Source organism: Arthrobacter sp. PAMC25564 (assembly GCF_004798705.1).
Classification (GTDB): domain Bacteria; phylum Actinomycetota; class Actinomycetes; order Actinomycetales; family Micrococcaceae; genus Arthrobacter.
Genome location: NZ_CP039290.1, coordinates 980,418 through 1,038,088, shown reverse-complemented (window position 1 = coordinate 1,038,088; position 57,671 = coordinate 980,418). Strand labels below are relative to the sequence as shown.

49 protein-coding genes and 1 riboswitch (1 of these 50 only partly in view) are annotated in these 57,671 nt (G+C 67.5%); of the genes, 30 read left to right on the top strand and 19 right to left on the bottom strand.

Annotation, left to right across the window (positions count from 1 at the left end; all coding sequences use genetic code 11):
- Positions 1–34: 34 nt before the first annotated feature.
- Both E5206_RS04660 and E5206_RS04655 read left to right on the top strand, forming a co-directional pair.
- Positions 35–1,729, top strand: coding sequence for a bifunctional 3-(3-hydroxy-phenyl)propionate/3-hydroxycinnamic acid hydroxylase (locus E5206_RS04660; protein ID WP_168709266.1), 1,695 nt, complete (start codon positions 35–37; stop codon positions 1,727–1,729).
- On the top strand, positions 1,726–2,943 hold the full coding sequence (locus tag E5206_RS04655) for an acetyl-CoA C-acetyltransferase (protein ID WP_136321470.1): 1,218 nt from the start codon (positions 1,726–1,728) through the stop codon (positions 2,941–2,943). The genes E5206_RS04660 and E5206_RS04655 overlap by 4 nt, the downstream gene beginning before the upstream one ends.
- Positions 2,944–3,064: 121 nt before the next feature.
- Here the strand turns inward: E5206_RS04655 and E5206_RS04650 are convergent, their stop codons facing one another.
- Positions 3,065–4,834 (bottom strand): FAD-dependent monooxygenase, encoded by a 1,770-nt coding sequence (locus tag E5206_RS04650; protein WP_168709265.1) that lies wholly within the window; start codon positions 4,832–4,834, stop codon positions 3,065–3,067.
- Between the two features lie 184 nt (positions 4,835–5,018).
- On the opposite strand from E5206_RS04650, the gene E5206_RS04645 reads away from it, so the two are divergent.
- From E5206_RS04645 to E5206_RS04610, 8 genes are all read left to right on the top strand, one after another.
- On the top strand, positions 5,019–5,732 hold the full coding sequence (locus E5206_RS04645) for a VOC family protein (RefSeq protein WP_136321468.1): 714 nt from the start codon (positions 5,019–5,021) through the stop codon (positions 5,730–5,732).
- A gap of 14 nt (positions 5,733–5,746) precedes the next feature.
- On the top strand, positions 5,747–6,592 hold the full coding sequence (locus E5206_RS04640) for a fumarylacetoacetate hydrolase family protein (RefSeq protein WP_136321467.1): 846 nt from the start codon (positions 5,747–5,749) through the stop codon (positions 6,590–6,592).
- Positions 6,593–6,631: 39 nt separating this feature from the next.
- A complete protein-coding gene (locus tag E5206_RS04635) occupies positions 6,632–8,659 on the top strand; it encodes an acetoacetate--CoA ligase (RefSeq protein ID WP_205760007.1) in 2,028 nt (675 codons plus the stop codon).
- A gap of 37 nt (positions 8,660–8,696) precedes the next feature.
- Complete coding sequence (locus E5206_RS04630; RefSeq protein ID WP_136321466.1) at positions 8,697–9,191, top strand: MarR family transcriptional regulator; 495 nt, start codon at positions 8,697–8,699, stop codon at positions 9,189–9,191.
- A gap of 185 nt (positions 9,192–9,376) precedes the next feature.
- Positions 9,377–10,804: an FAD-dependent oxidoreductase gene (locus E5206_RS04625; protein WP_136321465.1), complete on the top strand. Its 1,428-nt coding sequence runs from the start codon at positions 9,377–9,379 to the stop codon at positions 10,802–10,804.
- Positions 10,801–11,571, top strand: a complete 771-nt coding sequence (locus E5206_RS04620) for an SDR family oxidoreductase (RefSeq protein ID WP_136321464.1) — start codon at positions 10,801–10,803, stop codon at positions 11,569–11,571. The genes E5206_RS04625 and E5206_RS04620 overlap by 4 nt, the downstream gene beginning before the upstream one ends.
- Before the next feature lie 47 nt (positions 11,572–11,618).
- Positions 11,619–12,248, top strand: coding sequence for an isochorismatase family cysteine hydrolase (locus tag E5206_RS04615; RefSeq protein ID WP_136321463.1), 630 nt, complete (start codon positions 11,619–11,621; stop codon positions 12,246–12,248).
- Positions 12,245–13,078, top strand: a complete 834-nt coding sequence (locus E5206_RS04610) for an aspartate/glutamate racemase family protein (RefSeq protein WP_136321462.1) — start codon at positions 12,245–12,247, stop codon at positions 13,076–13,078. The genes E5206_RS04615 and E5206_RS04610 overlap by 4 nt, the downstream gene beginning before the upstream one ends.
- 71 nt (positions 13,079–13,149) lie before the next feature.
- On the opposite strand, the gene tcuA is transcribed toward E5206_RS04610, so the two are convergent.
- The 4 genes from tcuA to E5206_RS04590 all read right to left on the bottom strand — a co-directional run bounded on the left by tcuA (position 13,150) and on the right by E5206_RS04590 (position 17,177).
- Positions 13,150–14,616 carry an FAD-dependent tricarballylate dehydrogenase TcuA gene (tcuA, locus tag E5206_RS04605; RefSeq protein WP_136321461.1) on the bottom strand — a complete coding sequence of 489 codons (1,467 nt, stop codon included), beginning with the start codon at positions 14,614–14,616 and terminating at the stop codon, positions 13,150–13,152.
- Positions 14,613–15,851: a flavin reductase gene (locus tag E5206_RS04600; protein WP_136321460.1), complete on the bottom strand. Its 1,239-nt coding sequence runs from the start codon at positions 15,849–15,851 to the stop codon at positions 14,613–14,615. The genes tcuA and E5206_RS04600 overlap by 4 nt, the downstream gene beginning before the upstream one ends.
- A 61-nt stretch (positions 15,852–15,912) precedes the next feature.
- The gene (locus E5206_RS04595) at positions 15,913–16,542 is read right to left on the bottom strand and encodes a TetR/AcrR family transcriptional regulator (RefSeq protein ID WP_136321459.1); all 630 of its coding nucleotides are present in this window, start codon (positions 16,540–16,542) and stop codon (positions 15,913–15,915) included.
- The gene (locus E5206_RS04590; protein ID WP_136321458.1) at positions 16,539–17,177 is read right to left on the bottom strand and encodes a TetR/AcrR family transcriptional regulator; all 639 of its coding nucleotides are present in this window, start codon (positions 17,175–17,177) and stop codon (positions 16,539–16,541) included. Before E5206_RS04590 ends, E5206_RS04595 begins: the two co-directional genes overlap by 4 nt.
- Positions 17,178–17,344: 167 nt before the next feature.
- Here E5206_RS04590 and E5206_RS04585 point away from each other — a divergent pair, with 167 nt between their 5' ends.
- The 5 genes from E5206_RS04585 (at position 17,345) to E5206_RS04565 (ending at position 22,609) form a co-directional block, all read left to right on the top strand.
- On the top strand, positions 17,345–18,670 hold the full coding sequence (locus E5206_RS04585; RefSeq protein ID WP_136321457.1) for an ABC transporter substrate-binding protein: 1,326 nt from the start codon (positions 17,345–17,347) through the stop codon (positions 18,668–18,670).
- A 75-nt stretch (positions 18,671–18,745) separates the two neighbouring features.
- Complete coding sequence (locus E5206_RS04580) at positions 18,746–19,660, top strand: branched-chain amino acid ABC transporter permease (protein ID WP_136321456.1); 915 nt, start codon at positions 18,746–18,748, stop codon at positions 19,658–19,660.
- Between the two features lie 11 nt (positions 19,661–19,671).
- Positions 19,672–21,390 (top strand): branched-chain amino acid ABC transporter ATP-binding protein/permease, encoded by a 1,719-nt coding sequence (locus tag E5206_RS04575; RefSeq protein ID WP_136321455.1) that lies wholly within the window; start codon positions 19,672–19,674, stop codon positions 21,388–21,390.
- Entirely contained in the window at positions 21,377–22,090 is a 714-nt protein-coding gene (locus E5206_RS04570) for an ABC transporter ATP-binding protein (protein WP_205760005.1), read from the top strand. The genes E5206_RS04575 and E5206_RS04570 overlap by 14 nt, the downstream gene beginning before the upstream one ends.
- A 30-nt stretch (positions 22,091–22,120) precedes the next feature.
- The gene (locus E5206_RS04565; protein ID WP_136321454.1) at positions 22,121–22,609 is read left to right on the top strand and encodes an MmgE/PrpD family protein; all 489 of its coding nucleotides are present in this window, start codon (positions 22,121–22,123) and stop codon (positions 22,607–22,609) included.
- A 632-nt stretch (positions 22,610–23,241) separates the two neighbouring features.
- On the opposite strand, the gene E5206_RS04560 is transcribed toward E5206_RS04565, so the two are convergent.
- From E5206_RS04560 to E5206_RS04520, 9 genes are all read right to left on the bottom strand, one after another.
- Positions 23,242–24,687: an FAD-dependent oxidoreductase gene (locus E5206_RS04560; RefSeq protein WP_136321453.1), complete on the bottom strand. Its 1,446-nt coding sequence runs from the start codon at positions 24,685–24,687 to the stop codon at positions 23,242–23,244.
- Between the two features lie 19 nt (positions 24,688–24,706).
- Positions 24,707–25,549: an alpha/beta hydrolase gene (locus tag E5206_RS04555; RefSeq protein WP_205760004.1), complete on the bottom strand. Its 843-nt coding sequence runs from the start codon at positions 25,547–25,549 to the stop codon at positions 24,707–24,709.
- Positions 25,546–26,781 carry an acyl-CoA dehydrogenase gene (locus tag E5206_RS04550; RefSeq protein WP_136321452.1) on the bottom strand — a complete coding sequence of 412 codons (1,236 nt, stop codon included), beginning with the start codon at positions 26,779–26,781 and terminating at the stop codon, positions 25,546–25,548. The genes E5206_RS04555 and E5206_RS04550 overlap by 4 nt, the downstream gene beginning before the upstream one ends.
- Before the next feature lie 2 nt (positions 26,782–26,783).
- Positions 26,784–27,686 (bottom strand): alpha/beta hydrolase, encoded by a 903-nt coding sequence (locus E5206_RS04545; protein WP_240689936.1) that lies wholly within the window; start codon positions 27,684–27,686, stop codon positions 26,784–26,786.
- Complete coding sequence (locus tag E5206_RS04540) at positions 27,683–28,591, bottom strand: VOC family protein (RefSeq protein ID WP_136321451.1); 909 nt, start codon at positions 28,589–28,591, stop codon at positions 27,683–27,685. Before E5206_RS04540 ends, E5206_RS04545 begins: the two co-directional genes overlap by 4 nt.
- Positions 28,588–29,763, bottom strand: coding sequence for an acyl-CoA dehydrogenase (locus tag E5206_RS04535; protein ID WP_136321450.1), 1,176 nt, complete (start codon positions 29,761–29,763; stop codon positions 28,588–28,590). The genes E5206_RS04540 and E5206_RS04535 overlap by 4 nt, the downstream gene beginning before the upstream one ends.
- Positions 29,764–29,974: 211 nt before the next feature.
- A complete protein-coding gene (locus E5206_RS04530; RefSeq protein ID WP_136321449.1) occupies positions 29,975–30,778 on the bottom strand; it encodes a 2-keto-4-pentenoate hydratase in 804 nt (267 codons plus the stop codon).
- A gap of 2 nt (positions 30,779–30,780) precedes the next feature.
- Complete coding sequence (gene dmpG / locus E5206_RS04525) at positions 30,781–31,809, bottom strand: 4-hydroxy-2-oxovalerate aldolase (protein ID WP_136321448.1); 1,029 nt, start codon at positions 31,807–31,809, stop codon at positions 30,781–30,783.
- A 2-nt stretch (positions 31,810–31,811) separates the two neighbouring features.
- Complete coding sequence (locus tag E5206_RS04520; RefSeq protein WP_240690122.1) at positions 31,812–32,696, bottom strand: acetaldehyde dehydrogenase (acetylating); 885 nt, start codon at positions 32,694–32,696, stop codon at positions 31,812–31,814.
- A 266-nt stretch (positions 32,697–32,962) separates the two neighbouring features.
- On the opposite strand from E5206_RS04520, the gene E5206_RS04515 reads away from it, so the two are divergent.
- The 3 genes from E5206_RS04515 to E5206_RS04505 all read left to right on the top strand — a co-directional run bounded on the left by E5206_RS04515 (position 32,963) and on the right by E5206_RS04505 (position 36,516).
- Positions 32,963–33,733 carry an IclR family transcriptional regulator gene (locus E5206_RS04515; protein ID WP_136321447.1) on the top strand — a complete coding sequence of 257 codons (771 nt, stop codon included), beginning with the start codon at positions 32,963–32,965 and terminating at the stop codon, positions 33,731–33,733.
- Between the two features lie 66 nt (positions 33,734–33,799).
- Positions 33,800–34,360, top strand: a complete 561-nt coding sequence (locus E5206_RS04510; RefSeq protein WP_136321446.1) for a low molecular weight protein-tyrosine-phosphatase — start codon at positions 33,800–33,802, stop codon at positions 34,358–34,360.
- A complete protein-coding gene (locus tag E5206_RS04505) occupies positions 34,357–36,516 on the top strand; it encodes a chorismate-binding protein (protein ID WP_136321445.1) in 2,160 nt (719 codons plus the stop codon). Before E5206_RS04510 ends, E5206_RS04505 begins: the two co-directional genes overlap by 4 nt.
- Positions 36,517–36,577: 61 nt before the next feature.
- Here the strand turns inward: E5206_RS04505 and cls are convergent, their stop codons facing one another.
- Positions 36,578–38,053: a cardiolipin synthase gene (cls, locus tag E5206_RS04500; protein WP_136321444.1), complete on the bottom strand. Its 1,476-nt coding sequence runs from the start codon at positions 38,051–38,053 to the stop codon at positions 36,578–36,580.
- A gap of 93 nt (positions 38,054–38,146) precedes the next feature.
- Here cls and E5206_RS04495 point away from each other — a divergent pair, with 93 nt between their 5' ends.
- Complete coding sequence (locus E5206_RS04495; protein ID WP_136321443.1) at positions 38,147–39,115, top strand: aminodeoxychorismate lyase; 969 nt, start codon at positions 38,147–38,149, stop codon at positions 39,113–39,115.
- A gap of 176 nt (positions 39,116–39,291) precedes the next feature.
- Here E5206_RS04495 and E5206_RS04490 read toward each other — a convergent pair whose 3' ends face one another.
- The 3 genes from E5206_RS04490 to E5206_RS04480 form a co-directional block, all read right to left on the bottom strand.
- Complete coding sequence (locus tag E5206_RS04490) at positions 39,292–40,089, bottom strand: creatininase (protein ID WP_136321442.1); 798 nt, start codon at positions 40,087–40,089, stop codon at positions 39,292–39,294.
- A gap of 68 nt (positions 40,090–40,157) precedes the next feature.
- The gene (locus E5206_RS04485) at positions 40,158–41,414 is read right to left on the bottom strand and encodes an aminopeptidase P family protein (RefSeq protein WP_136321441.1); all 1,257 of its coding nucleotides are present in this window, start codon (positions 41,412–41,414) and stop codon (positions 40,158–40,160) included.
- A 73-nt stretch (positions 41,415–41,487) separates the two neighbouring features.
- A complete protein-coding gene (locus E5206_RS04480) occupies positions 41,488–43,032 on the bottom strand; it encodes a cytosine permease (protein WP_136321440.1) in 1,545 nt (514 codons plus the stop codon).
- 144 nt (positions 43,033–43,176) lie between these two features.
- On the opposite strand from E5206_RS04480, the gene E5206_RS04475 reads away from it, so the two are divergent.
- Positions 43,177–44,679: a PucR family transcriptional regulator gene (locus E5206_RS04475; RefSeq protein WP_168709264.1), complete on the top strand. Its 1,503-nt coding sequence runs from the start codon at positions 43,177–43,179 to the stop codon at positions 44,677–44,679.
- Positions 44,680–44,688: 9 nt separating this feature from the next.
- Here E5206_RS04475 and E5206_RS04470 read toward each other — a convergent pair whose 3' ends face one another.
- Positions 44,689–45,363, bottom strand: a complete 675-nt coding sequence (locus E5206_RS04470) for a GntR family transcriptional regulator (RefSeq protein ID WP_136321438.1) — start codon at positions 45,361–45,363, stop codon at positions 44,689–44,691.
- Between the two features lie 174 nt (positions 45,364–45,537).
- On the opposite strand from E5206_RS04470, the gene glyA reads away from it, so the two are divergent.
- The 10 genes from glyA to E5206_RS04420 form a co-directional block, all read left to right on the top strand.
- Entirely contained in the window at positions 45,538–46,848 is a 1,311-nt protein-coding gene (gene glyA / locus E5206_RS04465; RefSeq protein WP_136321437.1) for a serine hydroxymethyltransferase, read from the top strand.
- The gene (locus E5206_RS04460) at positions 46,845–48,065 is read left to right on the top strand and encodes a sarcosine oxidase subunit beta family protein (RefSeq protein ID WP_136321436.1); all 1,221 of its coding nucleotides are present in this window, start codon (positions 46,845–46,847) and stop codon (positions 48,063–48,065) included. Before glyA ends, E5206_RS04460 begins: the two co-directional genes overlap by 4 nt.
- Before the next feature lie 14 nt (positions 48,066–48,079).
- The gene (locus tag E5206_RS04455) at positions 48,080–48,409 is read left to right on the top strand and encodes a sarcosine oxidase subunit delta (protein ID WP_136321435.1); all 330 of its coding nucleotides are present in this window, start codon (positions 48,080–48,082) and stop codon (positions 48,407–48,409) included.
- Positions 48,406–51,348 (top strand): 2Fe-2S iron-sulfur cluster-binding protein, encoded by a 2,943-nt coding sequence (locus E5206_RS04450; protein WP_136321434.1) that lies wholly within the window; start codon positions 48,406–48,408, stop codon positions 51,346–51,348. Before E5206_RS04455 ends, E5206_RS04450 begins: the two co-directional genes overlap by 4 nt.
- Positions 51,341–51,988, top strand: coding sequence for a sarcosine oxidase subunit gamma family protein (locus tag E5206_RS04445; RefSeq protein ID WP_136321433.1), 648 nt, complete (start codon positions 51,341–51,343; stop codon positions 51,986–51,988). Before E5206_RS04450 ends, E5206_RS04445 begins: the two co-directional genes overlap by 8 nt.
- The gene (locus E5206_RS04440) at positions 51,989–53,380 is read left to right on the top strand and encodes an L-serine ammonia-lyase (protein ID WP_136321432.1); all 1,392 of its coding nucleotides are present in this window, start codon (positions 51,989–51,991) and stop codon (positions 53,378–53,380) included.
- 3 nt (positions 53,381–53,383) lie between these two features.
- Positions 53,384–54,280 (top strand): formyltetrahydrofolate deformylase, encoded by an 897-nt coding sequence (gene purU, locus E5206_RS04435; RefSeq protein WP_136321431.1) that lies wholly within the window; start codon positions 53,384–53,386, stop codon positions 54,278–54,280.
- A 198-nt stretch (positions 54,281–54,478) separates the two neighbouring features.
- Positions 54,479–56,791, top strand: a complete 2,313-nt coding sequence (locus E5206_RS04430; protein WP_136321430.1) for an FdhF/YdeP family oxidoreductase — start codon at positions 54,479–54,481, stop codon at positions 56,789–56,791.
- Between the two features lie 159 nt (positions 56,792–56,950).
- Positions 56,951–57,064: riboswitch (SAM riboswitch) on the top strand.
- A 13-nt stretch (positions 57,065–57,077) separates the two neighbouring features.
- Positions 57,078–57,371, top strand: coding sequence for a DUF1737 domain-containing protein (locus E5206_RS04425; protein WP_136321429.1), 294 nt, complete (start codon positions 57,078–57,080; stop codon positions 57,369–57,371).
- A protein-coding gene (locus tag E5206_RS04420; RefSeq protein WP_136321428.1) for a rhodanese-like domain-containing protein crosses the window boundary here: on the top strand, positions 57,368–57,671 show its 5' portion. The gene runs 107 nt beyond the window's last position; 304 of the gene's 411 nt are visible here — the first part of the coding sequence; its start codon is at positions 57,368–57,370; its stop codon lies beyond the right edge, outside the window. The genes E5206_RS04425 and E5206_RS04420 overlap by 4 nt, the downstream gene beginning before the upstream one ends.

Genomic DNA, 57,671 nt, shown 5'->3' with positions numbered 1-57,671 from the left:
CGCAGGCCGGCATGGTTTCAAGGGAGAAAATCGCATGTCAGATTACGCAGCAAACCCTTCGGACATACCGGAGACCGCCGTCACGACCCGCGTCCACGACGTGGCAATTGTCGGGCTTGGACCCGTGGGCCAGGTGCTGGCACTGTTGCTGGCCCGGAACGGGCATGACGTCGTCGTCGTCGAAAAACAGACCGAACCCTATCCGCTTCCCCGCGCCGTCCACTACGACGGCGACATATCCAGGGTCCTTGACGGCCTCGGGCTGGCCGACTTCATGGCCGAGTTCTCCTCGGCCTCGGATATCTATGAGTGGCAGAACGCAGCGCGGGAAACCCTGCTGCAGTTCAGGTTCCCCCTGGAGGGCCCCCAGGGCTGGCCCGAATCCACCATGTTCAACCAGCCATCCTTGGAGGACCGGCTGCGCCGGCGGGCCGGGGACTTCCCCAATATCCGGGTCCTGCGCGGCACCGAAGCGGTGGGCATCGAACAGGGCGAAGACCACGCCACCCTCGCCATCACCAGCCCCACGCTCAAACACAAGAAACTGCGCGCCCGGTACATCGTGGGCTGCGACGGGGCCAGGAGCTTCGTCCGCCAGTACATGAACACCGCCGTCACCGACCTGGGATTCTTCTACGACTGGCTGATAGTGGACATCCTGCCGAAAGAGCACCGGGACTGGGTGCCGGACAACCTGCAGGTGTGCGATCCCGTCCGCCCCACCTCGGCCGTCAACGGCGGACCCGGCAGGCGCCGCTTCGAATTCATGCGGATGCCGCAGGACAACCTCAAAACCTTTGACACCGACGAAACGGCGTGGAGCCTTCTCGAACCGTGGGGCGTCAGCCCCGCAAATGCGGCGCTGGAACGCCGGGCCCTCTATACCTTCCAGGCCCGGTACGCCTCGTCCTGGCGCGACGGCCGGATCTTCCTGGCCGGCGATGCGGCCCACCAGATGCCGCCGTTCTTCGGCCAGGGCATGGTCAGCGGGGTGCGGGACGCGGTGAACCTGGCCTGGAAGCTGGACCTTGCGCTCCAGGGCGCCGCCGGGGACGCGCTGCTGGACAGCTACGATTCGGAACGTTCAGCGCACGTCCAGCACGCCATTGGCATGTCGGTCGAACTGGGCAAGGTCATCTGCGAAACCGATCCGGCTGCGGTGGCGGCGCGGGATGCGCACTTCCTGGCCAACGGCCCGGACCCGGTGTCGGCTCTTCCGCCCATCCCGCCGGAGCGGCTGGGCCGCGGCGCCTTCCCGGGAGGTGACCCGCTCGCTTCCACCGTGGCGGGAATCATCGGCATGCAGGCACGCGTCAGGTTTGCCGACGGCGTCACGGACCTGCTGGACCGGCGCACGTTCGGCGGCTTCACCCTGATATGCGACGGATCAGCGGTCGGCCCGGAAGCCGCCGTCGAACTTGCCGGTTCGTTCCCGGAGGGGATCACCGGCTGGGTTGTCCGCGTTCTGCCGCCGGGGTCGGCGCTCCCAGCGGAGCTACGCCCGGAAACGACGACGGCTGCGCCCGATGGCGTCCTGACCGTGCAGGACACCGGCAACCGGTATCTGGAATACCTCGCCGGCTACGGCCACATTGCCCAACTGTTCCGTCCGGACTTCTACGTCTACGACGGCGCCGTGACCCTCCCGGAGCTCCAAAGTCTCATCACGGGCCTCGGTGCCAGCCTGTCCCTTGATAAGGGCGTACATTCCGGGAGCGCGGCACTATGACCCTCAACGACAACGACGCCGTCATCGTCGCCATCGGTCGCTCCCCCATCGGCCGGGCCGGCAAAGGCACCCTGACTGCCATCCGCCCCGACGACCTGGCCGCCGAGGTCTTCGCCGGAGTCCTGGCGAAAGTTCCCGACCTGCCCCTGAGCGAGTTCGAAGACCTGCATCTGGGCTGTGCCCAGCCCCAGGACGAGCACGGCTGGAACATGGCCCGGCGGGTCGCGGTGCAGCTGGGCGCCGATCTGTTGCCCGGAACCACCGTCAACCGGTACTGCGCGTCGTCCCTCCAGGGCGCCCGGATGGCCTTCCACGCCATCCGTGCCGGTGAGGGCCGCGGATATCTGGTGGGAGGCGTGGAGTGCGTCTCCCGGTACGGAGAAAACCGGGAGGCCGCCAACCCCGTTTTCGCAGAAGCATCGGCGCGGACGGCCCGCCTCGTGTCCACGGGTGCAACGTGGTCCGATCCGCGGCTCGACGGCCTGCTCCCGGACTACTACATATCCATGGGCCACACGGCAGAAAACGTGGCCACACTGACCGGGACAACGCGGTCCGAGATGGACGCGTTTGCCGCCCGCTCCCAGCAGCGGGCAGTCGCGTCTGCCGCGAACGGGTTCTTTGCCCGCGAAATCATCCCCGTGACCGGCCCCGGCGGACAGGCGTTCAGCGTAGACGACGGCCCGCGGCCGGGCACCACAGCCGAGAAGCTGGCCGGGTTGAAACCCGTGTTCAGGGAAGACGGCACCGTCACAGCAGGTAATGCCTGCCCGCTCAATGACGGGGCTGCCGGGTCGGTCATCGTGTCTGCGGAACTGGCCCGCGACTATGGACTGACGCCGCTGGCACGCATCGTCTCCACGGGAGTGACCGGCCTGTCGCCCGAGATCATGGGGCTGGGTCCCGTGGAGGCGAGCCGGATGGCCCTCCGGCGGGTGGGACTGGGCATCAAGGACATCGGCATCGTCGAACTCAACGAAGCGTTCGCGGCCCAGGTTCTTCCCTCGGCCCGCCAGCTTGGCATCGACATCGACGAACAGCTGAACCCGCATGGGGGCGCCATTGCCCTGGGCCATCCGTTTGGTGCCACCGGGGTCCGTCTGCTCACCAGCCTGATCAACGGGCTGGCCACGCGCGACCAGCAGTTCGGGCTGGCCACGATGTGCGTCGGCGGCGGCCAGGGAATGGCGATGGTGATCGAGCGCCTGAGTTGAGGGCACGCTCCGACTGACGGCTCTCAATGCACTCCGGGACCCGCCCAACGGCGAAGGGCGGTTGCGGAACTCAGGTTCCGCAACCGCCCTTCGCTGTTCAACCCGGGAGCCGACCCGCTTGCTAGGCGCGGCCGGCGATGGAGAGGAAGGCCTGCCGGAGGTCCTCCTCCGGAGAGTCCCCTGCCTTGTCGGCCCGGAATGCAATGAACTTATCCGGCCGGACCAGAATGGCTCCGGTGGCGGTGTGGCCGCGGTCCCGGATCCACGCGCAACGGGGATCGAGGTAGTCCCCGCTGGAGTGCCCCACCGTGAAGGCTTTCAGCGCCAGGCCCTGCTCCGAGGCGATGCGGCCGGCCGCCTCGACCCACTCCCGGCCCTCTTCGCCCGCGATAAGGATGTATTCGCCGGCGCCACCCAGGTCCTGGACCGCGGAGCGGTTGCCGCGGTGGTCCTCGAGCCAGGCGTGCGGCAGCGGGGAGCCCGGACGCGTCGAGGGCTGATAGATCCGGATGTCATCGATCGGTTCCGGTTCCTGGCTGCCGTCGGGCACAATGGCGGCCGAATCGTAGCGGAATCCGGCCTCAATGTTGTGTTCCCGGAACTCCATGGACTGGGCCGCTATCGTTGCGCTCAACGCGGCACGGAAGTCGTCGTCGGCCGGGTCCTCGCTCCAGACCCGATGCAAGGAGGCCAGGTTGTCCGCGGTGCTGTTGGCCGGACTGACACCGAGGGCCTCCCCGATGGCCATGTGGTTCATGGCGTTCTCCGTGGAACGGCGGACATTGGTGGCGGCCACCGGCTGCCGCTCGGCCTGGTAGCTCTCCAGCAGGGCCGGCGAGGCCTGGGCGCCCAGGACCGCGGCGGTCTTCCAGCACAAGTTGTAGGCGTCCTGGATGGCGGTATTCAGGCCCAGGCCGCCCGTGGGGCCGTGGCGGTGCGCGGCGTCCCCGAGCAGGAACACCCGGCCTTCCTGGAATCGCTCGGCGACCAGGGCCTCAAAGGTCCAGCGGCTGATCTTGTGGACGGTGGGCTCAAGATCCGGCAGTCCGAGCGCGTGCTTCATGTTCGCGATCAGGGCGTCGTCGTCGGCCACCCTGTTGTCGTCGAAGGCGTAGTTCTCGTGGAAGACCCATTCCTGCGAGCCTGGCCCCCAGCTGTCGGGTCCCATCGCCACGAGGAGGGTCAGCAGGCCGGTGTGGGCGGGCCACATCCAGTTGATCAGGACGCTGGGATCCTTCAGGTACTTGCTGAGGTCCGCCGTGAAGTGCACCGAGACGGTGTAGAGGATGTTGCGCTGGCCAAGCAGTTCTATGCCCGCTTCGGCGCCGACCTTGCGGCCGCCGTCGCACCCGTAGAGATACTCGCTCCGGACCGTATACGTCTCGCCGGTGTCCTTGTTCAGGACTGTGGAGCTGACGCCGTCGTCGTCCTGGGTGAACGAAAGCAGCTCGTGGTTGAACCGGATCGATTCCGGGCTCTTCCGCTTGGCGTGCGCAAGGAGAACAGGCTCCAGGCGCAGCTGGGGCAGATTCGTCATCCGGCATGGGCTGGCGGCGATGTAGTCCGGGTCCGTGTAGCCGGCTCCCCACGCCTCCTGGCTGGCAATCTCCCGCCCGTAGACGGGGTCCTCCCCATTCAAGCCCGCATACCATGCGGTCCTGGCCATCGCTTCCGGCGGGGTTCCCGCCTCGTAGATGTCCCCGGCCACCCCGAGTTTGCGGTAGATCTCCATGGAACGCTGGTTGATGACGTGCGCCTTGGGCAAGGTGGATGTGCCGGGCAGGGCACTGACCAGCAAATGCTCAATGCCCAGATCGGACAGGAGCATCGAAGCCGTAAGTCCGGCCCCGCCACCGCCAACAATAAGGACGGGAACTTCGATATCTGACACTGAATCCTCCACGCTGAGTAAGTGACTTGGGGCACGTTTCGTCCCACCCTCATCGTGTCCCAGTTTTAACTACTAATCAAGAGATTATCGAGAATTTATTGACATACCGAGAATCCTGGGTTCTGATGGAACCCGGAGCCGGTGCCAAAATCCCGGCGATCTGCCTTCGATGAAAGGGACAACGATGTCGACCAATGAGCAGTCCAACTACCTGCGCAATCCCAAGCCGCGGCCCATCACGGCACCCAAGCTGCATCACGCGACGTTCATGACGATGGACGTGGACGCCATGGTGCACTTCTACGAACTGGTCTGCGGCCTTCAGCCGGTGTACTACTCCTCGCACGCGGCGTGGCTCACCAACGATGAGGCGAACCACCGCATCGCGCTCCTGCGCCTGCCCGGCACCAAGCCGCCCGTTGACAAGCCGCACACCGCAGGCCTGCACCACACGGCGTTCGAGTACGCCACCTTCGACCAGTGGCTGGATAACTACGAACGCCTCCGCGACCAGGGCATCCTTCCGGCCGTGTGCCTGGACCACGGCATGACCATGTCCATGTACTACGTGGATCCCGACGGCAACGGAATAGAAATCCAGGTCGACAACTTCGGCGACTGGGGCCTGTCCAAGGAATGGATGTGGGCCGCGCAGGAATTCTCCGAAGACCAGGTCGGCCCCCAGTTTGATCCGGAGCAGCTGGTCCAGGCCCGCAAGGACGGCCTCGATGGCGACCAGATCCACAAGAACGCCTACGCCGGAAAGTACCGGCCGGACAACGAAAGCGCCGACATGTCCTTCCCGGACCCGTGGCCGGCCCGGATTGCGGCGAACCCCGCTCTCGCGGACGGCGTCCCCCTCAACCCTGGCGCCGATGTCGCGCCGGGAATCGACTAGAAGGGCTGCGGACCATGCGCATCGCTAACCTCAAGGGCCGATCCGTCCTCCTCAAGGAGGGCAAGGCCCTCGACATCGAACGGGCCAGCAACGGCACCTTCACCGCAGATCCCCTGTCCGTCTACCAGGACTGGGACGCATTCCGGAACTGGGCGGACGGTGCCGACTACTCCGGCGCCGAGTCCTTCCACGAGGCCGACCTCGGCGCTCCCGTTCCCAACCCGCGCCAGATCTTCGCCATCGGCCTCAACTACAAGGACCACGCCGACGAGGCCGGCCTTCCGTACCCGGAGCACCTCGTTGTCTTCACCAAGTTCCAGTCCTCGCTGGCCGGACCGAATGTGACGGTGGAGCTCCCCTCCGAAAGCGTCGACTACGAAACTGAACTCGTGGTCGTCATCGGCAAGGAAGGCTACAAAGTCGCCGAGGAGCAGGCCTGGGATCACGTTGCAGGTCTGAGCCTGGGCCAGGACTACAGTGAGCGCGTTGTCCAGCGCCGCGGTCCGGCCGCCCAGTTCAGCCTCGGCAAGTCGTACCCGAACTTCGCACCGTTCGGGCCCGCCGTCGTCACCATGGATGAACTTGAGGACAAGAACTCACTCCGTATTTCCGCTGTTCTTGAGGGCCCCGGCGTCGACGGCCAATGGACGGTCCAGGACGGCAATACCCGCGACCTGATCTTCTCGGTGCCGCGGATCGTCTCGGACCTTTCCCAGGTGGTGACCCTGCAGCCGGGAGACCTTATCTTCACCGGGACTCCGGCTGGCGTGGGAATGTCCCACGGAATCTTCCTCAAGCCCGGCAACGTCCTCACCAGCACCCTTGAGGGCATCGGAACCATCCGCAACCAGTTCGCCTAGCCGCGACTCCAGCACTACCCGGCACTACCAGGAAGGGCAATGATGCCTCCAGAAGTCCAGCCCGAAGCCATCATTGCCCCGCCGGTGATGTGGTCGCCCAGCCCGGAACAACAGGAGGCCACGCGGCTCCGGGACTTCATGGACCATGTCTCCCGGAGCCGCGGCATCGGGCTCTCCACGTACCGCGAGGCGTGGCAGTGGTCCGTGGACGAATTGGGAGACTTCTGGGCCGCCGTGACCGAATACTTCCAAGTGATAGGCGACGGGCTCGACGGCCCGGCCCTGGCTGAGGAACGGATGCCGGGCGCCCGCTGGTATCCGGACGGCCGGCTCAACCTGGCCGAGAACATCTTCCGTCGCAGCAACAAAGGCAAGCAGAGAAGTACGACGGCGGTACTCACCGTCGAGGAGGACGACTCCACCCGCTCGCTGCGCTGGCAGGAATTCGAACGCCAGGTCGCCTCGCTGGCTGCCGCGCTGAGGCGGCTGGGAGTCCGGCCTGGCGACCGTGTGGGTGCCGTGCTGCCCAACATCCCCGAGGCACTCATAGGGCTCCTTGCGGCGGCGAGCATCGGCGCAGTCTGGTCCATCAACTCCCCGGACCTCTCGGCCGAGGCCAGCCTGGACCGTCTGCGCCAGCTTGAACCGACCGTGCTGATCGGGGTGGACGGCTACCGGTTCAACGGCAAGGAAATTTCGCGGCTCGCGCAACTGGCAGAGGTGGAGGCCGGGCTGCCAAGTCTCCGCCAGACAATCCTGGTCCGCTGCCTCAACCCCGGCCAGGAACCGGAAGCAGGCCGCCTTTCCTTTGACGGGCTTCTGGGCGGGGACACCGAACCTGCCTATGAGCGGGTTCCGTTCGACCACCCGCTGTGGGTACTTTTTTCTTCAGGCACGACGGGCGCCCCGAAGGGCATTGTCCACTCCCACGGCGGCATGATCCTGGAGGCGCTGAAGGGCATCGGCCTGAACCAGGACGCCGGGCCGGGGGATCTGTACTACGTGGCAGCCAACACCTCCTGGATGGTGTGGAACACCCTCGTCAGCTACCTCGTCACCGGAGCCTCCGTGGTCACCTACTCCGGTTCGCCCACGCTGGCGCGCAAGGACCGGCAGTTCCAGATCCTGGCCAACACCGGCGCCACGATGTTTGCCACGGGCGCCGCCTATCTTTCCCTCGTGGAGAAGTCCGGGCTGGAGCCGGGACGGGACTGGAACCTGGCGAAGCTGCGCTTCATCATGTCCACCGGCTCACCCCTGCCAGACTCCACCTGGCGTTGGGTACACGAGCACGTCAAGCCCGATGTCCACCTGGGCTCCGACTCCGGCGGCACCGATATCTGTTCCGGATTCATCGGCTCAAACCCCCTGGACCCGGTCCGTCTCGGAGAACTCCAGGGTCCCCTGCTGGGGGTTGCCGTGGAGTCCTGGTCCGAAACCGGGCAGCGGTTGATCGGCGGCATCGGGGAAATGGTCATCACACGGCCCATGCCGTCCATGCCGGTCTTCTTCTGGGGAGACAAGGACGGCTCACGCTATTTCGATTCCTACTTCACAAAGTTCCCGGGAGTATGGACACACGGTGACTGGATCACCGAAACCCCGCGGGGCTCGTTCGTCGTCCATGGCCGATCCGACGCCACCCTGAACCGTGGCGGAGTGCGGCTGGGCACCTCGGACATCTACGCAGCCCTTGCCGGCATCCCGGAGATTACGGATTCCCTCGTCGTCGGCGCCGAACAGCCGGACGGAGGCTACTATATGCCGCTCTTCGTGGTGCTCGCCCCCGGCGCAACCCTGGACGACCCCCTGAGGGACCGGATCCGATCGGCAATCCGCACCCGCTCCTCGGCACGCCACGTGCCGGATGAAATCATCCAGGCACCGGCAATTCCCGTCACCCACTCCATGAAGCGGGTGGAAGTGCCCATCAAGAAGCTCTTCACCGGGATGGCACCCCGGGATGCCGTCAGCGTGCGGGCCCTCGCCAACCCGGAGGCGATGGAATGGTTCGTCACCCAGGCGCATGACTTCCGCGGGCGCGTCACGCATGGGATCATTGAATAATTCAACGAATTAGCCGGCTCCCTGCCCGAAAGGCACCATGACACTCCAGGCAACTGACGCCGTCGAAAGCTCCGGCGGGGCTTCCTCGCGACTGGCGGAATCGACCATCAGCAACGACGTGGGCTTCCTGCTGGCCAAGCTGCACGCTGCGGGGTCCGTGCTCAACAACGCCGCCCTGGCGGAGTTCGGGCTGAAGGAGCGGTCCTATTCCGTCCTGGCACTGGCGTGCGGCGACTTGGGGCCCACCCAAAGGGAACTGGCGGAGTTCCTCAGCCTTGACCCCAGCCAGATTGTGGCACTCATCGACGAGTTGGAGCAGCGCGGCCTGGTGGAGCGGAAACCGGGAATCTCGGACCGGCGGCAGAAACTGGTGGCCGCCACCGCGGAGGGCCGGAAGGTCCATGCCGCGGCGCAGCAGGCCACCAAGGAGGCAGAGGCCCGGCACCTGAGCATCCTCAGCGCCCCGGAGGTGGCATCCCTGCGGTCCATTCTCCGCAAGGCCGTCTGGTCCGGGGCGGCTCCGACGGCTTAGTCCCGCACGGGTAGTACACCCGGCGGAGTTCCGCACGGGCAGCCTGGAACCGGCCCCTCGGCCCGGCCGAAGCATCCGGCGTGCCGCCATGGTTGCGGGACCGCCTGTTTTATGCGAACCTTCATCTGTAGCGATCGCTACATGGAGCGGTGAGCAGCCGCATTCCCCGGAGGACCATGTCAAAGATGACAGCACCCAAGGCGATACCCGCCACCCACACACTGCCCGACCGCGTTGATGTCATCATCGTCGGAGGAGGCCTGGCCGGATGCGCCGCCGCCCTCGCCGCGGCCGAAGCCGGCGCCAGCGTGCTGCAGCTGGAAAAGCTCGCCGCCACCGGCGGCAGCACCGTACTCTCCGCCGGGCTCTCAGCGTTCGCCGGCACCGCGGAGCAGGAGGCGCAGGGCATCGATGACAGCGTCGACCTCCTGCGCCGCGACATCCTGGAGACCGGCCTGCAGCTCAGCGACCCGGCCCTGGTCGAGGTGTACTGCCGCGAGCAGCTGCCGACCTACCAGTGGCTGAAGGGGCACGGCGTGAGCTACGGCACCGTGCACGCGGCCTCCGGGCAGACCGTGCCCCGGTCGCATCCGACCGACACCCGGCGGATGCTTGACCTTCTGCTGGCCAGCTCGGCCGCACTGGGCGTGCAGCTGGCCACCGGCGTCACGGTGGAGCGGCTCGAGCGGGAGGACCCGGACAACGGCCGCGTGACCGGCGTGCGGGTCAGCGTCGGCGGGGAGACCGTGCGGATCCGCGCAGGGGCGGTGGTGCTGGCCACCGGTGGCTTCTCACAGAACCCGGAACTCCTGGCCCGGTTCGCTCCGCAGATGGAACGCGCGGTGCGAGGGGGCGGCGCCGGCAGCACGGGCGATGGCCTGCTGATGGCCTGGCAGCTCGGCGCGGGCGTCATCGACACCCCGCACATCAAGGGCACCTACGGCGTCTACCCGCATGCGGTGGACGCCGAGAAGGGGACCGGGGTGCTCGCGGTATACAAGGGCGCCATTGCCGTAAACGCGGACGGCACGCGCTTCGTCGACGAGTCCCTGCCGTACAAGGTGCTCGGGGACGCGAGCCTGCGCCAGGCCGGCGGGTTCACCTACCAGGTCTTCGACGCGGCCATCATGGGGCGCAGCGATGACGAGGTGCCGATCTACGACCTCGCCGCCCGGGAGCGCGACGGCCTGCTGGTTAAGGCCGACACCCTGGCCGAACTCGCGCAGCGCCTGGACGTGCCGGTCGCGGAGTTCCAGGCCACCGTCGAGCGCTACAATGCCGCCTGCCGCGGCGACCGCGCCGACGACTTTGGCCGCAGCCACCTCTCCGGCGGCGTCGGCGTCCCCCAACCGATCGAACAGGCGCCGTTCTTCGCGCACGCTTCCACCGCCGTCGTGCTGGCCACCTACTGCGGCCTCACCGTCACGCCCGGGCTGGAGGTGCTCGACGTCTTCGGCGAGCCGATCGGCGGGCTGTTCGCGGCGGGCGAGCTGATCGGCGGCTTCCACGGCGGCGGCTACATGACCGGCACCTCCATCGGCAAGGCCGGCATCTTCGGCCGCCTCGCCGGGACCGCTGCGGCCCGGCTCGCCCCTGCGGCGGCACGGGCATGAGCGGGCTGTTCGACCTCACCGGCAAGGTCGCGCTCGTCGTCGGCGCGGGCGCCGGCGGCCTGGGCGAACGCATCGCGGCCGCCCTCGCCGACCAGGGCGCCTCACTGGCCCTCGCCGACCGCGCCGAGCGCGCAGCGGACCTGGCTGCCACGGCCCTCCGGTGCGGCACCGGAGTCTCCACCAGCTTCTGCGACGTCACCGACGAAGCCCAGATCAGCGCACTTTTCGACGCCGTCATCTCCGCCCACGGGCGCGTGGACATCCTCGTCAACGCGGCCGGCGTGATGCTGCGGAAAGCCTACGACGAGACCAGCCTCGACGAATTCCAGCGGGTCATCGGCGTGAACCTCACCGGAACCTGGCTCCTCAATCGCGAGGCCGGGCGGCGGATGAGTCCGCAGGGCTCCGGGAAGATCGTCAACCTCTCCACTGTGTACGCCGAACGGGTCGGGCCGGTCCCGGAGTCCGCGTACTACGCCTCCAAGGCCGGCATCGCCAACGTCACCCGGGCGCTGGCCTCCGAACTCGGCCCGCACGGGATCACCGTGAACTGCGTCGCCCCCGGCGTCTTCTACCCCACCCAGATGACGGCGGCACTCTCCGAGAGCCCCGACCAGCTGGACTGGTTTGCCCGGCGCACCATGCTCGGACGGCTGGGCGACCCGGAGCAGGATATCGCCGGGCCGGTCGTCTTACTGGCTTCGGCGGCATCCGCCTACATGACCGGCCAGGTCATCTATGTCGACGGCGGCTGGTCCGCCTGGTAACTCCGTCTTCTTTCCCCTCAAACACCCCTTCACGACAGGACAACCTCATGACCACCGCACCCCGCACCGCCCTCCTTATGCTCGACTACCAGCTTGCCCTGTGCTCGCAGGGGCCGCTCGGGCGGGCCGCCCCGCTCGCGGCGCAGGTCGCCGAGCGCGGCGTGGTCGGGAAGGCACAGGCCGTGCTCGCCGCCGCACGCGCCGCCGGATTGTTCATCGTGCACGTGCGCCTGGCCTTCGACGAGACCTATCTGCTCCGGACCAACCGGTTGGCCCGGTTCGACGGCTACCCCAACGGCCGCGCCATGCTGCGCGACTCGCCGGAGGCCGCGATCATCGACGAACTGGCACCCGAGGCGGGTGAACCCGTCTTCGACAAGGGCTGCGTTGACCCGTTTGTCGGCTCCCCGCTGCTGCACGTGCTGCACGCCGAAGGCATCCGCGACATCATCATTGGCGGCGTGGCCACCAACCTCGTCGTCGAATCGACGGCACGGCACGCGTCCGACGCCGGCCTGCAGGTCACGATCGTGGAAGACATGTGCGCGTCCTTCAATCCGGCCGCCCACGACTTCTCCTTCGCCAACATCATGCCGATGTTCGGAACGGTCGCGACCTCGTCCGACACCGTTGCCCGGCTCGGCTCCATGGCAGATGAACCGGTAGGTGTGCGGTGACCACGCGCATCTGGCACCAGAGCTTCACCGTCCTGGACGATGTGCCGCACTACCGCGACGCCCTGGCCCGCCACCTGGGGGCACTGGCCGGGGAAGGGGTCACGGTCGACTTCCATGGGATGCAGCCGGGCACCTACCCCTCCGACTATCCGGGAACGCACATCGGCTACGGCTACCTCAGCGGCCTGCACAAGGAACAGTTTGTCTCCGCGGCACTCCAGGCGGAGGACGAAGGCTACGATGCCTTCCTCATCGCGACCATCCCGGACACCGGGTACGAGGAGATCCGCTCGCTCGTCGACATCCCGGTCATCGCCCTCGGGCAGACCTCGGTGCTGATGGCAGCGCAGCTGGGCGACTGCGTGGGAATCGTCAACTTCATCGCCGCCCTTGAACCGCAGTTGCGCCGTAACATGCGCAACTACGGCCTGGACCGTGTGGTCGGCCCGATCAGCCAGGTCGCCGCCGAGTTCACCGATGTGATGGCCGCGTACGCCTCGCCGGCCGGCCTGATCGAGGCGTTCGAGGCCGCCGCGCGGCGGGTGATCGCCCGGGGTGCCAACGTGATCGTGCCCGGCGAGGGGCCGCTGAATGTCTTTCTCGCCGACCAGGGCATCTCCCGGGTCGACGACGTTCCGGTGATCGATTCGCTCGGCACCCTCCTGTCCGTGGCCGAACTGCGGGCGGCCCAGTACCGCCGCAGCGGGCTGAAGCCGGCCCGGTCCGGGTTCCACTACGCGCAGCCGCCCCGGCCGCTGCTGGATGCCGCGCGCCGGTGGTATGGCATCACTGACGCCCTGGGCGCCCGCATTTCCTCAGACATTTCCTGAGACGGAATCAGGGCCCCGTGCTCCGTGCCCCACAGGGCACGGAGCACGGGGCCCTTTGCATGGACGCCGGTTCAGGCGAGGGTTCCGGCGCGGCGCCCGAAGACGGCACCGAGGGCGAGGCCGGCACCGCCGGGGTAACCGCCCCAGTAGATGCCGCCTAGCATCTCGCCGGTAACGAAGAGCCCCGGGATCGGGTCGCCGGCCTCGTCGAGGACGCGGCCGTGGGCATCCGACTTCACGCCGCCGTAGGTGAAGGTGATGCCGCAGCTGACCGGATACGCGTAGAACGGGCCGGTCTCCAACGGAACAGCCCAGTTGCTCTTGGGCGGCTGGACCGCGGCGACGCGGCCGTCCTTGACGGTCGGATCAAAAACGGCATCCGAGGTGATCGAGGCGTTGAACTCGTCGACGGTGCGGCGGAGCGCCGCCGGGTCGATCCCGATCGCCAGCGCGAGCTCCTCCAGGGTTTCCGCCGTCTCCACCGAGATGCCGGGCATGTCGTACTGGTCGGGCCGGAGCGTCGGCCGGGTGGTGGAGTCATAGAGCTGGAAGGCGATGCCGCCGGGTTGCCGCAGCACCTCCTTGCCGTAGCGGGAGTAGGTGTAGTTGCGGAAGTCGGCACCCTCGTCCAGGAACCGCCGGCCCTCGCGATTGACCACGATGCCCATCGGGTAGCTCAGCCGCGCCAGCCGGTTGGTGAGCTCGCGATTGCTCGAATTCTCCGGGTAGTGGGCGTCCAGTTGCACGGCGTGCGCCGTGGACCAGTCCCCGTCGCGCGCCGCGCCCACGGCGAGCGCGGCGGCGATCATGTCGCCCGTGCTGTAGGGGGTACCGCGCACGACGGCGTTTTCCCAGCCCGCCCCGAAATTCTCCACCAGCCACTGCGGGTTGGCGTGGAATCCGCCGGCGGCCAGGATGACCGAGCCGGCGTGGAGGTTCTGCCGCTCCGGGCCGGCACCGACCGTGACCCCGGCCACGGCGCCGTCGTCCATGACCAGTCCGGTGACGTGCTGCCCATACCGGATCTCGACGCCCATCGCGGTGGCGATGCGGGTGTAGTCCTCGATCATGCCCACGCCGCCGCCGACGTTGCCCAGGTGCAGGCCGCCCCAGAAGAGGTGGCCGCCGCCTGGTTGCGGGTAGCACTGGCGGTCGTAGAGCAGCTCGTACCTCATGCCGAGGGAGTGCAGCCAGCTCAGCGTGGGGTGGCTTTCGTCGACGAGCACGGCGGTGCGTTCCGGATCATTCCGGCCGCCGCTCAGCTTGGTGATGTCGTCGAAGTACTCCTGCGCCGGATAGGGCGGGACGGTGGTGTCGGCGAGGCGGGAATCATGCTCGAGAACCGGCAGCAGGTCGGCGAGCCCGTCGTGGGCGATCCGTGTCGCGCCGGCGGTGTAGTAGCTGTTCCCGCCGGCGGCGCCTGGCGGCGCCTTCTCCAGCAGCAGCACACGTTGGCCGCGTTCGGCGGCGGCCAGGGCGGCCGCGAACCCTGCATTGCCCGCCCCGACCACGATGACGTCGGCATCGGCCCGGTTCATCCGGCCACAGCCGGGAACAGCGCGCGGGGGAAGACCCCGCCGACCGCCGTCGTCGCCGCCGCGGCGGTGCCGATCAGGCGCTGCGCGAGTTCGTCGATCTCGGCCGTGGAGACGGTTCCGGGCGGCCCCCACAGGGTGAGGGTGAGCACGACCCGGCCATCCGCACCGAACACCGGCGCGGAGAGGGACCTCAGTTCGTGCCCCTCGGTGTCGGAGAGCGGGCCCGTGTTGTAGGCGTCGCTCACCTCCCGGATGCCGCGGTGCAGGGTCTCCGCCGAGACGGCAGGGTCCCGCAGGTTCAGCCGCGTCGACAGCGACTCGAGCCGTTCGCCGCGGGTGTGACCAAGGGCGATGCTGTAGCCGCGGGCACGGATCCGCTCCGGCGCCGAGCGGTGCCGGAGGAGCTCGGCCGGCGTGGCCTCCGCCCCGAGCCGGCTGATCCACCGTTCCTGCAGCTGTTCGCTTCCCCACGCCGCGAACACGCCTCCCAGCGGGGGCATGAACGGAACGCGCTGGCCCACGCGGGTGGGCGCCTGGGCGGTTTTCGCGTGGCCGGCCGCCGCGGTGAGCACCAGTTCGTCGCGCACCAGCGAAATCGCCGTCACCTCGGTGTCGCAACTGGCGGCAAGCGACTCCATATGCGGGCGGGCCAGGTCGACCAGGCGCAGCTGCTCGAACAGGTCCGCGTCCCCGGCGGCCAGCGAGCCGGGGAGGAAGGACCCGTAGCCGCCGCGGAAGAACAGCAAGGGGTTGGCCTGGCTTACGACGTCCAGGTCCAGGACCCGGCCGATGACGATCTCGTGATCCCCGGCGTCGTGCACGGCAACGATCACGCAGTCGACGTAGGCGACGCTGCCCTCGATCACCGGGGTGCCCGCGTCGGAGAGGCGCCACGGGATGCCGTCGAGCTTGTCCACCTTGCGCGTGGCCACCTGGCGGCAGACGTTCTCCTGCTGCTCGCCGATGATGTTTGCGCAGAATCGGTCACCGGCCGCGCGGATGGCGGCCCAGGAGGAGGACGTCTTCTGCGGCATAAAGGCGACCAGCTTCGGGTCGAGCGAGACCGCGCTGAAGGTGCCCACCGTCATGCCGAGGGCGGTGCCGTCCGGGTCCAGCGCTGTCACCACCACCACCCCGGTGGGATATTGGCCGAGTACCTGGCGGAACTTTCCGTCGGCAATTTCAGGCGCGGGAACGCCGGTTTCGCTTGGGGCGCCAAGAGTGCCTGTAGTCATTTCATTCCTCACCATCGAGTTGAATTGATTCCCTGTAGTGATCACTACAATGACACTCTATTCAGGAACCCGCAACAGCAATGGCATTTTCCACCGTGATGACGATGAGGTCGACGAAGGCATCCGGGTCCCAGAAGTCCGCGATCTGGTGGGCCAGGAACAGCCCGTCGGTCAAAATGATGATGAGCATCGCCAGGTGGTCGGGAAGGCCTGGATTCTCGGCGATCAACCGCGGATCCAGGGACAGGCGGAACCAGTTGCTGAGATCGGCGCGCACCCGCGCCCGCACCTGCAGGAAGAGCACCCGGCCCGCCGGTTCGGTCTCCCGATGCTCCAGTGCGAGCATGTGGCCGGTCCGGAGGAACTCCGGCGTGGAGGGCAGGCTCCGAACGGACCGGTTCAGGATCCGGCGAAGACTCTCGCCGACCGGGGTGCCCGGCGGTGCCGGATCCCAGGCGGGCTGGTCTCCGATCCACTCGTTGAAGCTGTGGGCGACCACCTCGGCGAGCAGTTCGTCCTTGTCCTTGTAGAACCAGTACACCGAGCTGACCGGCAGGCCGGACCGCTCGCAGATCCGGGCGATTGTGGTGCCCTCATAGCCGCGTTCCGCGGCGACCTGCGCGGCCGCCTTCAGGATGCGCAGCCGCGAACTTTCCGGCTGTTCCCGCGGCTTCCGCCCTGCCGGACTCATTGCCGGCCTCCGGCCAGCCGGCAAGCGGCAACGCTCAGGCCGCCGGCGAGGGTGTCGACCACCCATGCGACGTCCACGGTCCGGTCGGCCTGGGTTGCCACAAAGAGGCCGTCCAGCGCCGCCAGATGGAACCGCGCCAGCGTTTCGGGCACGGCAGGATCGACCGGGCCGAAGGTGCTGGCGAGCACCCTCCCCCACCAGTCGGTCAGCGCGGCCTGCGACTCCCGGCGGACCTGGATGTAGCGGGTGCGGGCCGCCGGCTCCTTGATCCGCTGCTCGAGCGCCAGCATCAGCCCCAGGCGCCAGAACTCCGGTTGCGCCACATAGGCTGCCGCGGCCTGGCGGAAGCGGTTCTGCACCTGGCTGGCCAGCGGAAGCGGCTCGAGTTCGTCCAGCCAGGGCGGACCGACCTCGCGCCAGCGGCGATAGCTGAAGTCGAGCGCTTCGGCGAGCAGCTCGTCCTTGTTCTTGAAATGCCAGTAGATCGAGCTGGCAGGAAGCCCGGTCCTCTCGGTCACCGCCGCGACGCTCGTGCCGTCATAACCGCGTTCCGCGGCTATATCGAGGGCTGCCTCGAGGATCTTCTGGCGGGACACATCGCCTTGGAGATGACGGCGCTCGGTCTTGCGTGGCATGGTGCGCGGGACTCCGGTTCAAATCGATGTGAGATTTTGCTTGCTGGGACGACACCTTACAAGATACTCTTCCGGAAGCCCCATCTGTAGTGATCACTACAGGGTTGCTCCCGAAGTTCCCGCATCAGCTACTCCCCGCTTCAACGGTGAAATGGAGAATTCGAACTATGGTCCCCACATTCCAAGGGCACGGCGCACCTCGCCGAGCGGCCCCTCTCGCGGCGCTCATCACGGCATCCGCCCTGCTCGCCGGCTGCGCGAGCACCGCCGGCACCGGCCAGACGACGCCGGCCGCACCACCTTCATCCCTCGGCACGGTGCTTGGCATCGATTCGTCGGCCGCGGGCAACGGCAAAGACCTCAGCTGGAAGCTCGGCGCGGCGTTGCCGATGTCGGGCCCCGGCGCCCCCCAGGGCACCGAGATGAAGCAGGCCATCGACCTGGCGATCGAGCAGATCCGCGCCTCCGGCGGGCCGGCCATCTCACTGTCGGTCAAGGACATCAAGAACCCCGACCCGGTCGCTTCCAAGCAGGCCGCCCGCGAACTCGCCGACGAGAAGGTCGCCGCGAAAATCACCAGCTATGGCGACGGTCTCGGCGCGATGCTCGAAGACACCGCGAAGGACCAGATCCTGACGCTCGACGGCGTCGGCGGGGCGCAGCCGTTCGCCGTCGGGGCTCCCTACTTCTACGGCACCACGGCCGTCGCCCCGGGCGACACGCTGCCCGGCACGCTCGCATGGCTCAAGAAGGCGCACCCCGAGGCGAAGACCGTCGGGCTCGTCGGCTGGGAGATGGGTCCGTTCAACGACGCCATCAAGACGGACCTGGCAGCCAAGGTCAAGGCCGCCGGGCTGGACTTCAACGGGCTCTGGGAGACCGTCTCCCCGGCCACCCAGGATTTCTCGACCGTCATTGCCAAGGTCAAGGCCAACAAGCCCGACGTCATCATCGTCGGCATGGGAGCGCAGGCGCCCGGCGCGCTGACCGCGCAGTTCACCGCGGCCGGGATCAATTCGACCCTCGTCGGCATCGAGTACACCGACACGGCGAAGGATGCCTCGAAGGGCACCTTTGACAAGGGCACGTACAACTTCGCGATGAACTACTTCGATGCGACCGCTCCGACCAACCCGCTGGCCAAGCTCTTCGTGGACGCTTACGCAGCGAAGTACCCAGGCTCCCCGGCGCCGTCGTTCTACGCCGCGAACGCGTACGAAGAGACGATCGCGTTCTGGCAGATCATCCGGGGAACCGTCAAGGCCGGCGGCGACGCCACCAAGGGTGCCGACCTGCTGAAGGCGCTTGAGGCCAACCCCGACCTGCCCAGCGTGTATGGCGGGACCACCTCCGCCGTCGGCGTCACCACCATCGACCGGACGACCCACGGCGTCGCCAGCCGCCCGATGGGCGTCTACCAGTACAAGGACGGCAAGGTCCACACCCTGGCCACCTTCAACATCGGCGGCAAGGACCTCGTCGTCAACCAGTAGTGCCACCCGGTCGGTGGGCGGCCCATCCCGGCCGCCCACCGACCGCCCTCTTTTTTCTCCCGCAAAGGTTCAACGATGAACGACTTTCTCCAGCTAACGGCCAACGGGCTGTTCCGTGGCATGTCCTACGCCGCCATGGGTGCAGGCCTTGCCCTGATCCTTGGGGTCACCGGCCGGTTCCATTTCTCGTACTCGCTGACGTACACCATCGCCCCGCTCGCCGCCTTCGCGGTGGCCAGCTGGGCGAAGCTGCCGTTCTGGCCGGCGGCGGCGGCGGGCGTGCTGGCCGCCATCGCCCTCAGCATCGCGATCGAGGTCTTCATCTACCGCCCGGTGTCGGCGCGCGCGGGAGCCAACTCCCTCCTGGCGGTCCTGGTCAGTTCCCTCGGCTTCAGCATTTTCGGCGTCGCCATCCTGCAGCTGCTCCTGGGCACCGGCAGCGTCCCCTTCTACGGGCCGGAGCTCTCCTCGGTCGACCTCGGACCGATCATCTTCACCAACTTCGACGTCCTCCAGGCCATCAGCGCCCTGGTCCTCGTGATCGGGCTCGCCCTGCTCCTGGCCAGGACCCCGCTCGGCCGGTCCATCAAGGCCACCCGGAGCAATCCCCCGCTGGCCGCCGTGCTGGGCATCAACACCCGCCGGATCAACATCGTGGTCTTCGGGATCGGCGGACTCATCACCGGCGTCTGCGCCATCTGGTACGGCCTCCAGTACACGGTCGAACCCACCATGGGCGACCGGGTGATCATCTACAGCTTCGTCGTCGCGTTCCTGGCCGGGACCCGCACCAGCCCGCTGCGCGCGCTGGTGGTCGGGGTGGCCCTCGGCCTGCTGGAGCAGTGGGCCTCGCTCCTGCTGTCGGCGCAGTGGTCCCAGACCGCCGTCTTCGCCGTGCTGGTGGTCTATCTGGTGGTGCTGTCCACCCGCGGAGGCTGGCGAAACTGGTTTCCGGCGCGCCGCCTGCCCACCCGCCCGGCCGCAAACTAAAGGAGCCCATCATGTGGATCACCTATCTCACCGAGATTCTCATCTACGGTTCGCTGGCCGTCACCGTCAACCTGCTCGTCGGCTACGCCGGCCAGGTATCCGTCGCCCACGCGGCGTTCGCCGGGATCGGCGGCTATTCCGTGGGCTACCTGGTCACGGAGCAGCACTGGCCGTTCGCCGCGGCAATCCTCGCCGGCACCCTGGCGGCCGGGCTGGTCGGAGTCCTGCTCGGACTGGTCGCCCTCGGCCTCTCCGAGGAATACCTGATCCTGATGACCCTGGTGTTCTCGCTCGGGCTGATCGGGATCATCGCCGGGATCGACGTTCTCGGGTCGACGATCGGCATCACCAACATCACCCATCTGGAGCTCTTCGGGTGGAAACTCGAGCACTCCACGGACTGGCTGGTCCTTGCCGCCCTGCTCCTGCTGGTGGTGTTCGCCGTCTGCTGGCGGCTCGGCCAGTCCCCGTTCGGCCGTGTGCTGAAGGGCATCAGGGAAGACTCCGTCGCCACGCAGTCCCTCGGCAAGAACGTCTTCCGGTTCAAAGTCGTCGTCTTCGCCATCACCTCCGCCCTCGCCGGGCTGATCGGCACCGTGTTCTCCGGATGGCTGGGGCTGGCCACGCCCGGCGCGTTCGGCTTCCCGTTCGCGCTGACCATCTTCGCCATCGTGATCTTCGGCGGAAAGGGGAACCTGCTCGGCTCACTGATCGCCGCGGCCGTGCTCACCCTGGTGGAACCCGTGCTCCGCTACGTCGTCGCCCTCGACTCCTCGAAGGCGTCGCTGGTGCAGTTGGCGATCTACGGCGCGCTGCTGATCATCCTTATGATCGTGCGCCCGCAGGGGCTGATCCGGGAACGCCGCCGCAAGGTGCCCGTGCCGCCGGATGCGGCCACCTCCCCGGCGACGACGGCGCCCCGCGCCGCCGCGGCATTCGAGCCGGCCGGCCGGCGGGACTGGAGCGGGCACGACATCACGCTCGAGGCCACCGGGATCAGCAAGAGCTACGGCGGCATCCATGCGGTCAAGGACCTCCACCTCCAGCTGCGCCGCGGAACCGTCACAGCCCTGGTCGGGCCGAACGGTGCCGGAAAGACCACCACCTTCAACGCCCTGGCCGGCTTCGTGCGGCCAGACTCGGGCAGCGTGTTGCTCAACGGCGTCGAACTGGTGGGCAAGAGCGCCGACTTCGCCGCCCGGCAGGGCCTGGTACGCACCTTCCAGGACGTGCGGCTGTTCCCGGCGGTCAGCTGCCTGGAAAACGTCATGCTGGGCGTGCAGAACCAGGACGGCGAGCGGATGGGCGAGCTGTTCATCCCCGGACGGCGGGTCTCCCGCGGTGACCGCCAGGCGGCCGACGCGGCGATGCGGTGGCTGTCCTTCGTCGGTCTCGCCGACCAGGCCGGCCTCCCCGCCGAATCCCTCTCCTACGGGCAGTCCAAGCTGGTGTCACTGGCGCGCGCGCTCGCCACCGAAGCCGATGTGCTGCTGCTGGACGAACCGGCCTCCGGGGTCGACGGCGCCTGGGTCGACGTCATGCTCGGCATCATCGATGCGGTGCGGGCCCAGGGCCGCACCGTCTGCCTGGTCGAACACAATCTGGACGTGGTCAGGCAACTCGCCGACCACGCCTACTTCATGGAACTCGGCGCGATCACCGCCGAGGGGACGGTGCAGGAGCTCATGGGTTCCGCCCGACTGACGGAGGCCTACTTTGGAGCCCAATAACCTGCTCACCCTCGACAACCTTTCGGCAGGCTACGGCCGCAAGAAGGTCGTGCACGGGGTGGACCTGCACGTGAAGGCCGGCGAGATCGTCGGGCTGATGGGCCACAACGGGGCCGGCAAGACCACGATCATCCGCACCGTGCACGGCCTGCTGCCCGCCCTCGGCGGCAGCATTGTCATCGACGGCGAACCGGTGCCACTCGGCACGGTGCGGGACAACATCTCCCGCGGCCTCGCCCTCATCCCCTCCGAGCGGTTTGTCTTCCCCGACCTGTCGATCCAGGCCAACCTGCTGCTCGGCGCGGCCAACGCCCCCGCCGGTTCCGATCGCGACGAACAGTTGGCCTTCGTGGAGGGGCTGTTCCCGCTGCTGGCCGAACGGTCCGCCCAGCGGGCCGGCACCCTCTCCGGCGGCCAGCAGCGCATGGTGAGCCTGGGGATTGCCCTGATGGCACGGCCGCGGCTGTTGCTGCTCGACGAACCCTCGCTGGGCCTGGCGCCGAGCGTGGTGGAGCAGATCTTCAGCACCCTGCGCACCCTGGCCGATCGCGGTGGCCTCGGGATCCTGCTCCTGGAGCAGAACGTCCAGCAGGCGCTGGTCATCTGTGACCGGGTGTACGTCGTGCGCAACGGCACCATCATCCTCGAGGAGACCGCCGAAGAGATGCGTGCCCGCGAGAGCTACTGGGATCTTTTCTAGGCATGGGGGCCGCGGAGGCAGCACTGGCCGATCTGGTCACGGGCAAGTCGCGCTGGTCTGCCGGGGCGGAGGCGCTCGGCCTCGACGCGCTCACGGACACCCTGGCCGGCCGCCGAGCACACCGGCGCTTCCGGGGCCGAGCTGCTCGACGCGTTCCTGCTCGGATACCAGATCGACTACCTGGCCAGCCTCGCCCTGGGCCACGAACATTACCGGCGCGGCTGGCACGCCACCAGCACCGTCGGCACGCTCGGCGCCGCCGCAGTGGCGAGCCGGATGCTGGGACTCACCACCGGCCAGGCCGGCCACGCCCTCGCGATCGCCGCGTCGCTCGCCGGGGGCCTGCGGGTCAACTTCGGCACACCGACCAAGGCCCTGCACGCCGGGGCTGCTGCCCGGCACGGGGTGCAGGCGGCCCAGCTGGCCCGGGCCGGCGCCACCGGAAGCGCTGACTGGCTGCTCGGCGGCCACGGCATGCTCGCCGTATTTGGCGGCGACCTCGCCGGGCAGCCGCGGTGATCCTCGAAGCGAGTCGCGCCGCCGGCAGCGGCATCAGCCGGAACGGCATCAGCCGGAACGGCATCGAGACCGAATGGGGCCTGGTGCAGAAGCCGTATTGCTGCTGCGGCAGCTGCCACGCCGCGGTCGAGGCGGTCATCGGCCTCGCGACCGAGAACGACCTCGCCGCCGGAGGGCATCCGCTCGCTCACCATTCATGTCGACCCGTTGATTCCCGGGATCATGCAGGTGGACATTCCGTGGCACGCCTACAGTGCGCGCTACAGTCCCACCTCGGTGATGGCCGCGGCCGCAATCGACCGGGCGGCGGGGCCTTCGCAGTTCGCCCTCGAGGCGCTCGGCCGCAGCGAGATCCACCGCCTGCGCGAGCGCGTCGTCGTGGTCCCGGGCCTGGTCACCACGAACGATGCCGCTTCGCGGGGCCGGCGCTGCCGCAGGTCTCCACGCTCGGAGCGCTCATCCGCTCGGCCGCCTGGCGCTGACCTGGCCCAGGGGACATGCCCCGCGCCAGGGCTGGCGCGGGGACATATTCCGGTTGTGTCCGGTCCCGGGGGCAAAGAATGGGCATGTCCTCCGGACGCGAAGAGGCCTCGACCCCGCCAAACCACCGGACGAACTGACGAAAATGACCGCTACGCCCCCACGGGTGCACCCACCGGTGCGCCGGCGGCAGGCAGGGCCAACCGCACCGCGTTGCGCCCGGCGATCCGGCCGAAGGTGATCGACCGCATCACCGAGGTGGAGCCGGCATACGCCTCGTAGTAGAGCCCGGTCATCTCCCCCGCACCATAGAGGCCGGTGATCGGGTGGCCGTCCGAGGTGATCACCTGGGCGGCCAGATCGGTCTTCACCCCGCCGAACGTGAACACGTTGGCGCAGATCTGCGGATACGCGAAAAACGGCCCGTCGGTGAGGGGCCTGGCCCAGTTGGATTTCACCGGCTGCCCGGCGGGGCGCGCGGCGAGGCCGTCCAGCCGGCTCCAGTCAAACGGCACATCCGTGCCGCAGGCCGCGTTGAAGCCGGTGACGGTTCGCGCCAGCGAGCCGGCCGGCAGGCCGATGAGGGCCTCGAGTTCTTCGATCGAATCCGCCTGGATCGGATCGACATCCGTTCCGATCGCGTGCTCGTAGCCGGGCACGGATGTGACCTGCTGGTCGAAGACCGCATACCCGATGCTGTCCTCCTGCTGCAGGATGGTGCGGGCCACCAATTCATAGGTCAGGTCCACGGTCTTGCCGGCCTCGTCCATAAAGCGTTCCCCGGCGGTATTGACCAGAATCCCGTACGGAAAGCTCATCACGACCGCTTCGGCGACCTCGCTGCGCGGGTCCTTGGGCTCGGCGTGGAACAGGTCGAATTGCCCTTCGGTAGCTGCCCCCACCGCGAGAGCCATTCGCAGCCCGTCGCCGCGGTTGTTCGCCCCGCCCCGGGAGATCGGTGGCACCCGGTAGGCGTTACGGCCGACGTATTTGGTCATCAGCTCGCTGTTGCCCTGGAAGCCGCCGCAGGCCAGCACGACGGCGCCGGCCCGCAGGTTGCGGGTGCCGTCGGCGTCGCGCACCCGTACCCCGACGACGGCGCCGCTGGCGTCGGTGAGCAGCGTCTCCGCGGCCACCTCGTAGAGGATGGTGGCGTCGGTTGCCTCCAGTCGGGCGAACAGCGGCTCCACGATGTTTACGCCGCCGCCGACCGGTTGGTAGCGGGAGGCGGACTGGGTGAGGAAGATCGTGGGGAGGTTCTTCAGCACCACGCCCTCCTCATGCAACCAGTCGAATGCCTCGGGCACCTCGCGCACAAGGGCTTCATAATAGTCGCGGTTGGCGTAGCCTTTCGAGGCGCCGACCGCGTAGTCCACGAGGTTGGACACCGGCGTCGTGATGTCCTGGAGGCGCAGGTACGCCCCCGACCAGCGGGTGTTCCCCCCGCGGATGTCCCGGGCCGACCGCTCGAGGACGGCCACCCTGGCATCCGGGTCGGTCTCCACCGCGGTCAGCGCCGCGGACAGGCCGGCCGCCCCGGCACCCACCACGACCACGTCGAATTCGGCGTCGAATGCGTCTGTTGCGGTCTCGTTCACAGTGTGCTCCTTCCGCGGGTCACAGCACACCCGCGATGAATCTCTCAAGCAGGGTCTCGAAGGTGTCCCGGTGCTCGATCTGGGTCCAGTGGCCGCAGTTCGCGATCACGAACAGGTTGGCATTGGGTATGTTTTCGGCGAAGTAGAAACTCGCCTCCAACGGGATGATGCGGTCTTCCCGGCCGTGCAGCACCAGGGTGGGGTGGGCGATGCCGGCGAGTTCCTCCGGGGTGAACACCCGTCGGGGGGCGGCCGGGTTGAAACTGGCCCGGTGCGAACGGGTGACGTCCTCGCGGACGATGTACGTCATCCGGTCATCGACCACCGTGCCGATGGTGCCGCTCAACGGCTCCAGGTCGCAGACGAACTCGGTGAGCAGGCTGCGCAGGCTGTCCGCCGTCGGGTCGTTGTAGAACTCCCGGAGGTGGGCGAGTCCCGGCGAGACCGTGGTGGTCGGTGCCCCGCCGCTGCCCATGAGCAGCAGCTTGCCGATGCGCTCCGGGGCGGCCAGCGCCATGAGCACGGCCAACTGCCCGCCCATCGAGTTGCCGACCACGTGCACCTGCTCGAGCCCGAGGGCATCGATCAGGCCCAGGAGTGCGTCGACGCGCAGTTCGTTGAAGGCGGCCATGCCCTGCGGAGGTTTCTCCGGGTGGCTGGAGTCGCCGAAGCCGACCATGTCCGGCGCGATGCAGCGGAACGAGCCGGCGAGGTCGGTGATGACCTGTTCCCAATTGGACAGGCCGGTGGCTCCGGGACCCGAGCCGTGCAGGAACAGGACCGCGGGGTTTGCCGGGTCCCCGCTCTCGTTGACCTGCACGACGTGATCGCCGACGGTGAGCGGGTAGCTTGAGATGCTCACAGGTGCACCTCCGGAAGCTTCGTGCTGCCGAGCTTCCGGCCGGCATACGCACGGCCGAGCGGGTCGGAGAACAGGAAGGCATGCCCGGAGGCGGCCATCACGTCCTGGAATTTTCCGTGCAGCGGATGCTCGACGTACGCCGTGCGGCCGCTGGCGGAGCGCATGAGGTCCGACACGGCATCGACGGCGGACTGGGCGCTCTTGGCGAGATCCCACCGGTAGAACGCGCGGAGTTCCTCACTCGGAATCTCGTCCGCTTCGGCGATCTCGAGGAGTTCCCGTCCCGCGCGCACCAGGCGCAGACGCGCACCATCGATGCCGAACGTCGCTTCGGCGAGGTGGTCCTGGACGACCGCCTCATCACGCAGCAGGGTTCCGTAGTTCGTCCGGCGGCCGGCCGTCTCGGCAGTCCACAGGTCGAGAAATCCGTACGCCGCGCCGAGGGCACCGGCCGTGATGATCAGGTTGAACAGCACCGCCCACGGGATCCGGTACAGTGCCGCGGTGTTGCGCTGCTGGCCCGGCAGCGCGGCGCCGAGGCCCTTCGTGTACTCAAGGTGGGACTGCACCCGGTGCGCCGGGACAAACGCCCCGTCGACAATGACATTGTTGCTTCCCGTTCCCCTGAGCCCTGCCGTATGCCAGACGTCTTCGATGGTGTACTGGTCTCGGTCAAGGACGGCCGAGATAAAATCGGGATACGCGTGGCCGTTGATCTCTCGTTCGCCGTCGATCGAGCCGAGGATCACGCCGTCGCAGCGCTCGATCCCCGATGAGAACGACCAGCGGCCCGACACACGGTAGCCCCCGGGGACCTTCTCGATCTTCCCCGTCGGCGTGTACGACGACGCCAGGGCGCGGGCCGGATTCCCGCCCCACACGTCCTGCTGGCCCTCCTCGGAGAACAGGGCGATCTGCCAGGGGTGGACCCCGACGACGGAACTCACCCAGCCGGCGGAGGCCGAGGAACGGCCGATCTCGATCACGCCCTCGGCGAACTCGACCACGGAGGTCTCGCCGCCGCCCCAGCGTTTGGGCTGCAGGGCCCGCAGGATGCCGGTGTCGGCGATCAGGTTCCAGGATTCGTCGCTGAGCCGGCGCAGCGAACCGCTCCGGGCATCGGCTGCGGTCAGCGCCGCGGCCGAGGCCCGGGCCCGGTCGGCGATCGATTCGCTGCGGGGCTCGGCCCGCGCCTGGGCCGCGGGCCTGTCGGTGGTCAAGGCATCGGTCATGGCTAGATCCGTCCTTCCATGAAGTCGGAGAGAAGTGTGCGGAACCGCTCGGCCTGCTCCACCTGGGTCCAGTGGCCGCAGTGGCTGAGCACGTACAGGTCCGCGTTCGGCAGGTTGGCCGCCAGGTAGTAGCTGGATTCCGGCGACACGATGGCGTCGTCGCGGCCGTGTACCACGAGCGTGCGGTGCGTGATCCGGGCCAGGACGTCCTCGGGGAAAGTCCAGAATGCGCCGGGCGCGAAGGTGCCCAGATGGGAACGCCGGACGCCCTCGCGGGCGGCAACGGCGTACCGTTCGGCGGCGATCTCGCGGATGCGGGGGCCGAACGCCTCCTTGTCCGAGACGAACAGCATCAGCAGGTCTTCCATGCTCTGCTCGGACGGATCGTCGTAGAAGGTGACGAGCTTGATCAGCCCGGGCAACGGCACCAACCCCGGCATTCCGCCGGAGCCCATGAGCACCATCCGTTCGATCCGCTCGGGAATGATCTGGGCAAGCCGCAGCGAGAACATCCCGCCCATCGAGTTGCCGACCAGGGTCACGGCGTCGACGCCCAGCTCATCCAGCATCCGGATCAGCTTGTCGATCCGGAGCGCCATGTTGGGGACGAAGCCCTGGGGCGACGGATCCGGGTGGGTGGAGTCACCGAACCCGATGATGTCCGGCGCGATGCAGTGGTAGTCCTCGGCGAGGCCTGCCATCAGCGCCTCCCAGTTGGAACGCCCGGACACGCCGGGCCCCGAACCGTGGAGCATCAGGAGGACGGGCCTGCCCGGCTGCCCGGACTGATAGACCCGCATGGTCATTTCGTCGCCAACCGGGACATCCGAGACGCGGATGGCCGGATCGGTGTCGGTGGTGGTTGCGATTGCCGTTGCCTGCCCGGGGGCGAAGGTCCCGGTCACGGCTGTGCGACCGGTTCGACCGCGCGCATGATTCCGGGGGGAGCTGCGAAGTACGCCTCCGACCGCTTGTGGCCCCAGATGCTCGGCTCCTCGTAGGTGCGCGACGTCCAGTGCAGGTCGTCGACGATCAGGCCGCCGAAGCCATACTCGATCTGCAGGCTCGACGGGGTCGCTACGTAGATCGACATCATCAGGTCGTTGGTGTGGCGGCCGAGGGAGAGCAGGATCTCCTCTTCGTCGAAGAGGTCGATGGCGGACCCCAGGTCATCCACGTTCTTGACCTCGAGCATGAGGTGGTTGAACCCGGTGTAGCCGGGCGTGTTGCCGATGGCCAGGGAGTGGTGACGGCCATTGATGTGGTAGAACCGCAGGTTGAACGGGCCGCCGATGATGCGGTCGGACAGACGGAAGCCGAGCACGTCCACGTAGAACTTGTTGCCCTCGTCGACGTCGGGCACCAGCAGCACAATGTGGCCCAGGCCCTGGTTTCCGGTGACGAAGCCGTCCATCCTGCGGCCGGCGTGGAAGGAGTTCGGCTTGGCGCGCTTGCCCCAGACGAACTCGTGGCGGTTGCCCCAGGGGTCTTCGATCCAGACCAGGTCGGCGACTTCGCGCTCCGCGACCAGGGCCGGGTCGCCCTGGTTGACCGTGACGCCCTTCGACTCAAGGTCGGCCACGAAAACGGCGAGGTCGGTCTCGTTGGCCAGCGCCCAGCCGGCGTAGCGGAATTCGTCCTGCTCCGCCGGGTGGATCGCAATTCGGTAGTTTACGTCGTCGACACGAAGGCGGACGGCGCCGTCGGATCCGTCATCGATGAGCTGGCAGCCCAGCTTGGCGGTGCCGTAGTCGCGCCAGTCGTTGTAACGGGGCGACGCGAAGCCGACATAACTTAGTTCCTGAATCACAGCATGACCTCCGGGGCTTTTGAGTTGAGCAAGGATGCGCCGTAGTACTGGCCTACGGCATCGGATACCAGGAAAGCGTGGCCGAGCGCGGCCGTGACGTCCTGGAAGAGTTTGTGGAGCGGGTGGTCGACGAACGCGGTGCGGCCGCTCGAGACGCGGATCAGCTTGTTGATCTGCTGGCCCACCTCCTGGCAGCTCTTGGTGATGTTCCAGCGCAGCCGTGCCCGCTCGACGCGGTCAAGGAACACTCCGGCCTCGGCGGCAGCGGTGATCGTGTCGATCGCCTCGAACATCTTCTTCACGGCCGCGTCGTGCACCCATTCGGCATCCGCCAGGTGCATCTGCATCAGGGCGTCGTCGCGGAGGAATCCGCCCCAGTTCGAGCGGCGGTCGATGGTCTCGGCAGTCCAGTCGTCGAGGAAGCGGCGCGTCAGGCCGAGGACGGGCGCCACCAGGACCAGGTTGAACATCACGGCCCAGGGCAGGCGGTAGAGGTTCGACGGGTTCGTCGCCAGCCCCGGCGCCGGGTTGGCCGGGTTGTACTCGTACCGGGGGTGCGAGAGGAAGCGGTGCTCGGGCACGAAGGCGTCCTCGACCACGATGTCCTTGCTGCCGGTGCCGGACAGGCCGGCGGTGAACCAGTTGTCGTCGATCCGGTACTGGTCCTTCAGGAGCAGGATCGAGCCATAGTTCGGGATCTCGACGCCGCCGCCGATGTCGAAGCCGCCGGCGATGCCGCCGAGGATGACAGCCTGGCAGTGGTCCCCGCCGGAAGAGAACGACCAGCGGCCGGACACCCGGTATCCGCCGGAGACGACCTCGACCTTGCCGGTCGGGGCGTACGAGGAGGAATTGACGTGGGCGGGGTTGTCGCCCCACAGTTCCTGCTGGGCTTCCTCGGGGAACAGGGCGATCTGCCACGGGTGCGAGCCGACGACGCCGGCCACCCAGCCGGCGGCCGGGGCGATGCGTGCCAGTTCATAGACGTTGGTGAGCTGTTCGCGGAGGGGGAGTTCTCCCCCGCCCCAGCGCTTCGGCTGCAGGCCCCGGATAATTCCGAGATCCTGCATCAGCTGCCAGGTGTCGTTCGTCAGCGAGCGCCGGGCCGTGGCCTCGTCTTCGCCGCGCCGCAGGCCGGGTTCGAGCCGGCGTAATTCTTGGACAACGCTCATGTGATGCGGTCTTCCTTCGTCGTTGAAGATGTTCCGGTCCTACGTCTCTGTAGTAACCACTACAGAGAACATAACCAATCCTTCCCGCTTTGGCAAGGGTTTAATTCGCGGCGAGGCTGCCGGGGCCGGCTGGAGCTTGCGGCGCAGCTTAAACGCAGCAGGGGAGGACCCGGCCGATGGCCTGGTCCTCCCCTGCTGCGTGCAGCGCAGTTCAGCTGAAGCGCACCTCGAGGGTCTTCAGGCCACTGAACGAGGCGGTGACGGTGTCACCCGGGGCGATCGGCACGGCGGCCGTCACCGAACCGGCCATGACCACCGAGCCCGCCTCAAGGGTCTGCCCGAGCGCACCCAGGGTGTTGGCCACCCAGAGCAGGCCGTTGAGCGGATGCCCGAGCACGGCCGCGCCGGCGCCCTCCCCCAGTACGGTGCCGTTGAGTGAAAGGGTCACTTCGGTGGCGGCGAGATCCTGGGCGTCGATCCTGGTGTGTTCGCTGCCCAGTACCAGGGCCCCGGATGAGGCGTTGTCGGCGATGGTGTCGGCGAGCGTGATGCGCCAGTCGGCGATCCGCGAGTCGATGATCTCAAGCGAGGTCACCGCATAGTCCACCGCGTCACGGACATCTTCGAGCGTGAGCCCGGGCCCGCGCAGATCGCTCTTCAGCACGAAGGAAATCTCCGGCTCGATCTTCGGGCTGATGAACCGTTCGAGGCTGATCGGTTCGGACGGGTCGAGGACCATGTCGTCGAGCAGGCGGCCGAAGTCCGGCTGGTCGACGCCGAGTTGCTTCTGCATGGCAAGCGAGGTCAGTCCCACCTTGTACCCCACGACGGTCCGCCCCGCCCGCTTCCAGGCTTCCACCTGGTGTTCCTGGACGGCGTAGGCCTGCTCGAGCGTGAGGCCTGGGTGGGTTTCGGTGAGGGGTGCGATCGGCTGCCGGGAGGCGTGCGCGGCGAGCAGGGCGTCGCCCAGTGCGGCGACCGGCGTTGTGTCCGTGGATGTTGGTGTAGCGCTCATGCCTAGGCCGCCTTTCCGTTGAGCAGGTCGAGGGCCACGTCGACGATCATGTCCTCCTGGCCGCCGACCATCTTGCGGCGGCCCAGTTCGATCAGAATGTCCATCGCGGGTATCCCGTATTTCTCCGAGGCCCGCTCGGCGTGCAGGAGGAAGCTCGAGTAGACGCCGGCGTAGCCGAGGCTGAGCGTCTCGCGGTCCACCTGCACCGGGCGCACCTGCAGCGGACGCACGATGTCGTCCGCCGCGTTCATGAGCGCGAACAGGTCGGTGCCGTGGTTCCAGCCGAGCTTGTCGGCAACGGCGATGAACACCTCGAGCGGGGCATTGCCCGCTCCGGCGCCCATCCCGGTGAGGCTCGCGTCGACGCGGTTCACGCCGGCCTTCACCGCGGCGACCGAGTTCGCGACGCCAAGGGAGAGGTTGTGGTGGGCGTGGATGCCGACCTCGGTGCCGGGGTCGAGGACGTCGCGCAGCGCGTTGACGCGGTCGGTGACGTCGTCCATGGTCTGCGCGCCGCTGGAGTCGACGACGTAGACGCACTGGGCTCCGTAGCTTTCCATAAGCTTGGCCTGCCGGCCGAGTTCGGCCGGAGTGGTCATGGCGCTCATCATCAGGAAGCCCGCGGTGTTCAGGCCGAGCTCCCGGGCGGTCCCGATATGCTGGGCCGAGACATCCGCCTCGGTGCAGTGCGTCGCCACGCGGACATAGCTGACGCCGGCGGATGCGGCCCGTTTGAGGTCATGGATCGTCCCGACGCCGGGCAGCAGCAGCGTGGCGATGGCGATGTTCTCGGCGGCTTCGGCCGCGGCCTCGATGAGCTGCACATCCGAGTGTGCCGAGAAGCCGAAGTTGACGCTGGAGCCGTTGAGGCCGTCGCCGTGGGCGACCTCCACGCTGTCGACCCGGGCCGCATCGAGCGCACGGACGATGTCGCGGACGTTCTGCACGCTGTACTGGTGGCGGACGGCGTGGCTGCCGTCGCGGAGCGTGACGTCGGAGATGAAGAGCTTGTCCTTCGTGGGGTCGAACATGGCTATGCCACCTCCAGTGCCCGCGCGTGGCGGGCGATCGTTTCGGCCGTCCGCAGGGCGGCCGAGGTCATGATGTCCAGGTTGCCGGCGTAGGCCGGCAGGTAGTGGGCGGCACCCTCGACCTCGAGGAAAACACTGGTCTTCAGGCCCGTGAATTCGCCGATGCCCGGTACCACCACCGGTGTCGTGATGTCGTCGAACTGCACCCGCTGCTTGAGCCGGTAGCCGGGTACGTAGGCGTTGACTTTCTCCACCATGGCGTCGATCGCGGCCACGATCGCCTCGCGGTCACCGCCCGCGGTCAGGGTGAAGACGGTGTCACGCATGATCAGCGGCGGCTCGGCCGGATTCAGGATGATCAAGGCCTTGCTGGCCGCGGCCCCGCCGACGCTCTGCAGGGCGGCGGCTGTCGTCTCGGTGAACTCGTCGATGTTGGCCCGGGTACCGGGGCCGGCCGATTTACTGCTGATGGACGCGACAATTTCGGCGTAGGCCACCGCTGCCACGCTGGAAACCGCGGCGACGATCGGGATCGTGGCCTGGCCGCCGCAGGTGACCATGTTGACGTTGGACGCGTCGAGGTTCTCCTCGAGATTCACCACGGGCACGCAGTACGGCCCGATGGCGGCGGGGGTGAGGTCGATCAGGCGGATGCCGGGCTTGGCGGCCAGCAAGGCGTCCGCGTTGTGCAGGTGCGCCTTGGCCGAGGTCGCATCGAAAACGAAATCGATGGTCTCGAACTCGGCGGAGTCGATCAGGCCCTGCACTCCGGTGGCGATCGCGGTGACGCCAAGGCGCGTTGCCCGGGCGAGGCCGTCCGACTCCGGGTCGATTCCCACCAGTGCGGTGACCTTCAGGGTGCCGTCGCTGCGGAGGATCTTGATCATCAGGTCGGTTCCGATGTTGCCTGACCCGATGATGGCGGCATGCAGGGGACGAAGTTCTTCTCGCTGAGGCACAGGGCGCCCCTTTCGTGTGTGTCGGGTGGTGTGGTGCTGGTGGTGCCGCGCCGATCCGATCGCATTAACTGTTCGAAACTTCGACGCTTGTTCTATATATCGAACAGCGCCGTGAGGGGAATGTCAACCTCCGGGTGCTTGGCCAAGCACCCCGCGGGTTTGCCTCCCGGCAGCTGAGCGGGTATTGATAGGGCATGCCCCGTCTCACCCCGGCCGTGTTGCGCACGCTCGACATCCTCGAACTTTTCCTCGACCTGGACTCCCCGCTCACCGCGCCCGACGTCGTCCGGCTCACCGGGGTGCCGCGCACCACGGCGCACGAGCTGCTGGCGACCCTGGTCTCGCGGGACTACCTGCAGAAGGACGAGGCGAGCAACACCTTCCGGCTGGGAGTGCGGCTGCTGCAGCTCGGCAATGCCTACTCCGCCAGGTTCGACATGCTCGCCGCGGCCAACGATGCGGCCAGGGAACTCTCCAGCCTCAGCGGCGAGACCGTGAGCGTTGCCCTCCGGGAAGGCGCGGATGTCTTCTACCTCGCCAAGGTAGAAAGCCGGGACAAGCTGCGCCTGCCCTCCAGCATCGGCCAGCGGCTGCCGGCGCACGTCACCGGGCTCGGAAAGGCACTCCTCGCCTATGCCTCCCCCACGGCCGTGCGCGAGCTCTACCCCCACCCGGACGAGCTGCCCGCGATGACCGGGCACAGCATCCGCACGCTTACCGGGTTGCAGGAGGAGCTTGAGCGGGTGCGCGCGCGCGGAGTGGCCTTTGAGCGCGAGGAATCCACTCCAGACGTCTACTGCGCCGCCGCCCCGGTACGCGACGGATCCGGCGCCGTGGTCGCCGCGATCAGCGTCTCGGTGTCCGCCGCCCACTGGCACCAACGCCCCGAGGAGTACTGGGCGGAGCTCGTGCAGCAGGGTGCTGCGCGGCTGTCGGCACAGCTCGGCTTCGCCGAGCCGCATTAGGCACACGGCCGCTCTGCCACCCCTGGTGCTGGCCAACGGGTGCCCGGATCGTCCATGCTTAGCACTATGACCTCAACGACGAGCCAGTACCGGATCATCACGGTCTGCACCGGGAACATCTGCCGGTCTCCGATGGCCGAACTGATGCTGGCGGAGGCGTTTGCGGCAGAAGGACTCACCGGGGCAGCCGTTGACTCCGCCGGTACGACGGCCTATGAAGCCGGCCGTCCGATCGATCCCCGCGCCTCCCGCCTGCTCAGGGCCCACGGCATCGCTTCCGATCAACATGTGGCGCGCGAGTGGCGCGCGGAGTGGTTTCAGGGCCGCGAGCTGATCCTGGCCCTGGACGTGGACCACTACGGCTGGCTGCGGCAGGCGGCGCCGGACCATGCCTCAGAGGCCAAGATCCGCATGCTGCGCAGCTTCGACCCCGCCGTCGCCGGCAGGGACCTGCTGGACCAAGGCATCGAAGACCCCTGGTATGGCGGCCACGCCGACTTCGAGAGCACGTGGGAGCTGATCCGGGCCTCGATTCCCGGGATCGTCGGGCATGTCCGCGCCCAGCTGCAGCGGCTGGAGGGGCACCGTCCCGGCGACACAGGGCAGCGGGTACGCTTGATTTCATGAGCCCCGCACCCGTCATCATCGCAATCGACGGGCGGTCCGGGGCAGGGAAGACGACCCTCGCCATCGAACTCGCAGCCCGGCTCCGGGAGCACCACAAGGTCTCGCTGTTCCACCTCGAGGACATCTACCCCGGCTGGAACGGGCTCACCGCCGGCATTGAGCGCTATGTCTCCACCGTGCTTACCCCGCTGCGGCGCGGCGAAGCCGCCGAATGGGTCAGCTGGGACTGGGACCGGCATTACGACGGCGAAACACGCACCACCCAGCCGGCCGAAATCGTCCTGGTGGAAGGTGTCGGCGCCGCCGCCGAAGCCGCCCGCCCCCTGCTGGATGCGGTGATCTGGGTGGATTCTCCGGAGCCGGACCGTCGCAGCCGGGCGCTGGCGCGCGATGGCGACACCTACGCGCCCTTCTGGGACCAATGGGCCGCCCAGGAGCAGGAATGGCTCGCTGCGGATGACGTCCCGGCGCACGCCGAGGTGCGCGTTCTCAATCTGGCGGACGGCACCGCTCCCGCCGATGTCCTGCAGGTCCTCCAATACCTTCCCGCACTGGCTCCCGTACTGCTGCCCGAGCTCGCGGCGCGCCGCGGGCTTCAATTGCGGGCCGAACGGATCGAGGGGGTGCCGGATCCCGCGCGGCTGTTCGAGGCGCTGTTCGGCCGCTCCTCCAACGCGGTGTGGCTGGATTCCTCGCTGGACCCCGAAGGCCTGGCCCCGGAGGCCGCCGGACGCAGCCGCTTCAGCATCCTGGCGGACGACGGCGGCCGCTTCGGCCAGGCGGTCCGGCACAGTTCCGGCAGGACCTGCGTGAGCGTCGGCAATTCCACCGTAAGAACTGAGGGACCGTTCTTCCGCTGGCTGGACGCTGTCTGGGGGCGGCGGGCCCTCCGCGCCCCCGACGGCTACCCCTGTGAATTCACCCTGGGCTGGCTGGGCTACCTCGGCTACGAGCTCAAACGCGAGACCGGCGGAAGCGACGTCACGGCGCAGACCCCCGACGCCTGCCTGATCTTCGCCGGCCGCGCCGTAGTCCTGGACCATCTGGAGCGCACGGCGTGGCTGCTGGCCCTGGACACCGAGGACGCCGCCGGCTGGCTCGGGGCGGCCCGCTCGGCCGTGCTCGCTGCGGCAGCCATCCCGGAGGCAGCCCCAGGCGGGGACGCCGGCGGCAGCAGCGCCGTCGTGCGTCCCGCCGTCGGCCCTCCGGTGCCCGGCAGCGCCGGCCTCGAGTTCCGCGCACGGGACACGGAAGCCGGCTACAAGGCCAAGATCGCCGAGTCCCAGCGCGAGATCCTCGAGGGGAACACCTACGAGGTCTGCCTCACCACGGCACTGTCCGCCACAACACAGGCTGCCACAACGCTGTCCGGACCGGCTGGACTGCGGGGGCGCGAGGGGCTGGACCCGTGGCAGGCCTATCTGGCGCTGCGCCGGAAGAACCCCGCACCGTTCGCCAGCTACCTGCGCTTCGGGGACCTGGCCGTCGCCAGCACCTCGCCGGAACGCTTCCTCAGGATCACGGCCGACGGCGGGATGCGGGCCGAGCCGATCAAGGGAACCCGGCGCCGGGACGCCGATCCCGGCCGGGACGCTGAGTTGCGGCGCGAGCTGGAGTCTTCGCCCAAGGACCGGGCCGAGAACATCATGATCGTCGACCTGCTGCGCAACGACCTCAGCCACTTTGCCGTGCCGGGCTCGGTCTCGGTCAGCAGGCTGTGTGCAGTCGAAAGCTACGCCACCGTGCACCAGCTGGTGAGCACCATCGATGCCCGGCTCAGGCCTGGCATGCCCCGGGCCGAGGCCGTCGCGGCCTGCTTTCCCGCCGGTTCCATGACCGGCGCGCCCAAGGTCAGCACCATGGCCATCCTGGACCGGCTCGAAGCGGCACCGCGGGGCGTGTACTCCGGCGCGATCGGCTACTTCTCGCTCAACGGTGCCAGCGACCTGGCCGTGGCGATCAGGACCCTCGTGGTCAGCGCCGGCGGCGACGGCAGCCAAGGCGACGGCAGCCAAGGCGACGGCAGCACGGTGCTGAGCCTCGGCGTCGGCGGGGCCATCACGGCGGACTCCTCGCTCCAGGACGAGTACGAGGAAATCCGGACCAAGGCGTTCGGCGTCCTCTCGGCACTTGGCGCGGAATTCCCGCCGGGCTGAAACCCTCCGCCGCGCGCCCGCGGACGCGGCTGCATGCCGGTCCGGTGCAGCGTCGGGTGCCCTACTGCAGCGTGGCCGTCAGCCGCGCAACATTGTCCACGTACTTGACCATCATCGGACGTTTCATCCAGTCCTCGAGGGTGAGCTCCCGCGAAATGTCGCGGTAGCTGTCCTCCACGGCCCGGATCCGCTTCACGATGTCCTCGCCCAGGAGCATCACCGAGACCTCAAGGTTCAGCGAGAAGGAGCGCATGTCCATGTTGCTCGAGCCGAGCACGGCGACTTCGTCGTCGATCGTGAAGTGCTTGGCGTGCAGCACGAACGGCGCCTTGTAGAGATAGATCCGTACCCCGGCTTCGAGCAGCGCCTCATAGTAGGACTGCTGGGCGTGATGGACCAGGAACTGGTCCCCCTTTTCCGAGACGAAAAGTTCGACGTCGACGCCCCGCTGGGCCGCCGTCGTCACCGCGTACAGCAGGGAATCATCCGGGACGAAGTAGGGGCTGCAGATCGAAATCTTGTGCTGCGCCGAGTAGATCAGCGTGTTGAAGAGCCGCAGGTTGTTCTCGGTGATGAAGCCGGGGCCGCTGGGCACCACCTGGGCCGTGATGCTGCCGGGGTGGGGTTCGGGCCGGTGCGCCAGCTGGTCCTCGAGCGACTCGTCGGTCTCGCTGAGCCAGTCCGTGGCGAAGACGACGTTGAGGGTGGTGACGATCGGTCCGCGCAGGCAGGCCATCAGCTCCACCCATTCGCGGCCCACCTTGCGGTGCCGCGGGTTGTTGTAGGAGGGCTCGATCAGGTTCTGCGACCCGGTGAAGGCGACCTCGCCGTCGATCACCATGATCTTGCGGTGGTTGCGCAGGTCCGGCCGGCGCCACTGCCCCTTCACCGGGCTCAGCGGCAGCATGGGCCGCCAGCTGATCTTGCTGGCCTTGAGCCGGGCGATCAGCTTGCGGTACCCCTTGATGCGCAGCGTGCCGAGGTGGTCGAACAGGATCCGGACCTCGACCCCGCGCTCGGCGGCGTCCTCCAGGGCGCTGAACAGCTCGTCCGTGACGTGGTCCGTGCTCATGATGTAGAACTCGGCGTTGACGAAGGATCTGGCGCCGCGGACGGCCTCGGTCATGGCCTTGATGGAATCCGGGTAGCCGGGCAGCAGTTCGACGTTGTTGCCGTCCACCATGGGCAGGGAGCCCAGGGTCCTGTTCAGTTCCGCCGCCGAGGCCACCCATTCGGGGCCGGCGTACATGCTCTCAAGGTCTGCCAGTTCGGAGGTGCCCGCCCGGACCCGCATGTTGACGGCGTGCTGCTGGGCCCGGCGGCGGCGGGACAGCCGGAAGTTGCCGAAGAGCAGGAACAGCACCAGGCCGACGGACGGCACGAAGAAGATGCCCAGCAGCCAGGCCATGGCGGTGGTGGGGCGGCGGTTGCCGGGGATGATCCCGAGGGCCAGAACGCGGATGGCGAAGTCAATCACCGTCAGGATCAGAATCGCCCAGGACGGGAATGTTTCCGTCAGCGAAAATGGCCAGAGCACAGGCGAACCCCTCAAGTTCCAGACCCGCGGAAGAGTTCCGGAACGGGCAATCCCCAAATCCTATCCCGGTGCGTCCGGCACTAAGCTGAAACCATGACTTCTGCTGCCGCCGCTCCCGCCCCTGCCACGGTGCTGGTTTTCCTGGACCCCGCGTTTGAAAACGGCCGCGTGGCCGATGCGTCCCTGCCGCAGTTGATGGCCACGGACCAGGGCGCCACCCGTGGCGACGGCGTGTTCGAGTCGCTGCTCGCCGTCGGCGGCCAGCCCCGCAAGCTCCAGGCCCACCTGAACCGGCTGGCCGGATCCGCGCGCCTGATGGAACTGGACATCCCGGCGGAGGACGTGTGGCGGCGCGCGATCGGGACCGCGATCAGCGAGTACCGGAGCCGGCACCTTCCGGCCGGCGCGGAAACCGGTGCCGAAGCGGATGAGCTGGTGGTGAAGCTCCTCGTGACACGCGGGGTCGAGGGCGCGGCCGCCACCACCTGCTGGGTGCAGGCCTCCGCCCCCGGGCCCTCCGGCCGGCGCCAGCGCGAGACCGGTATCGACGTCCTCCTGCTGGACCGCGGGTATGACAGCGAAGTGGGCGAACGCGCCCCCTGGCTGCTGCTCGGCGCCAAGACCCTCTCCTACGCGGTGAACATGGCCGCGCTGCGCTACGCCCACAAGCAGGGGGCAGACGATGTCATCTTCACCTCCGCAGACGGCATGGTCCTGGAAGGCCCGACGTCGACCGTGCTGCTGGCGCATCTGGAGACCACCGACGACGGTGCGGGTGGAGTCCGCACGGTCCGCCGGCTCATCACGCCCCAGCAGGACAGCGGCATCCTCCCGGGGACCTCGCAGGGTGCGCTCTTCACGGCGGCCAAGGCGGCCGGCTGGGAGCTCGGCTACGGCCCGCTGGAACCGAAGGACCTGCTGGACGCCGACGCCGTGTGGCTCATTTCCAGCATCCGGCTCCTGGCGCCCGTGAACCACATCGACGGCCAGGAAATCGGCACCCCGGAACTCCGCAAGCAGCTGACGGCGGAGCTCAACGCGCTGTACGCCACTATCGGGTAGCCCCGCCCCGCACGCCCAGCACCACCCCCACCCCTCTACACAGCAACGCGGGGTCACCTACGGCCCATTCCGTGGCGCCGGATGGGCGGTAAGTGACCCCGCGTTGCTTGTCAGAGGGAATGCAGCGCATTCGTTGCGCTGCATGATTCGCGTTGAGCTAGGGAATTGATCTCGCGCTACGCCGGGACGGCCGCGGGTTCGCGGACCAGCTCGCTTTCGAGGTCGGCGGCCAGGTCGTCCACGACCTGGCCGTACAGCAGCCCGCCCTTGGCTGCGCTGGACCCGGCGGCGGATGACAGGCAACCGGTGGCCGGCGTCCGCTCCGGCACCACCGGGAGCCTGTCGAAGCGCGGCAGGACCGCGGCAGGACCGTCCACCAGGCGGTCCATGGCGACCCTGGACGGTTCAAGGTGCAGCATGAGTGAGGTTTCCAGGACTCCGCCATGCTCGATGTCCCAGCCCGGGAAGCCATCGGGGTAAACCTGCGTCAGCGTGTCCTGGCTGACAAAGTCCCAGTAGGACAGCAGCAGCACACTCTGCTCCGCCCCGGGCCCGATCCCCAGCTCCTCCAGTGCCAGGTCGATGCCCTCGTAGAGGAACTGGTAGTTCTCGAAGTGGCCGTTGACAAAGACCACGTGCCGGACGCCCTGGTTGAGCAAGGACTTGACCAGGTTGCGGGCCACACCGATGAGGGTGGCGCCGTCCAGGCTGGTTGTGCCGGAGAGGTGGTTGCCGCCGCCGGACTTCTGCTGCGACTTGTACCCGTAGGCGATGGGCTGGGCAACCAGTGCGCCCAGCCGCCTGGCGACACCCTCCGCGAAGCGGGAGGACAGAATGGTGTCCGTTCCCAGCGGCAGGTGCGGCCCGTGCTGCTCCAGGGACCCGACGGGGATAAGGACGATCGACTCCCCGGATGCCAGGGCTTCGCGGTAGGCGAAGGCGTCCAGGTCTTCCAGAAATACTGACTTGTCCATGCTGGCGGTGCTCCTCGTTTAGTACGGTGTGCAATGCGGCGGCGGCCAGTGGCCGCCGCCGCGGGGTGTCAGGCGCTGATGATGTTGTGTTCCGGGCCGAAGGGGAATTTGGTGATGTTTTCGGCGCCGTCGTCGCCGACCACGAGGATGTCGTGCTCGCGGTAGCCGCCGGCGCCGGGCGCACCGTCCAGGACGGTGATCATCGGTTCCATGGAGACGACCATGCCCGGTTCCAGCACGGTGTCGATGTCCTCGCGGAGCTCCAGGCCGGCTTCCCGGCCGTAGTAGTGGCTCAGGACGCCGAAGGAGTGCCCGTAGCCGAAGGTCCGGTTTGCCAGCAGCCCGTGGGAGACGTAGATCTCGTTGAGTTCGGCGGCGATGTCCTTGCAGACCGCGCCGGGTTTGATCAGTTCCAGGCCGCGCTTGTGGACCTCGACGTTGATGTTCCACAGTTCCAGGGAGCGGGCGTCGGGCTCGCCCAGGAACAGGGTCCGTTCCAGCGCGGTGTAGTAGCCGGAGGTCATCGGGAAGCAGTTCAGCGACAGGATGTCGTGTTCCTGGAGCTTGCGGGTGGTGGCCCAGTTGTGGGCGCCGTCGGTGTTGATGCCGGACTGGAACCAGACCCAGGTGTCGCGGATTTCGGAGTCCGGGAAGGTCCGGGCAATCTCGTGGACCATCGCTTCGGTGCCGATCAGGGCGACTTCGTATTCGGTGATGCCGGTGGTGATGGCGTTGCGGATGGCTTCCCCGCCCAGGTCGCCGATGCGTGCGCCGTGTTTGATGACGGCGATTTCTTCGGCGGACTTGATCATGCGCTGGCGCATGGCGGCCTGGGCGACGTCGACGAGGGTGGCGCCGTCGAACGCGGCCTGGATCTTGTTGCGGTTGTCCAGCGGGAGCGAATCGTCTTCGACGCCCAGGCGGCGGGGGTTGATGCCGCGGGTGCGCAGGGCTTCCTGGATGGCGAAGATGTAGTTGTCCCGGCGCCAGTCGGTGTAGACCACGTTGTCGCCGTAGCTGCGGCGCCACGGCATGCCGGCGTCGATGTTGGCGGTGACGGTCACGGTGTCGTCTTTGGTGACCACCATGGCGTAGGAACGGCCGAAGTATGTGAAGAGGAAATCGGAGTAGTACTTGATGGAGTGGTAGCTGGTCAGCACAACGGCGTCCAGGTCCTTCGCTGCCATGATCGACCGCAGTCCGCTGAGCCGGCGCTCAAATTCGGCGTTGGAGAAGGTCAGCTTTTCCTTCTGCCCGTTGTGCAGGACCTTCAGGCGCTCCAGTTCAGAGACGTTCGAGGCAAGGGCGGTGGTGGAGATGGTCACTGGTTATTCCTTTACGTATTGATGGTGAAACATTTGGTGGTGAAATGTTGGGGGGTTTGGCACTTGCCGGCTCTCAGCCCAGGCGGGCCGGTTCCTGCTCGTGGATCTTTTCCTCGCAGGCATCGCCGTGCTCTGCCAGCACTGCTTCTTCCTCCAGGTCGAGGCGGATGCCGATCGGCACCCCGGCCCTGATCCGCTTGCGGAAGCGCGGGTAGCCAAGGGCAAAGTAGATGACCGACGAGGTAACCGTCCCGGCCAGCCAGGAGAAGTCGACGCCGCCCATTGCCGTAGCGATGGGACCCTGCAGCGCGGGGGTTCCGCCGTACATGAACAGCCACGTCATGATGATGCCGGCGAAGAAGGCGATGAATGCCGAGGGGTTGATGGCCTTCAACGCGGTCTTCTTCGAATCCAGGAACAGGTAGGAGAAGTCCTTGTGGTGCCGCTCGAAGATAAAGTAGTGGACCGCCATGATGCCGCCCCAGGTGGCCACCCAGGCCACGATGGCGCCGAGCCAGGAGTCGAGGATCATCGCGAAGTCTTCGGCGAACATAAAGCCGATGACGGCAAACATGGACAGGATCCCGACGATGATCGACAGCTTGCGCCGTGAGATGTTGACGTCCAGGGCCTGGAAGGCGACGCCGAAGGTGTACAGGTTGATGATGTTCGTGGCGATGGGTCCGTGGATGACCAGCAGGATGACCGGGATGGCCATGGTGCCGAAGTTGGAGACGATCAGCTGGCCCGGATCAGCCTGTCCGTTCTTCGTGGCGAGGCTGGCACCGAGGATGCCGAGCCAGACCACGGGCAGGAACTGGCCCAGGACGCTGACCAGGTACAGCTTGACCGGCTTGACCTTGCGGCTGACGAAGCGGGAGTAGTCGGGGGCGTAGGTAAACCAGCCGATACCCCAGCCGATGCCGATGACGGTCATGATCGAGGACATTGCGGCGATGCGCGGCAGGCCCTCCAGGACGGCGCCGGCCGGTCCGGCGTAGCTCCAGTTGATATCAAGCTGTGTCCAGGCGACGATGGACATCCCCACCAGGACGAGGATGGTGGGCGGCATGGTGATCCGCTCGAATTTGGAGATGGCACGGTACCCTCGGTAGCAAATGGCGACCTGGACGGTCATGATGACCGCGGCGACGGCGATGCGCACCATGATGTTTTGTTGGGTGGGGTCAACCCAGCCGATCATGCCGAACAGTGCCAGGATCAGGTCCAGGATGACCCAGGTGTTCACTGCCGACCAGCCGATGGCGATGGTCGCCTGGATTGCGGCCGGAAGGTAGGCCCCACGGCGGCCAAACGCGCCGCGGGCAAGCAGCATGCCCGTGGCCCCGGTCCGCTGGCCCAGGATGACGAAGAAGCCAAAGCCCGCCATGCCAATGACGTTTCCGACGATCAGTACTATCAGGGTGTCGCTCAGGCCGAGGCCGAGCTGGATGCCGAGGGCCCCGAGGATCCAGTTGATCGGGGCGACGTTGGCGCCGGCCCAGATCCAAAACTGGCCGGACAGCTTGGTGGTCCGTGCCGATTCGGGGATGGGTTGCAGGACATCTTCAACCTCGACGGTCGCCTCTTCGTGCGACCGCTGTTTAGCTTGGTTCATGCGGGTCTCGATTCACTACGTTGTGATGCAGAACGGAAGATGGATCCAGCTTATTGGTGATGTGGAGCACAACATAGATTCTTTATGATTACACTGAATCGATATCTGACGACAAAATGTCGCACATCAACGTATGGGGTCTCCATGATCACGCTCGCAGAAGTCCTTGCTTCCCAGCCCATGTCCGCCGCTGACCCGCTGGTGCGCAGCGACGTGCCGGGAACCTTGCGGCGGGTTGTCCGGTGGGTGCATTCCAGCGAGGTGCTTGAGATTGCCCCGCTCCTGCGCGGAGGGGAGCTGCTGCTCTCCGGCGGGGAGGCGTTGCTGGCCCTTCCCGCGAAGGAGCAGGAGGATTACATCCGCAGCCTCGCGGGCCGGCATATCGCAGCCCTGGCCCTGCAGACAGCCGGCCAGGCGGCCCCGTTGTCGGAGCGGCTCATTGCCGCAGCCAACGAGAACGGGCTGCCGCTGATAGACCTGCGCTCGGTGGCGCCCTTTGTCGACATCGCCGAGGCAGTGAACCGCCTGGTGGTCAACGAGCAGGCGGCCGCCCACCTCGTGGTCGACGACGCCTCCCGCCGGATTGCGCGCCAGATCACCGACCGGGGGCCCCACCTGCCGACCATCCTCGAGATGCTGGCCACCACACTGGAGGCAGAGGTGTCACTGATGGCTCCCGACGGATTGCCCCTCGGCCACGCCGGCAATGAAGTCACCGAGGAAGGCTCCAAGGCCGTGGCCGGCATTGTGGTCGGCGGCCAACTGGCGGCCCAGCTGACGCTCCGCTCCCCGTCGCATGATCCGTTCCTGCTTGAGCTCGCAGCCGACCGGCTGTCCGGCATCCTGGCACTGGCCCTCGCACAGGCCTTTCGCCCGACGCCGGCCCAGGTGGCCGATGCGCGCCTGCTGGAATCGGTGATCGAAGGCGGCGACGCCCCCACCATCCGGCAACTGTGGCTGCAGGCCGGGCTGCAGACCGGCCAGGCAGCGGTCGTGGCTGTCTTCCGGACCTCCGGCAGGGAGGCCAACTTCTCCGCCGTCGAACGCGCCCTGCACCTGGGCGGAGTCAACGTCAAGTCCCACCAGTGGGACGGTGAACGGGCCGTGCTGTTCACCATGCCGCGCAACAACGCCCGGGCGGCGCGCGAAGCGCTGCTCCGGGCAGCACGGGACGCGGTGGGCGGCTCGGATGGCTGCGCCGCCTTCGGACCAACCGTGGCCGACGGCCTCCGTGCGCACGATTCCTTCGTAGAGGCACAGGAAATCATGCGGCTCGGGATGCCTGCCGCGGGCGAGGTGCTGGACGCCATGGACTTCCTGGGCCGGCGGATCCTGGATGCGGTGCCCCACCCCGGATTCCTGGACTCCTATGTGGAGTCCAGCCTGGGCGAAGTGCTTGACTGGGACCGGAAGCATGGCACGGCCCTGCTGTCGACCCTGCTGTGCTGGCTCGATTCGGGCTGCAACACGACGGCCTCGGCGGTCGCCTTGAACGTTGAACGGCAGACAATGCACAAGCGGCTGAACAAGATCCAGGCCCTGCTGGGCGGGGACCCACGCACCTCCGGCCGGCTGCTTGCGATCCACATCGCCGCGGCTGCGGCCACCGCCGCGCCCGCCCCGCACCCACCCCGGCTGGCACCCTAGGCCTTTGGCCTAGAGCACGCTACGGATGGTTTTCTCGAAGCTGGTCACGTGCTCGAGCGCCAGGCTGGCTGCCAGCTCGGCATCGCCGTCGGCAATGGCATGGAGCAGGTCTACATGCTCGGTGATGTGCCCGGCGACGGACGGGATCTTGTCCAGCACCAGGCACCAGATGCGCGTCGCCAGGTTGTCGTACCGGATCAGCACATCCTCCAGGTGTGGATTCGCCGCGGCCGCGTAGATCTGCCGGTGGACCATGATGTCAAAGCGCATCAGCGTGTGCTGGTCGGCACCGCGCGGCTCCGATTCGGCAATGTCGGCCGCCAGCGCCCGGAGCCTGGCCCGCATGTCCGGGTTGGCGGTCCGTGCCGCCCGCCGCGCCGCGAGGGGCTCCAGCAGTTCGCGGATCTCCGAGATGTCTGCCAGTTCCGTGATGTCCACGCGGGTTGCGAAGGTTCCCCGGCGCGGGTAAGAGACCACCAGATGGTCGCTCTCCAACCGCTTGAGCGCCTCGCGCACCGGCGTGCGGCCAAACCCCAGCCGGGCCGCCAGCACCGAGTCGTTAATCGCGTCACCCGGGCGGATCTCCAGCATGATCAGCTGATCGCGCAGCTGCCGGTAGGCCTGCTCCGACAAAGGCAGCTCCGCTTCGGCCGCTGCCGCGTCTTCCACTGCAAGGCTCGTCATGTCCCCTCCTTGTGTCTCGCTGTGCGCCTCGGCAACTGGCTTGTCGCGCGCTTTCCGAACGACGCCCTTGACGTCGAGTGATCTACAACATATTGTTGCATTCAATCTAATATATCAGTCATGTATTAGTTGGCTAGCAGTTGTGGACAACACACTGATTGAAAGGAGCAACCCATGGCAGATGTGCTCACAGGCACCCTCTCCAGCGTCGACGCCGAGGTCGACGCGGCCATTGCCCGGGAGCTGGACCGCCAGCAGTCGACGCTGGAAATGATCGCTTCGGAAAACTTTGCCCCCACGGCCGTGATGACGGCCCAGGGTTCCGTGCTGACCAACAAGTACGCCGAGGGGTACCCGGGCAAGCGGTACTACGGTGGCTGCGAACACGTTGATGTGATCGAGCAGCTCGCCATCGACCGGGTCAAGGCACTTTTCGGCGCCGAACACGCCAATGTCCAGCCGCACTCCGGCGCGCAGGCCAACGCTGCGGCGATGTTCGCGCTGCTGGATCCGGGCGACACCATCATGGGCCTGGACCTGGCCCACGGCGGGCACCTGACCCACGGCATGAAGATCAACTTCTCCGGCAAGCTGTACAACGTCGTGCCGTACCATGTGCGCGAATCAGACATGACCGTGGACATGGCCGAGGTGGAGGCGCTGGCGCTGGAACACCGGCCCAGGCTGATCGTGGCCGGCTGGTCCGCTTACACCCGGCAGCTGGATTTTGCCCAGTTCCGCCGGATCGCGGACCTGGTGGGCGCCTACCTCATGGTGGATATGGCCCACTTTGCCGGCCTGGTGGCCGCGGGGCTGCACCCGAACCCGGTGCCGTACGCCGACGTCGTCACCACCACCACGCACAAGACCCTGGGCGGCCCGCGCGGCGGCGTCATCCTCAGCCGCGGGTCCCTGGCCCGCAAGATCAACTCCGCTGTTTTCCCCGGCCAGCAGGGCGGACCGCTGGAACATGTGATCGCGGCTAAGGCCGTGTCCTTCAAGATCGCCGCAAGCGAGGACTTCAAGGACCGCCAGCAGCGCACCCTGGAAGGGGCCAGGATCCTGGCCGGGCGCCTGCTCGCCCCGGACGTCGCCGAATACGGGATCTCCGTGGTGGGCGGCGGCACCGACGTCCACCTGGTCCTGGTGGACCTGCGCAACTCCGAGCTGGACGGCCAGCAGGGCGAGGACCGCCTGCACCGGATCGGTATCACCGTGAACCGCAACGCGGTCCCGTTTGACCCCCGCCCGCCGATGGTCTCTTCCGGGCTTCGGATCGGCACCCCGGCGCTGGCCACCCGGGGCTTCGGCCCGGCCGAATTCACCGAGGTTGCCGACATCATCGCCGAGGCCATCAAGGGCGAACTCAGCGAAGAGTCCGCCGTGCTGCTCCGCGACCGGGTCACGGTCCTGGCCGAGAAATTTCCGCTTTACCCGAATCTTTCCGGCACTGCCGGAACCTCCCCGAACGGAGTTGCACAGTGACGACCGAACACCTGCCGGAGCACCCCGAGTTCCTGTGGCACAATCCGGACCCGAAGAAGTCCTACGACGCCGTGATTGTCGGCGGCGGCGGACACGGGCTGGCGACGGCGTACTACCTGGCCAAGAACCATGGCATGACCAATATCGCCGTGCTGGAAAAGGGCTGGCTCGCCGGCGGCAACATGGCCCGGAACACCACGATCATCCGCTCCAACTACCTCTGGGACGAGAGCGCGGCGATCTATGAGCACGCGCTGAAGCTGTGGGAGATCCTGCCGGAAGAACTGGACTACGACTTCCTGTTCAGCCAGCGCGGCGTGATGAACCTTGCCCACACCCTGGGCGATGTCCGCGAAAGCATCCGCCGGGTCGGAGCGAACAAGCTCAACGGCGTCGACGCCGAGTGGCTGGACCCGGCCCAGGTCAAGGAACTCTGCCCCATCCTGAACATCAGCGACAACATCCGCTACCCCGTCATGGGCGCCACCTACCAGCCGCGCGCAGGCATCGCCAAGCACGACCACGTCGCCTGGGCCTTCGCGCGCAAGTGCGACGAACTCGGCGTGGACATCATCCAGAACTGCGAAGTCACCGGCTTTATCAAGGACGGCAACCGCGTGGTGGGCGTCAAGACCAGCCGCGGCACCATCAACACCGAAAAGGTCGGCCTCTGCGCTGCCGGACACAGCAGCGTCCTGGCCGAAATGGCCGGCTTCCGCCTGCCGATCCAGTCCCACCCGCTCCAGGCGCTCGTGTCAGAACTGCACGAACCCGTCCACCCCACGGTGGTCATGTCCAACCACGTCCACGTCTACGTCTCCCAGGCGCACAAGGGCGAACTGGTCATGGGCGCCGGCGTGGACTCCTACAACGGCTACGGACAGCGCGGCTCCTTCCATGTCATCGAGGAGCAGATGGCGGCCGCCGTGGAGCTCTTCCCGATCTTCGCCCGGGCCCATGTGCTCCGGACCTGGGGCGGGATCGTGGACACCACCATGGACGCCTCGCCGATCGTGGGCACCACCCCGGTCGAGAACATGTTCGTCAACTGCGGCTGGGGCACCGGAGGATTCAAGGGCACCCCCGCGGCCGGCCTGACCTTCGCCCACACCATCGCCACCGGTGCCCCGCACCAGCTCAACAAGCCCTTCGCACTGGAACGCTTCGAAACCGGTGCCCTGATCGACGAACACGGCGCCGCCGCCGTCGCCCACTAGAAAGAGGTAAGGACATGCTCCTGATTTCATGCCCCAACTGCGGGGCACGCGACGAAACTGAATTCCACTACGGCGGCCAGGCCCATGTGGCCTACCCGGAAAGCCCTGACGCCCTGAGCGACCGGGAATGGGCCGAATACCTGTTCTACCGCGACAACACCAAGGGTGCCTTCGCCGAACGCTGGGTCCACAGCACCGGCTGCCGGCAATGGTTCAACATGCTCCGGGACACCGTGAGCTACGAAATCCAGGCCATTTACAAGATGGGCGAAAAGCGCCCCGACGTGGGACCTGCAGCCTCTGCAGCAACCACCGCCATCTCCCCGGAAGGAGCCCAGAAGTGACCAGCCAGAACGCCCGCCTCGCCACCGGCGGCCGCATCGACCGCAGCATCACCTGGCGGTTCACCGTGGACGGCCAGGAATTCACCGGCCACCCCGGCGATACCATCGCCTCGGCACTCCTGGCCAACGGCCGGATCAGCGCCGGCAACTCCCTTTACGAGGGCCGCCCCCGCGGCATCATGGCCGCCGGCGTCGAGGAACCCAATGCCCTCGTGAAGGTCGCCGCCCGGTTCCCGGGGCACGTGGCCGAGTCCATGCTCCAGGCCACCACGGTGTCCCTCGTGGACGGACTCGCCGCCGAGCTGCTCAACGGACTTGGCAAGCTGGATCCGGACGAGGACCAGGCCGAATACGACAAGAAGTACGTCCACACCGACGTCCTGGTGGTGGGCGGCGGCGTTTCCGGCCTGGCCGCGGCCCGTGAAGCAGTCCGCACCGGTGCCCGCGTCATCCTGATCGATGACCAGCCCGAGCTCGGCGGCTCACTGCTTTCCGGCTCCACGGCCCCGGCGCTGCAGGACACCGTCGAGGGCAAGCCTGCCCTGGAATGGATCGCCGATGTGGAGGCGGAGCTGGTCTCCGCCGCCGAATGCACCGTGCTCAACCGCACCACGGCCTTCGGTTCCTACGACTCGAACTACTTCATCGCCGCGCAGAACCGCACGGACCACCTCTCCGGCCCCGCGGCGCCCGGTGTGTCCCGCCAGCGCATCTGGCACATCCGTGCCAAGCAGGTTGTGCTGGCCCCCGGCGCCCACGAGCGCCCGCTGGTCTTCGAAAACAACGACCGCCCCGGCATCATGCTCGCCTCCGCCGTCCGCAGCTACCTCAACCGCTACGCCGTGGCAGCCGGATCGAAGGTGGTCATCAGCACCACCAACGACTCCGCCTACGCACTCGCAGCGGACCTGTTAGCAGCCGGGGTCACCGTGGCCGCCGTCGTGGACGCCCGTCCGCAGCTAAGCGAAACGGCAGCCGCCGCCGGCGCAGCAGGCATCCGGGTCCTGATCGGTGCCGCCGTTGCCGACACCGCCGGGGACAGCACCGGCCGCCTCGCCGGCGTCACCGTCCGCAGCATCAACGACGACGGCGAACTCACCTCCGGCGTCGAGCAGCTCGCCTGCGACCTGCTCGCCGTATCCGGCGGCTGGAGCCCGGTAGTCCACCTCCACTCCCAGCGCCAGGGCAAGCTCCGCTGGGACGAGGAACTCGCCGCCTTCGTGCCGGCCGCCGCGGTCAAGGACCAGCAGGTCGTGGGATCCGGCCGCGGCAGCTACGCACTGACGGACTGCCTGGCCGAGGGCACCTCCGCCGGCGCAGCAGCCGCCATCGCCGCGGGCTTCACCTCCGCCGTCGTCCCCGCCGGGCCCAAGGCACCGGTGGCCTCCGCCCCGATCCGCCAGCTCTGGCTGGTCCCCGGCCAGGAAGGCACCCCCGGGCAGTGGCACCACCACTTCGTGGACTTCCAGCGCGACCAGTCCGTCGCCGACGTGATCCGCTCCACCGGGGCCGGGATGCGCTCCGTGGAACACGTCAAGCGCTACACCTCGATCAGCACCGCCAACGACCAGGGCAAGACCTCGGGCGTCAACGCCATCGGCGTCATCGCAGCGGCGCTGAAGTCCGGCGGCGCGGAAACGGCCGGCATCGGCGGGATCGGCACCACGGCCTACCGTGCACCGTTCACCCCGGTGGCCTTCGCAGCCCTGGCCGGACGCCAGCGCGGGGAACTCTTCGACCCGGCCCGCAAAACGTCCGTCCACCCGTGGCACGTCGCCCAGGGAGCCTTGTTCGAGGACGTCGGACAGTGGAAGCGCCCCTGGTACTACCCGCAGTCCGGCGAGGACATGGACACCGCGGTGCTGCGTGAATGCGCCGCCGTCCGCGACTCCGTGGGCTTCATGGACGCCACCACGCTGGGCAAGATCGAGATCCGGGGCAAGGACGCCGGCGAATTCCTGAACCGCATCTACACCAACGCGTTCAAGAAGCTCGCCCCGGGCTCGGCCCGCTACGGCGTCATGTGCACCCCGGACGGCATGATCTTCGACGACGGCGTCACCTTGCGCCTGGACGAGGACCGCTTCTTCATGACCACCACCACCGGCGGCGCCGCCAAGGTCCTGGACTGGCTGGAGGAATGGCACCAGACCGAATGGCCCGAACTGGATGTGCACTGCACCTCCGTGACGGAACAGTGGACCACCATCGCCGTCGTCGGCCCGAAGTCCCGTGCCGTGATCGCCAAGCTCGCCCCGCAGCTGGCCGCCGACGGCGGCCTGGACGCCGAGGCATTCCCGTTCATGACCTTCCGGGAGACCACGCTGGCCTCCGGGGTGCAGGCGCGCATCTGCCGCATCTCCTTCTCCGGCGAACTGGCCTACGAGATCAACGTGCCGTCCTGGTACGGGCTCAACACCTGGGAGTCCGTGGCCGCCGCCGGGGCAGAGTTCAACATCACCCCGTACGGCACCGAAACCATGCACGTGCTGCGCGCCGAAAAGGGTTACCCGATCGTCGGGCAGGACACCGACGGCACGGTCACCCCGCAGGATGCCGGCATGGAATGGGTCGTGTCCAAGGCCAAGGACTTCATCGGCAAGCGTTCCTACAACCGCAAGGACGCCGCCCGCACCGACCGCAAGCACCTGGTCAGCGTCCTCCCGGTGGACGGAACGATCCGCCTGCCTGAAGGAACGCAGCTCGTGGAAAAGGGCATCACCGTCAACCCCGCCTACGGCCCCGTGCCCATGCAGGGGTTCGTGACCTCCAGCTACCACAGTGCCGCGCTGGGCCGGTCCTTCGGCCTGGCCTTGATCCACAACGGCCGCAACCGCATCGGTGAGACCCTCGTGGCCTCAGTCGGAGACCAACTGGTCGACGTGGTTGTTGGCGAAACCGTACTTTTCGACGCTGAAGGGACCCGCAAAGATGGCTGAGACAACCGCACCAGCAGAAGCACACGTCAACGGACTCCGGGCTGCCCGACGCAGCCCGGCCTCGCACCTCGCCGAGGCCTTCGCGGCCGGCTCCGTGCCGGGTACCGTGGAGCTGAAGGAAATCCCGTACCAGACGATGGTGGGGATCCGCGTTGAGCGAGGTTCCGACGCCGGGACGCGCATCGCATCCGTGACCGGCGGGCTGCCGGCCTCCTGCGGCGACGTCAACGGGGCTGCGGTCAACGGCGCTGCCGTTTTGTGGCTCGGACCCACAGAGTTCATGGTCGTCGCCCCGGAGGAGTCGCACGACTCCCTCGGCGGATCGCTGGTCAGCGATCTCACGGCGGCACTGGGCACCGGCGAAGGCCAGGTCGTGGACCTCTCCGCCAACCGCACCACCTTCGAACTCGCCGGCCCCCGGGCCCGTGCAGTACTCGAGAAGAGCTGCTCGCTGGACCTCCACCCGTCGGTGTTCAAGACCGGGACCGCCCTGGCCACGGAAATCGGACACATACCGGCCGTGCTCTGGAAGACCGCGGAGGAGACCTACCGGATCTTACCGAGGGCCTCGTTCGCCGAGTTCCTGGGGCGCTGGCTCCTGGACTCCATGCGGGAGTACGCCTCACCAGAGGTCCCCTAAATGGCCCTGAGCGTGCTCGACCTGTTTTCTGTTGGCATCGGGCCCTCGTCCTCACACACGGTCGGCCCGATGCGGGCAGCGAAGCAGTTCACGGACGGTCTTGAATCGTCCGGCCAGCTTGCGGCCACGGTACGCGTCCAGGCCGAGCTTTTCGGCTCCCTGGGCGCCACCGGCCGCGGCCACGGCTCGGACAAGGCCGTGGTGCTGGGGCTGCAGGGACAGTCCCCGGAAACCGTGGACACCCGCACCGCCGACGACCAGGTTGCCGCTGCCGCCCTCGACGCCGAGCTGCGCCTGGGCGGCAGCCACCGGGTGGACTTCAACTGGGACGAGGACGTGGTCCTGCACCGCCGCAAGTCCCTGCCGGCCCATCCGAACGGCATGACCTTCCGCGCGCTGGACCACACCGGGGAGGTGCTGGCCGAACGCAGCTACTACTCCATCGGCGGCGGCTTCGTCGTGGCCGGCGACGCCGCCGGCACGGACAAGGTTGTCGCCGACACCACCGTGCTCCCCTACCCCTTCACCACGGCGGATGAGCTCCTGGCGACCTGCGCCCGCGAAGGCAAGTCCATCTCCGACATCATGCTCGCCAACGAACTCGTCTGGCGCAGCGAAACCGAACTCCGGGAGAAACTGCTGGCGCTCTGGGCGGTCATGCGCGAATGCGTCGACAACGGCTGCGCCGCCGAGGGCATCCTGCCGGGCGGGCTGAACGTCAGGCGGCGGGCGCCGTCGCTGTTCAGGACGCTCTCGGCCACCGACGCGGAACTGGACGGCTCGGCCTCGGCCGACCCGCTGCTCGCGATGGAGTGGGTAAACCTGTTCGCCCTGGCCGTGAACGAGGAAAACGCCGCGGGCGGCCGGATCGTCACCGCGCCCACCAACGGTGCGGCGGGGATCGTGCCGGCGGTCCTGCACTACTACACGAAGTTTGTGCCGGGCGCCAACGACGACGGGGTCATCCGCTTCCTGCTGGCCGCGGCCGCCGTCGGAATCCTGTTCAAGATCAACGCCTCCATCTCCGGGGCCGAGGTCGGCTGCCAGGGCGAAGTCGGATCGGCCTGCTCCATGGCGGCCGCCGGGCTCTGCGAAGTCCTCGGCGGCACCCCGGCGCAGGTGGAAAACGCCGCCGAAGTCGGCATCGAACACAACCTGGGCCTGACCTGCGACCCGGTGGGCGGGCTCGTGCAGATCCCCTGCATCGAACGCAACGCCATCGCCAGCGTCAAAGCCATCAACGCCGCCCGGCTGTCCCTGCACGGCGACGGCAGCCACAAAGTATCCCTCGACAAAGCCATCAAAACCATGCGCGAGACAGGAGCAGACATGAAAACCAAATACAAGGAAACCTCCCGCGGAGGCCTCGCCGTGAACGTGATCGAGTGCTGAACCATGACAGCCATCCAGACTGAAACCCCTCCCGCCCGGCCGGTGACCACGGTCGAGCACGTCCTGACGCTCGACTGCGCGGAGACGTCGGGCATCGTCCATGCCGTCTCCGGCTTCCTGCTTGAGAACGGCTGCGACATCCTCGACAGCAAGCAGTTCGGCGAACGCTCCGAAGGGCACTTCTTCATGCGGGTGCACTTCGCGTCCGACGGCGATGCCTCCACCGCGGACACCCTGCGGTCCGCTTTTGGTCCGGTGGCGGAACGCTTCGGGATGCACTGGCACCTTCGCGCACACGGGGAGAAACGCCGGGTCCTGATCATGGTGTCCAAGTTCGGGCACTGCCTCAACGATCTGCTGTTCCGCGCCAGGATCGGGGAACTGCCGGTGGACGTGGTGGCAGTTGTCTCCAACCACACCGATCACCAGACGCTCGTGGAATGGCACGGCATCCCCTTCTTCCACGTGCCGGTCACGGCAGCCACCAAGCCCGAGGCCGAGGCCCGCCTCCTGGAACTGGTGGACGAGTTCGATGTGGAGCTTGTGGTGTTGGCACGCTACATGCAGGTCCTCAGCGATGACCTGACCCGCCGGCTGGACGGCCGCGCCATCAATATCCATCACTCCTTCCTGCCCAGCTTCAAGGGCGCCAAGCCCTACCACCAGGCATACGCACGCGGGGTGAAGACCGTCGGCGCCACCGCCCACTACGTCAACGCGGAGCTCGATGAAGGGCCCATCATCTCCCAGCAGGTGGTGGAAGTGGATCACACCTACGGTCCGGAGGAGCTGGTGGCGGCAGGCCGCGATACCGAGTGCAAAGCCCTCTCCAACGCCGTCCGCTGGCATTGCGAAGGCCGCGTGATCCTGCAGGGCAACAGGACAGTGGTGCTGCGCTAGGCTTTCAGGTCCGGGAGGCCTACGAATCCTCGGCCCTCTGACCGCTCCCGCCAGGAGCAACGCGGGGTCACCTACGGCCCATTCCGCGGTCCGGGATGGGCCGTAGGTGACCCCGCGTCGGGTGATTTAAGCGCGTCATCCCGCAAGAGCGTCCCCGTAGTCCCACAAGCCCGAACCGGTAAGGAACCCACCTTGAAAATGACCCGTCCTGCGCCTGCCGAAGACATCAACGAAGATGACCTCGAAGTCCGTGCACCCAAAAAAGGCGCTGCCGGCGTCAAAGCGGTGACGGTGGCGCTGGACCGGGGACTGGCCCAGGCCGGTGTCGCCCGGACGGTGCGCTCGATGCTCCGCGTCAATCAGCACAACGGTTTCGATTGCCCGGGATGTGCCTGGCCGGAGTCCATCACGGGCAAGCGGAGCCGTGCGGAGTTCTGCGAGAACGGCGCCAAGGCCATCGCGGAGGAGAACACCACCCGGACCGTGACTCCGGAGTTCTGGGCTGCCCATTCCATTGCGGAGCTGGAGACCAGGACCGACCACTGGCTGGGCAACCAGGGGCGCATCACCGAGCCTGTCGTGATCCGGCCCGGGGACACCCATTACTCCCCCATCAGCTGGGCAGATGCCTTCGACCTGGCCGCCGGGCACATCCGCGCGACCACCCCGGACCGCTGCGTCTTCTACACCTCGGGACGGACGGCGAACGAGACCGCCTTCATGTTCCAGCTGTTCGCCCGCAGCGTGGGCACCAACAACCTGCCTGACTGCTCGAACATGTGCCACGAATCCTCCGGCTCCGCCATGAACCCGACCATCGGCATCGGCAAGGGAACGGTCTCCCTGGAAGACATCCACGACGCCGAGCTGGTGTTCGTGGTAGGGCAGAACCCCGGCACTAACCACCCCCGGATGCTTTCGGCCCTGAAGGACTGCAAGAACAACGGCGGCAAGGTCGTGGGCGTCAATCCACTGCCCGAGGCCGGGCTCATGAACTTCAAGGACCCGCAGTCGCTCACCGGCGTGGTGGGGCACGGAACGACCATCGCCGACGAATACCTCCAGATCAAGGTCGGCGGCGACCTGGCCCTGTTCCAGGCCCTGGGCCATCTCCTGCTGGAGGCCGAGAAAGAGAATCCGGGCACCGTGGTGGACCACGCGTTCATCCAGGCACAGACCGAAGGATTCGAAGCCTATGTGACCGCGCGCAGCACCGTTGACTGGGCCGAGACGAAGAAGGCCACCGGCCTGGGCAGGGACGAAATCACCCGGATCGCCGGCATGATGGCGGCTTCCAAGGCCACCATCATCTGCTGGGCGCTGGGACTGACGCAGCAGCCGCACTCGGTGGACACGCTCCGGGAGATCATCAACCTGCTGCTGCTGCAGGGAAACTTCGGCAAACGCGGTGCCGGGGCCTGCCCCGTGCGCGGGCATTCGAACGTCCAGGGTGACCGCACCATGGGCATCTGGGAGAAACCCAAGGAAGCGCTCCTGGCCGCCCTGGACCAGGAGTTCGGGATCAGCACACCACGGGAGCACGGCTACGATTCAACGGAAGCCCTGCAGGCCTTCGAGCAGGACCAGGTGGACGTCTTCGTGGCCATGGGCGGCAATTTCGCGGCGGCGAACTCGGACACGGGACCGCTTGAAGCCGGAATGAAACGTGCCGGGCTGACGGTGCACATCTCCACCAAGCCCAACCGTTCGCATGCCGTCCACGGCCGGACGTCCCTCATCCTCCCCACGCTTGGCCGGACCGACACCGATGACAAGCACCCGGGAGGGCGGCAGTTCCTGTCCGTGGAGGATTCGATGTCCGTGGTCCACTCCACGCAGGGCCGCCTGCAGCCGGTCTCCGGGCACCTGCTCAGCGAACCGGTGATCATCGCCCGGCTGGCACAGGCCACCCTAGGGGATGACCACGCGGTTAACTGGCGGGCCATGGCCGAGGACTACGACGTCATCAGGGACCACATCTCACGCGTCATCCCCGGATTCGAGGACTTCAACGCCCGCATCAGGAACAAGAACGGCTTCGTGCTGCCCAACCCGCCCCGGGACACCCGGACGTTCGCCACCGCCACCGGCAAGGCCGGCTTCACCGTCAGCCCGCTGGAATACCTGGCACCCCCGGCCGGGCACCTCATCCTCCAGACCATCCGCAGCCACGACCAGTACAACACCACCATCTACGGGCTCGACGACCGTTACCGGGGCATCTCGGAAGGCCGCCGCGTCATCCTGGTCCATGAGGACGACCTTCAAGACCTGGGCTTCAAGGACCGGGACCTGGTCGATGTCATCTCCACCTTCCGCGGCGCCGACGGCCACTCCAGCGAACGACGCGCGGACAAGTTCCGCCTGGTGGCCTACCCAACCGCCAAGGGCTGCGCTGCCGCCTACTTCCCGGAGGCAAATGCGCTGGTCCACCGGGAACTCGTCGCACGCGAATCCAACACCCCCGGGTTCAAAGCCATGACCATCCGCTTCGTGCCGCACGCTGCTTGATTCCCCTTCCCTGCAACTTCTCTGCAACGCGGGGTCACCTACGGCCCGTCCCGAGGGGCGGGATGGGCCGTAGGTGACCCCGCGTTGCGTGGCGGCCCGTTACTCAACATGACGACGACGACGGTGTTGGCCGGCGTCGGAAGTGTTACGTTTTTGGGGAGTAATGAGACCCGGCGCCAAGCCCTGACTGGCCGGTCGGCAACCCTCCCTTTCGCGGCGGGGTGCCTCAGGTGAATACTCGGCATATCGATATTCGAGCTGCAAGCGTGAAAGAAGGAGATCCGTCGTGCCTGACGCGTCCACCCAAGCGGCACCGTCCGCCGCCCCTGCCCCTGAAGAAAAGCTGGCCTACCGCCTGTTCACCGGTCCCGATGACCGCGCCTTCTGCGAGCGGGTATCGGCAGCCCTCGCCGAGGGTTATGTGCTCCATGGAAGCCCCGCCGCCACGTTCAACGGCAGCAGCGTCATCGTCGCCCAGGCAGTCGTGCTGCCGGCAGCGATTGCCAGTGCGGACGCCGCCGTCGCCAGCGCGGTGGATGACCTGGAAAACGAAGAGTTCGATGGCGAGGGCCACGCATGAGCTACGCCGGAGACCTCACACCTCAGGATGCCTGGGCCAAGCTCGAGGCAGGGGCCATCCTCGTCGATGTCCGCACCGAGGGGGAATGGGCCCACATCGGTATTCCCGACACTAAGGCGACGGAGAACGATCCGCTGTTCATCCAGTGGAACCTCGCCGGCGGGATTCCCAATGCGCAGTTCGTTGAGCAACTGAAGCAGCAGGCTCCGGAGGACTCCAGTACCGAACTGGTGTTCCTCTGCCGGTCAGGCGCCCGCTCCATCGCCGCCGCAATCGCCGCCACCGCGGCCGGCTTCACCG

Excerpts from the sequence above, each read along its gene's own strand:
- E5206_RS04630 (WP_136321466.1), top strand. The coding sequence starts at position 8,697 with ATGACACTCCAGGCAACTGACGCCGTCGAAAGCTCCGGCGGGGCTTCC.
- glyA (WP_136321437.1), top strand. The coding sequence starts at position 45,538 with ATGGCAGATGTGCTCACAGGCACCCTCTCCAGCGTCGACGCCGAGGTC.
- E5206_RS04620 (WP_136321464.1), top strand. The coding sequence starts at position 10,801 with ATGAGCGGGCTGTTCGACCTCACCGGCAAGGTCGCGCTCGTCGTCGGC.
- E5206_RS04585 (WP_136321457.1), top strand. The coding sequence starts at position 17,345 with ATGGTCCCCACATTCCAAGGGCACGGCGCACCTCGCCGAGCGGCCCCT.
- E5206_RS04645 (WP_136321468.1), top strand. The coding sequence starts at position 5,019 with ATGTCGACCAATGAGCAGTCCAACTACCTGCGCAATCCCAAGCCGCGG.
- E5206_RS04640 (WP_136321467.1), top strand. The coding sequence starts at position 5,747 with ATGCGCATCGCTAACCTCAAGGGCCGATCCGTCCTCCTCAAGGAGGGC.
- E5206_RS04615 (WP_136321463.1), top strand. The coding sequence starts at position 11,619 with ATGACCACCGCACCCCGCACCGCCCTCCTTATGCTCGACTACCAGCTT.
- E5206_RS04655 (WP_136321470.1), top strand. The coding sequence starts at position 1,726 with ATGACCCTCAACGACAACGACGCCGTCATCGTCGCCATCGGTCGCTCC.
- E5206_RS04550 (WP_136321452.1), bottom strand. The coding sequence starts at position 26,781 with ATGACCGATGCCTTGACCACCGACAGGCCCGCGGCCCAGGCGCGGGCC.
- E5206_RS04520 (WP_240690122.1), bottom strand. The coding sequence starts at position 32,696 with ATGATCAAGATCCTCCGCAGCGACGGCACCCTGAAGGTCACCGCACTG.
- E5206_RS04575 (WP_136321455.1), top strand. The coding sequence starts at position 19,672 with ATGTGGATCACCTATCTCACCGAGATTCTCATCTACGGTTCGCTGGCC.
- E5206_RS04595 (WP_136321459.1), bottom strand. The coding sequence starts at position 16,542 with ATGAGTCCGGCAGGGCGGAAGCCGCGGGAACAGCCGGAAAGTTCGCGG.
- E5206_RS04495 (WP_136321443.1), top strand. The coding sequence starts at position 38,147 with ATGACTTCTGCTGCCGCCGCTCCCGCCCCTGCCACGGTGCTGGTTTTC.
- E5206_RS04535 (WP_136321450.1), bottom strand. The coding sequence starts at position 29,763 with ATGAGCGTTGTCCAAGAATTACGCCGGCTCGAACCCGGCCTGCGGCGC.
- E5206_RS04600 (WP_136321460.1), bottom strand. The coding sequence starts at position 15,851 with ATGACTACAGGCACTCTTGGCGCCCCAAGCGAAACCGGCGTTCCCGCG.
- E5206_RS04455 (WP_136321435.1), top strand. The coding sequence starts at position 48,080 with ATGCTCCTGATTTCATGCCCCAACTGCGGGGCACGCGACGAAACTGAA.
- E5206_RS04440 (WP_136321432.1), top strand. The coding sequence starts at position 51,989 with ATGGCCCTGAGCGTGCTCGACCTGTTTTCTGTTGGCATCGGGCCCTCG.
- E5206_RS04510 (WP_136321446.1), top strand. The coding sequence starts at position 33,800 with ATGACCTCAACGACGAGCCAGTACCGGATCATCACGGTCTGCACCGGG.
- dmpG (WP_136321448.1), bottom strand. The coding sequence starts at position 31,809 with ATGTTCGACCCCACGAAGGACAAGCTCTTCATCTCCGACGTCACGCTC.
- E5206_RS04530 (WP_136321449.1), bottom strand. The coding sequence starts at position 30,778 with ATGAGCGCTACACCAACATCCACGGACACAACGCCGGTCGCCGCACTG.
- E5206_RS04430 (WP_136321430.1), top strand. The coding sequence starts at position 54,479 with ATGACCCGTCCTGCGCCTGCCGAAGACATCAACGAAGATGACCTCGAA.
- E5206_RS04660 (WP_168709266.1), top strand. The coding sequence starts at position 35 with ATGTCAGATTACGCAGCAAACCCTTCGGACATACCGGAGACCGCCGTC.
- E5206_RS04490 (WP_136321442.1), bottom strand. The coding sequence starts at position 40,089 with ATGGACAAGTCAGTATTTCTGGAAGACCTGGACGCCTTCGCCTACCGC.
- E5206_RS04580 (WP_136321456.1), top strand. The coding sequence starts at position 18,746 with ATGAACGACTTTCTCCAGCTAACGGCCAACGGGCTGTTCCGTGGCATG.
- E5206_RS04590 (WP_136321458.1), bottom strand. The coding sequence starts at position 17,177 with ATGCCACGCAAGACCGAGCGCCGTCATCTCCAAGGCGATGTGTCCCGC.
- E5206_RS04480 (WP_136321440.1), bottom strand. The coding sequence starts at position 43,032 with ATGAACCAAGCTAAACAGCGGTCGCACGAAGAGGCGACCGTCGAGGTT.
- E5206_RS04505 (WP_136321445.1), top strand. The coding sequence starts at position 34,357 with ATGAGCCCCGCACCCGTCATCATCGCAATCGACGGGCGGTCCGGGGCA.
- tcuA (WP_136321461.1), bottom strand. The coding sequence starts at position 14,616 with ATGAACCGGGCCGATGCCGACGTCATCGTGGTCGGGGCGGGCAATGCA.
- E5206_RS04470 (WP_136321438.1), bottom strand. The coding sequence starts at position 45,363 with ATGACGAGCCTTGCAGTGGAAGACGCGGCAGCGGCCGAAGCGGAGCTG.
- E5206_RS04475 (WP_168709264.1), top strand. The coding sequence starts at position 43,177 with ATGATCACGCTCGCAGAAGTCCTTGCTTCCCAGCCCATGTCCGCCGCT.
- E5206_RS04515 (WP_136321447.1), top strand. The coding sequence starts at position 32,963 with ATGCCCCGTCTCACCCCGGCCGTGTTGCGCACGCTCGACATCCTCGAA.
- E5206_RS04635 (WP_205760007.1), top strand. The coding sequence starts at position 6,632 with ATGATGCCTCCAGAAGTCCAGCCCGAAGCCATCATTGCCCCGCCGGTG.
- E5206_RS04445 (WP_136321433.1), top strand. The coding sequence starts at position 51,341 with ATGGCTGAGACAACCGCACCAGCAGAAGCACACGTCAACGGACTCCGG.
- purU (WP_136321431.1), top strand. The coding sequence starts at position 53,384 with ATGACAGCCATCCAGACTGAAACCCCTCCCGCCCGGCCGGTGACCACG.
- E5206_RS04625 (WP_136321465.1), top strand. The coding sequence starts at position 9,377 with ATGACAGCACCCAAGGCGATACCCGCCACCCACACACTGCCCGACCGC.